The organism is Polyangium jinanense, assembly GCF_028435265.1.
Taxonomy (GTDB): Bacteria; Myxococcota_A; Polyangia; order Polyangiales; family Polyangiaceae; genus Polyangium; species Polyangium jinanense.
Window position 1 is genome coordinate 401,708 of sequence record NZ_JAGTJK010000004.1, and the last position, 55,850, is coordinate 457,557.

General features: G+C 68.7%; 53 protein-coding genes (2 of these 53 running past the window's edge). 22 read left to right on the forward strand and 31 right to left on the reverse strand.

Annotated elements, in window-relative coordinates:
• Together KEG38_RS12510 and KEG38_RS12515 are read right to left on the reverse strand one after the other, a co-directional pair.
• Positions 1 to 144, reverse strand: partial view of a tetratricopeptide repeat protein gene (locus tag KEG38_RS12510; protein ID WP_272419622.1) — the 5' end (the start) only. 2,055 nt of this gene lie to the left of the window's left edge; the window shows 144 of its 2,199 coding nt (coding positions 1–144); the start codon lies at positions 142 to 144; its stop codon lies beyond the left edge, outside the window.
• The gene (locus KEG38_RS12515) at positions 141 to 1,472 is read right to left on the reverse strand and encodes an AAA family ATPase (RefSeq protein WP_272419623.1); all 1,332 of its coding nucleotides are present in this window, start codon (positions 1,470 to 1,472) and stop codon (positions 141 to 143) included. The genes KEG38_RS12510 and KEG38_RS12515 overlap by 4 nt, the downstream gene beginning before the upstream one ends.
• 140 nt (positions 1,473 to 1,612) lie before the next feature.
• Between KEG38_RS12515 and KEG38_RS12520 the strand changes: the two genes are divergently transcribed.
• From KEG38_RS12520 to KEG38_RS12530, 3 genes are read left to right on the forward strand one after another with little or no spacing between them, the layout of a single operon-like run.
• A complete protein-coding gene (locus tag KEG38_RS12520; protein ID WP_272419624.1) occupies positions 1,613 to 2,698 on the forward strand; it encodes a MaoC family dehydratase in 1,086 nt (361 codons plus the stop codon).
• Positions 2,699 to 2,730: 32 nt separating this feature from the next.
• A complete protein-coding gene (gene mce, locus KEG38_RS12525) occupies positions 2,731 to 3,147 on the forward strand; it encodes a methylmalonyl-CoA epimerase (RefSeq protein WP_272419625.1) in 417 nt (138 codons plus the stop codon).
• 7 nt (positions 3,148 to 3,154) lie between these two features.
• Positions 3,155 to 3,469: a cupin domain-containing protein gene (locus KEG38_RS12530; RefSeq protein ID WP_272419626.1), complete on the forward strand. Its 315-nt coding sequence runs from the start codon at positions 3,155 to 3,157 to the stop codon at positions 3,467 to 3,469.
• Between the two features lie 71 nt (positions 3,470 to 3,540).
• On the opposite strand, the gene KEG38_RS12535 is transcribed toward KEG38_RS12530, so the two are convergent.
• Positions 3,541 to 3,966 carry a hypothetical protein gene (locus tag KEG38_RS12535; RefSeq protein ID WP_272419627.1) on the reverse strand — a complete coding sequence of 142 codons (426 nt, stop codon included), beginning with the start codon at positions 3,964 to 3,966 and terminating at the stop codon, positions 3,541 to 3,543.
• 105 nt (positions 3,967 to 4,071) lie between these two features.
• On the opposite strand from KEG38_RS12535, the gene KEG38_RS12540 reads away from it, so the two are divergent.
• The 5 genes from KEG38_RS12540 (at position 4,072) to KEG38_RS12560 (ending at position 10,049) form a co-directional block, all read left to right on the forward strand.
• On the forward strand, positions 4,072 to 5,040 hold the full coding sequence (locus KEG38_RS12540; protein WP_272419628.1) for a quinone oxidoreductase family protein: 969 nt from the start codon (positions 4,072 to 4,074) through the stop codon (positions 5,038 to 5,040).
• 45 nt (positions 5,041 to 5,085) lie between these two features.
• Positions 5,086 to 6,765, forward strand: coding sequence for a urocanate hydratase (hutU, locus tag KEG38_RS12545; protein WP_272419629.1), 1,680 nt, complete (start codon positions 5,086 to 5,088; stop codon positions 6,763 to 6,765).
• A 12-nt stretch (positions 6,766 to 6,777) separates the two neighbouring features.
• The gene (locus tag KEG38_RS12550; protein WP_272419630.1) at positions 6,778 to 7,197 is read left to right on the forward strand and encodes a hypothetical protein; all 420 of its coding nucleotides are present in this window, start codon (positions 6,778 to 6,780) and stop codon (positions 7,195 to 7,197) included.
• Between the two features lie 75 nt (positions 7,198 to 7,272).
• Positions 7,273 to 8,967, forward strand: coding sequence for a thiamine pyrophosphate-dependent enzyme (locus tag KEG38_RS12555; RefSeq protein ID WP_272419631.1), 1,695 nt, complete (start codon positions 7,273 to 7,275; stop codon positions 8,965 to 8,967).
• Positions 8,964 to 10,049, forward strand: coding sequence for a 3-oxoacyl-ACP synthase III family protein (locus KEG38_RS12560; RefSeq protein ID WP_272419633.1), 1,086 nt, complete (start codon positions 8,964 to 8,966; stop codon positions 10,047 to 10,049). Before KEG38_RS12555 ends, KEG38_RS12560 begins: the two co-directional genes overlap by 4 nt.
• Here the strand turns inward: KEG38_RS12560 and KEG38_RS12565 are convergent.
• On the reverse strand, positions 10,044 to 11,345 hold the full coding sequence (locus KEG38_RS12565; protein ID WP_272419634.1) for a cytochrome P450: 1,302 nt from the start codon (positions 11,343 to 11,345) through the stop codon (positions 10,044 to 10,046). The genes KEG38_RS12560 and KEG38_RS12565 overlap by 6 nt on opposite strands.
• A gap of 152 nt (positions 11,346 to 11,497) precedes the next feature.
• On the opposite strand from KEG38_RS12565, the gene KEG38_RS12570 reads away from it, so the two are divergent.
• The 5 genes from KEG38_RS12570 (at position 11,498) to KEG38_RS12590 (ending at position 21,606) form a co-directional block, all read left to right on the forward strand.
• Complete coding sequence (locus tag KEG38_RS12570) at positions 11,498 to 13,708, forward strand: prolyl oligopeptidase family serine peptidase (RefSeq protein WP_272419636.1); 2,211 nt, start codon at positions 11,498 to 11,500, stop codon at positions 13,706 to 13,708.
• Between the two features lie 163 nt (positions 13,709 to 13,871).
• Positions 13,872 to 18,608: an AMP-binding protein gene (locus KEG38_RS12575; RefSeq protein WP_272419637.1), complete on the forward strand. Its 4,737-nt coding sequence runs from the start codon at positions 13,872 to 13,874 to the stop codon at positions 18,606 to 18,608.
• Positions 18,605 to 19,606, forward strand: coding sequence for an NAD-dependent epimerase/dehydratase family protein (locus KEG38_RS12580; RefSeq protein WP_272419638.1), 1,002 nt, complete (start codon positions 18,605 to 18,607; stop codon positions 19,604 to 19,606). Before KEG38_RS12575 ends, KEG38_RS12580 begins: the two co-directional genes overlap by 4 nt.
• Before the next feature lie 65 nt (positions 19,607 to 19,671).
• The gene (locus tag KEG38_RS12585; RefSeq protein ID WP_272419640.1) at positions 19,672 to 20,727 is read left to right on the forward strand and encodes a hypothetical protein; all 1,056 of its coding nucleotides are present in this window, start codon (positions 19,672 to 19,674) and stop codon (positions 20,725 to 20,727) included.
• 21 nt (positions 20,728 to 20,748) lie between these two features.
• Positions 20,749 to 21,606, forward strand: a complete 858-nt coding sequence (locus tag KEG38_RS12590) for a CvfB family protein (protein WP_272419641.1) — start codon at positions 20,749 to 20,751, stop codon at positions 21,604 to 21,606.
• An 8-nt stretch (positions 21,607 to 21,614) separates the two neighbouring features.
• Here KEG38_RS12590 and KEG38_RS12595 read toward each other — a convergent pair whose 3' ends face one another.
• The 5 genes from KEG38_RS12595 to KEG38_RS55495 form a co-directional block, all read right to left on the reverse strand.
• The gene (locus tag KEG38_RS12595; protein WP_272419642.1) at positions 21,615 to 22,484 is read right to left on the reverse strand and encodes a hypothetical protein; all 870 of its coding nucleotides are present in this window, start codon (positions 22,482 to 22,484) and stop codon (positions 21,615 to 21,617) included.
• A 38-nt stretch (positions 22,485 to 22,522) separates the two neighbouring features.
• Complete coding sequence (locus tag KEG38_RS12600; protein WP_272419643.1) at positions 22,523 to 23,539, reverse strand: energy transducer TonB; 1,017 nt, start codon at positions 23,537 to 23,539, stop codon at positions 22,523 to 22,525.
• Complete coding sequence (locus KEG38_RS12605; RefSeq protein WP_272419644.1) at positions 23,536 to 24,162, reverse strand: RNA polymerase sigma factor; 627 nt, start codon at positions 24,160 to 24,162, stop codon at positions 23,536 to 23,538. Before KEG38_RS12605 ends, KEG38_RS12600 begins: the two co-directional genes overlap by 4 nt.
• Before the next feature lie 110 nt (positions 24,163 to 24,272).
• A complete protein-coding gene (gene mutL, locus KEG38_RS12610; protein WP_272419645.1) occupies positions 24,273 to 26,303 on the reverse strand; it encodes a DNA mismatch repair endonuclease MutL in 2,031 nt (676 codons plus the stop codon).
• On the reverse strand, positions 26,300 to 26,986 hold the full coding sequence (locus KEG38_RS55495; RefSeq protein ID WP_272419646.1) for a hypothetical protein: 687 nt from the start codon (positions 26,984 to 26,986) through the stop codon (positions 26,300 to 26,302). The genes mutL and KEG38_RS55495 overlap by 4 nt, the downstream gene beginning before the upstream one ends.
• Before the next feature lie 96 nt (positions 26,987 to 27,082).
• Here KEG38_RS55495 and KEG38_RS12620 point away from each other — a divergent pair, with 96 nt between their 5' ends.
• The 3 genes from KEG38_RS12620 to KEG38_RS12630 are packed head-to-tail and all read left to right on the forward strand — an operon-like array spanning position 27,083 to position 30,000.
• Positions 27,083 to 28,255 carry an RNA polymerase factor sigma-32 gene (locus KEG38_RS12620; RefSeq protein ID WP_272419647.1) on the forward strand — a complete coding sequence of 391 codons (1,173 nt, stop codon included), beginning with the start codon at positions 27,083 to 27,085 and terminating at the stop codon, positions 28,253 to 28,255.
• A gap of 3 nt (positions 28,256 to 28,258) precedes the next feature.
• Positions 28,259 to 29,119 (forward strand): 16S rRNA (cytidine(1402)-2'-O)-methyltransferase, encoded by an 861-nt coding sequence (rsmI, locus tag KEG38_RS12625; RefSeq protein ID WP_272419648.1) that lies wholly within the window; start codon positions 28,259 to 28,261, stop codon positions 29,117 to 29,119.
• A complete protein-coding gene (locus tag KEG38_RS12630) occupies positions 29,116 to 30,000 on the forward strand; it encodes an alpha/beta fold hydrolase (protein WP_272419649.1) in 885 nt (294 codons plus the stop codon). The genes rsmI and KEG38_RS12630 overlap by 4 nt, the downstream gene beginning before the upstream one ends.
• A gap of 7 nt (positions 30,001 to 30,007) precedes the next feature.
• Here KEG38_RS12630 and KEG38_RS12635 read toward each other — a convergent pair whose 3' ends face one another.
• Genes KEG38_RS12635 through glyS form a run of 3 tightly spaced genes read right to left on the reverse strand, consistent with a single transcriptional unit; the run spans position 30,008 to position 33,554 of the window.
• Positions 30,008 to 30,277: a hypothetical protein gene (locus tag KEG38_RS12635; protein WP_272419650.1), complete on the reverse strand. Its 270-nt coding sequence runs from the start codon at positions 30,275 to 30,277 to the stop codon at positions 30,008 to 30,010.
• A 54-nt stretch (positions 30,278 to 30,331) separates the two neighbouring features.
• Complete coding sequence (gene rsgA / locus KEG38_RS12640; RefSeq protein ID WP_272419651.1) at positions 30,332 to 31,417, reverse strand: ribosome small subunit-dependent GTPase A; 1,086 nt, start codon at positions 31,415 to 31,417, stop codon at positions 30,332 to 30,334.
• Positions 31,418 to 31,469: 52 nt separating this feature from the next.
• Entirely contained in the window at positions 31,470 to 33,554 is a 2,085-nt protein-coding gene (gene glyS, locus KEG38_RS12645) for a glycine--tRNA ligase subunit beta (RefSeq protein ID WP_272419652.1), read from the reverse strand.
• A 104-nt stretch (positions 33,555 to 33,658) separates the two neighbouring features.
• Here glyS and KEG38_RS12650 point away from each other — a divergent pair, with 104 nt between their 5' ends.
• On the forward strand, positions 33,659 to 36,322 hold the full coding sequence (locus KEG38_RS12650; protein WP_272419653.1) for a hypothetical protein: 2,664 nt from the start codon (positions 33,659 to 33,661) through the stop codon (positions 36,320 to 36,322).
• A 264-nt stretch (positions 36,323 to 36,586) separates the two neighbouring features.
• Here KEG38_RS12650 and KEG38_RS12655 read toward each other — a convergent pair whose 3' ends face one another.
• The 5 genes from KEG38_RS12655 to KEG38_RS12675 all read right to left on the reverse strand — a co-directional run bounded on the left by KEG38_RS12655 (position 36,587) and on the right by KEG38_RS12675 (position 41,726).
• The gene (locus KEG38_RS12655; protein ID WP_272419654.1) at positions 36,587 to 36,937 is read right to left on the reverse strand and encodes a DUF6572 domain-containing protein; all 351 of its coding nucleotides are present in this window, start codon (positions 36,935 to 36,937) and stop codon (positions 36,587 to 36,589) included.
• Positions 36,938 to 37,120: 183 nt separating this feature from the next.
• Complete coding sequence (locus tag KEG38_RS12660) at positions 37,121 to 37,798, reverse strand: hypothetical protein (protein ID WP_272419655.1); 678 nt, start codon at positions 37,796 to 37,798, stop codon at positions 37,121 to 37,123.
• Between the two features lie 462 nt (positions 37,799 to 38,260).
• Positions 38,261 to 39,124, reverse strand: coding sequence for an ankyrin repeat domain-containing protein (locus KEG38_RS12665; RefSeq protein WP_272419657.1), 864 nt, complete (start codon positions 39,122 to 39,124; stop codon positions 38,261 to 38,263).
• A 77-nt stretch (positions 39,125 to 39,201) separates the two neighbouring features.
• Positions 39,202 to 40,329, reverse strand: a complete 1,128-nt coding sequence (locus KEG38_RS12670) for a hypothetical protein (RefSeq protein WP_272419659.1) — start codon at positions 40,327 to 40,329, stop codon at positions 39,202 to 39,204.
• Positions 40,330 to 40,454: 125 nt separating this feature from the next.
• Positions 40,455 to 41,726, reverse strand: a complete 1,272-nt coding sequence (locus tag KEG38_RS12675; protein ID WP_272419660.1) for an oxygenase MpaB family protein — start codon at positions 41,724 to 41,726, stop codon at positions 40,455 to 40,457.
• Between the two features lie 46 nt (positions 41,727 to 41,772).
• Between KEG38_RS12675 and KEG38_RS12680 the strand changes: the two genes are divergently transcribed.
• A complete protein-coding gene (locus tag KEG38_RS12680; protein ID WP_272419662.1) occupies positions 41,773 to 42,399 on the forward strand; it encodes a TetR/AcrR family transcriptional regulator in 627 nt (208 codons plus the stop codon).
• Here KEG38_RS12680 and dapB read toward each other — a convergent pair whose 3' ends face one another.
• The 3 genes from dapB to KEG38_RS12695 are packed head-to-tail and all read right to left on the reverse strand — an operon-like array spanning position 42,400 to position 44,329.
• Entirely contained in the window at positions 42,400 to 43,182 is a 783-nt protein-coding gene (gene dapB, locus KEG38_RS12685; RefSeq protein ID WP_272419663.1) for a 4-hydroxy-tetrahydrodipicolinate reductase, read from the reverse strand.
• Positions 43,179 to 44,090, reverse strand: a complete 912-nt coding sequence (gene dapA, locus KEG38_RS12690; RefSeq protein ID WP_272419664.1) for a 4-hydroxy-tetrahydrodipicolinate synthase — start codon at positions 44,088 to 44,090, stop codon at positions 43,179 to 43,181. The genes dapB and dapA overlap by 4 nt, the downstream gene beginning before the upstream one ends.
• Complete coding sequence (locus KEG38_RS12695) at positions 44,090 to 44,329, reverse strand: hypothetical protein (RefSeq protein ID WP_272419666.1); 240 nt, start codon at positions 44,327 to 44,329, stop codon at positions 44,090 to 44,092. The genes dapA and KEG38_RS12695 overlap by 1 nt, the downstream gene beginning before the upstream one ends.
• A gap of 29 nt (positions 44,330 to 44,358) precedes the next feature.
• Between KEG38_RS12695 and KEG38_RS12700 the strand changes: the two genes are divergently transcribed.
• From KEG38_RS12700 to KEG38_RS12710, 3 genes are all read left to right on the forward strand, one after another.
• Positions 44,359 to 44,595, forward strand: coding sequence for a hypothetical protein (locus KEG38_RS12700; protein ID WP_272419667.1), 237 nt, complete (start codon positions 44,359 to 44,361; stop codon positions 44,593 to 44,595).
• A 222-nt stretch (positions 44,596 to 44,817) separates the two neighbouring features.
• Complete coding sequence (locus KEG38_RS12705) at positions 44,818 to 45,435, forward strand: hypothetical protein (protein WP_272419669.1); 618 nt, start codon at positions 44,818 to 44,820, stop codon at positions 45,433 to 45,435.
• A 105-nt stretch (positions 45,436 to 45,540) separates the two neighbouring features.
• Positions 45,541 to 46,329, forward strand: coding sequence for an RMD1 family protein (locus tag KEG38_RS12710; RefSeq protein WP_272419671.1), 789 nt, complete (start codon positions 45,541 to 45,543; stop codon positions 46,327 to 46,329).
• On the opposite strand, the gene KEG38_RS12715 is transcribed toward KEG38_RS12710, so the two are convergent.
• From KEG38_RS12715 to efp, 8 genes are all read right to left on the reverse strand, one after another.
• Entirely contained in the window at positions 46,330 to 46,797 is a 468-nt protein-coding gene (locus KEG38_RS12715) for a hypothetical protein (protein WP_272419672.1), read from the reverse strand.
• A complete protein-coding gene (locus tag KEG38_RS12720; protein WP_272419673.1) occupies positions 46,794 to 47,102 on the reverse strand; it encodes a hypothetical protein in 309 nt (102 codons plus the stop codon). Before KEG38_RS12720 ends, KEG38_RS12715 begins: the two co-directional genes overlap by 4 nt.
• Positions 47,086 to 48,279, reverse strand: coding sequence for a radical SAM/SPASM domain-containing protein (locus KEG38_RS12725; RefSeq protein WP_272419674.1), 1,194 nt, complete (start codon positions 48,277 to 48,279; stop codon positions 47,086 to 47,088). Before KEG38_RS12725 ends, KEG38_RS12720 begins: the two co-directional genes overlap by 17 nt.
• Positions 48,263 to 48,559 (reverse strand): hypothetical protein, encoded by a 297-nt coding sequence (locus KEG38_RS12730; RefSeq protein WP_272419676.1) that lies wholly within the window; start codon positions 48,557 to 48,559, stop codon positions 48,263 to 48,265. The genes KEG38_RS12725 and KEG38_RS12730 overlap by 17 nt, the downstream gene beginning before the upstream one ends.
• Complete coding sequence (locus tag KEG38_RS12735; RefSeq protein ID WP_272419677.1) at positions 48,556 to 49,569, reverse strand: hypothetical protein; 1,014 nt, start codon at positions 49,567 to 49,569, stop codon at positions 48,556 to 48,558. The genes KEG38_RS12730 and KEG38_RS12735 overlap by 4 nt, the downstream gene beginning before the upstream one ends.
• Positions 49,570 to 49,675: 106 nt before the next feature.
• Positions 49,676 to 50,686, reverse strand: a complete 1,011-nt coding sequence (locus KEG38_RS12740) for a hypothetical protein (protein WP_272419678.1) — start codon at positions 50,684 to 50,686, stop codon at positions 49,676 to 49,678.
• A 239-nt stretch (positions 50,687 to 50,925) separates the two neighbouring features.
• Positions 50,926 to 51,168 carry a DUF5522 domain-containing protein gene (locus tag KEG38_RS12745; protein WP_272419679.1) on the reverse strand — a complete coding sequence of 81 codons (243 nt, stop codon included), beginning with the start codon at positions 51,166 to 51,168 and terminating at the stop codon, positions 50,926 to 50,928.
• Between the two features lie 105 nt (positions 51,169 to 51,273).
• On the reverse strand, positions 51,274 to 51,840 hold the full coding sequence (gene efp / locus KEG38_RS12750; protein ID WP_272419680.1) for an elongation factor P: 567 nt from the start codon (positions 51,838 to 51,840) through the stop codon (positions 51,274 to 51,276).
• 103 nt (positions 51,841 to 51,943) lie between these two features.
• On the opposite strand from efp, the gene KEG38_RS12755 reads away from it, so the two are divergent.
• A complete protein-coding gene (locus KEG38_RS12755; RefSeq protein ID WP_272419681.1) occupies positions 51,944 to 52,804 on the forward strand; it encodes a tetratricopeptide repeat protein in 861 nt (286 codons plus the stop codon).
• Positions 52,805 to 52,856: 52 nt separating this feature from the next.
• Here KEG38_RS12755 and KEG38_RS12760 read toward each other — a convergent pair whose 3' ends face one another.
• The 3 genes from KEG38_RS12760 to KEG38_RS12770 all read right to left on the reverse strand — a co-directional run.
• Complete coding sequence (locus tag KEG38_RS12760; protein WP_272419682.1) at positions 52,857 to 53,411, reverse strand: hypothetical protein; 555 nt, start codon at positions 53,409 to 53,411, stop codon at positions 52,857 to 52,859.
• A gap of 1 nt (position 53,412) precedes the next feature.
• Positions 53,413 to 54,774, reverse strand: a complete 1,362-nt coding sequence (locus KEG38_RS12765) for an alpha/beta hydrolase (RefSeq protein ID WP_272419683.1) — start codon at positions 54,772 to 54,774, stop codon at positions 53,413 to 53,415.
• A gap of 79 nt (positions 54,775 to 54,853) precedes the next feature.
• Positions 54,854 to 55,850, reverse strand: the 3' portion of a protein-coding gene (locus tag KEG38_RS12770; protein ID WP_272419684.1) for a serine/threonine protein kinase. The gene runs 365 nt beyond the window's last position; only the last 997 of its 1,362 coding nucleotides appear in the window; the start codon falls outside the window, past its right edge; the stop codon is at positions 54,854 to 54,856.

Consider the following 55,850-nt stretch of genomic DNA (forward strand, 5'->3'; position numbering starts at 1 on the left):
CAGCACTTCGAGATCGGGGTGATCGACGAGGAGCGCGCGCACGAGACCGCCGAGCCGCTCGGGCACCGCTTCGTCCACCAGGATGAGGACGCCTCGCGGGCTCAGCCGGAGCCCCAGACGGATCTCTTCGATCCAGTCGCTCACAATTTGATCATGTGGCGGAGGAGGAGCGGATGCGGGAAATACCACTCCGAGTCGTTCGGATACGGCAAGAGCGTGCCGTACGTGAGGAGCTCCTGCGCCAGGTTTCCTTCGGGCAGCCGATGGTCCGGGTCCTTTGCGATTTCCTCCAGCGTCCGAATGTGACCCTTGTTGAGCCCCGTCTCCCGCTGTCGCCGCGCCTCTTCGAGGACACGCTCCACGAGTTCGTCCGTTGCCTGTGCGAGGTCTTCACGATGGGCGAGCCCGGCGATACGAAAGACGAATTTCACGAACTCCCGCGCTCGACCGCCGGAATGGTAGGCGAGCTTGTCGATCTGCTGGGGCGTGAAGAGATCGGGTCCGCCTGGGAGATCGGCCACGCGTCGCGCGAAGAGCTCCCGGAAGAACGCCACGCCTGGTCCCAGCTCCCTCGGCTTGTCCTTGCGGAGGACCGGCTCATTGACGAGCGACGGGACGTCGTGAAACCCTCGGATCGCCGCCGTCGCCGGGTGGTGCCGGAGCGCGAACGGCCCGCAGATCACCATGGGGCAGGCGAGCTGCGAGATGAGCACCGAGTCCAGGAAGAGCGCCTTCGCGCGGTTGAAATCGCGGATCCGGTCGAGCCCGTCGATGATGAAGAGGACACGCGAGCCGCGCTGTTGTACCAGGCCAATCAGCGTGTTGACGCAATCGAGCAGGGCCTGGACGTCGGACTCCTGATCCGCGAGCGCTTTCTGCGTCCTGCCAAAAGGCGCCGTCCATTTCACGGCCTCGGCGCCGGCCTTGAGGAGCTGGAGCCCCGTGCCTACGGCCGCGGGCGCGCCGGTGGCGGTGGAAGATGCCAGCACGACCATTGATTTCGCGAGGGAGGCGATGTCGATCTGTGGCGGCGCATCCGCGTTCGTCCTTCCCGCGAGCGCCGCCCATCGTTTTTCCAGGTCCTTGCGGTGTTCCTCGGGGAGCACGTACGCGAGGCGCTCCTCGGCCGCGCGAAGAAGCGCGACGCCCATGAGGAAACACACCTCCCAGGGGCTCACGCGCTCGATCGCCTGCGCGTCGTGCACGACCTCGGAGCAATGGCGCTCGAGGTCGACGAAGACCACGAACTCTTTGCCGGCCCGCTCCTCCGCGATGCGCTGGAGCTCCGTGGTTTTGCCCGTCCCGATCGTGCCCGTCACGAGGAGCCGCGGGATGCCACGCGGAATGTCCAGCCACTCGCAGATCGTCCCCGCAGGGCTCCGGCTTCGCGGCGCGCGCCACGCAGGGTTTCGTGGCGAGAGCTCCGGATCGAAACGATCGATCACCGCGAGCCAGGTTTCACGCCGAGACATGCGTCGAAGGCTCCTCCGACGCGCACTTCTGCACGAAGGCCCGCCGGACGTCAAGCAAGCGGCAGAGCGCGCTCTGCCTTCGCATCCGCTCCCGACTCGTGCCATGCTCGCGTCCGTCCTCGGCGCCGCGAACTTTCCGAATGATCCACACGATCCGCTACGGTAGGCTCTTCGACGATTTCGTTCCCGGGGCGATCTACGCCCATCCCTGGGAAGTGACGGTCGACGAGGGCATGCTCGCCTTCTTCGCCGCCTCGTTCCAGGACGCGAACCCGACCTACGCGAGCCGGCGCGCCGCGCGGGAGCTCGGCCTTCGCGACAGGCCCGTCCACCCGCTCTTGCTCCTGAACCTCGGCCTGTCGTTCAGCGTGCACGACGTGAGCGAGCAGGCGATCGCCCACCTCGCATACATGGACGTGCGCTTCCCGAACGCGTGTTACCCGGGCGATACCGTGGTCGCCGCGTCGCGGGTCATCGGCACGCGTCCCGTCTCGACCGGCGACAAGGGCGTGGTGCACGTGCGCACCGAAGTCTCGAACCAGGACGGCGAGGTCGTTTGCTCGTTCGAACGCAAAGTGCTCGTGCGTGTGGGCAACGTCTCGGGGCGGGCCGCGGCCTTGCCGCAAAGCCCGGTCGACGAGCGCCCCGCCGCGCCCATGCCCCGCGCGCCGGCCTCGCTCCTCGGGGACCTCTCGCCCCCGCGCCGCGCCGCGTTTCCCACGTTCTGGGACGATTTCGAGGTCGGCGACGTCTACGCGCACGAGGCCGGGCGCACCGTGAGCGAGGCCGAGCACATGCAGCTCACGACGCTCTTCCGGAACTCGCATCCGATGCACGTCGACGAACGGTATTGCCAGAAGAGCTCGTTCGCGAAGACGCGTGTCGTCTTCGGCGGCCTCGTGCTCGCCTGGGTGCTCTCGCTGTCGAGCCGCGACACCGCGGGCAACGCCGTCTGGGACCTCGGGCTCGACGACGGCGCGCATCCGAGCGGCGTGCTCGCCGGCGACACGCTTTATGCCGCGTCGTCGGTCGTCGCCAAGGAAGAGCGCGGCAAAGATGCTGGGATCGTGGTCCTGCGTGTGATCGGGCTCAAGAACACGCCGGCGCGGGTCCTGCTCGAAAGGGGGGCGGACCTGTTCACGCCCGAGCTCGGCAAGACGGCCGGCCGTGTGCCCGAGAAGGCCGTCGAGATCACCCGCACGCTCCTCGTGCGGCGTCGCACGTGAATTGCATTCATCCCACCGGTCCGGAGAGCAACATGATCAAGATCAAGCGCATCGATCACGTCGCCATCGCCGTCGACAACATTGATCACGCGCTCGTGAAGTGGCAACAGGCGCTCGGCCTCGAGCCCGGCGTGCGGGAGCTCGTCTCCTCGCAGAAGACCGAAGTCGTGCTCCTGCCCGTGGGCGAAAGCAACGTCGAGCTGATCGAGCCCAAGGGCAACGAGGGGCTGCAGAAGTTCCTCGAGAAAAAAGGCCCCGGCCTGCACCACATCGCCGTGGAGGTCGAAGGCATCGAAGCTGCGCTCGCGCTCCTGAAATCGCTCCACGTCCCGCTCATCGACGAGACCCCGCGTGTCGGCGCGCGGGGCCACAAGGTGGCGTTCCTGCACCCGCGCGCGACGGGCGGCGTGCTCGTCGAGCTCGTCGAGCCCGAACCGTCGCATGGATGAGCGAACGATGACGATCACGCCGATCCAGCTCAAGGATGCGCTCCGCGGCGAGGGCGAGCGCGAGGTCCGCACCGTCCTTTCCGACGAGCGCCGCAAGCTCGTGCTCATCGCGCTGCGCGAGGGCGCGGTGCTCGCGGCGCACCACGCGATCCACCCGATCACCATCCATTGCCTCGAAGGCCAGGGCGAGCTCCGCGTGGGCGAGGAGGTCGTCCCGATGTCGCCGGGCGTCGTCGTGCCGCTCGACGCCCACGTCGTGCACGAGGTCGAGGGCAAACCCGCGCTCGTGCTGCTCGTGACGATGTTCCGCGACAAGAAGTGACAGGCGCGGTTCGTCGGGCCGATCGCATTGCCCGGACGAACCACGTTTGTCCCTTGCTACGATTGTCTCTGCTACTCGCGCCCCTCGGCGGCAGACACGGCGGCGACGACCTCGGAAAAATCCCACTTGTCGGTCGCCGCGTCCGCGCTGCTCGGCGGCGGCGGGAACACGCTCTTTCGGGTGACGGCGGCGATGAGCTGCCCGAGCGTGACCTCGGCCTCGCGCGGGCTGCCCGCGACCCCGAGCTTCGCGCCCACGTCCTTCGCCACCATGTCGAATGCCTCGGGGTCGAAGTCGTAGAGCTCGGCGTCCACGAGCAGCACGAGCGGCCGATACTTCGCCGAGTCGCTGCGCAGATCGAGCAGGTTCGACTCCCGGAGGGCCACGCCGGAGGGCCCGAGCACCACGCCCGCCCGCGAAAAGGTGTCGGGGGGCAGGCCCACGGCGAGGACCAGCGGGGCATGGAAGCTCACGGGGGTCGGGCGATCGAGGGCCATGGCTCCCCGCAATAGCAGAATCCGATCGGCTTTGGAACGCGGCCGCTCGTTCCCGTCCACCCATGAGCTCTTGACGCTCGGGGCCACCTCGGCGAATTGCGCTGTATGCGCGCCATCGCCGTTTCCACGCCGGGCGGTCGGGAGGCTCTCTCCCTCGCCGAGTTCGACACTCCCACACCGGGCCCCGGTCAGGCCCTCGTTCGCGTCGAAGCCGCGGGCGTGAACTACATCGACGTCTATCAGCGCACCGGTCTCTACAAGATGGCCCTGCCTGGGCGCCTCGGCCTCGAAGGCGCCGGCGTGGTCGAGGCGGTGGGCCCCGAGGTCACGTCGATCGCGCCCGGCCAGCGCGTCGCCTGGGCCTCCGTGCCCGGCTCGTACGCGAGCCACGTGATCGCGTCCGTCGACAAGCTCGTCGTCGTGCCCGAGGGCGTCGATACGAAGACGGCCGCGGCCGTGATGCTGCAAGGCATGACCGCGCATTACCTCGCCACCTCGACGTACCCGCTCGGCCCGGGCGATACGTGCATCGTGCACGCGGCCGCGGGCGGCGTGGGCCTGCTTCTGTGCCAGCTCGCCGATCACGCGGGCGCATTCGTGTTCGGCACGGTCTCGACGGCCGAGAAGGCGGCCCTCGCGCGCGCGGCGGGCGCCGACGAGGTGATCCTTTACCGCGAGGTCGATTTCGCCGCCGAGGCCCGGCGCCACACGGACGGCGCGGGCGTCGATGTCGTGTACGACTCCGTCGGGAAAGACACCTTCGATCGCAGCCTCGGGGCCCTCAAGCGCCGCGGCATGCTCGTGCTGTACGGTCAATCGAGCGGCCCCGTCGCGCCCTTGGATCCGCAGCGCCTCTCGGCGGCGGGCTCGGTCTTCCTGACGCGACCGGGCCTCGCCGACTACACGGCCACGCGCGAGGAACTCGCCGCCCGCGCCGCGCAGCTCTTCGCGCGGATCGCCGAGGGCGCGCTTTCCGTCCGCATCCACGCCGAGCTCCCGCTCGCGGACGCCGCCGAGGCCCACCGCCGCCTCGAAGGCCGGGAGACGACGGGCAAGCTCCTCCTGATCCCGTAGCGCCTCGCCGCACCCATTCTCCGGCTGTCGTGGTAAAGCGGGAGCATGTCGACCCGCCAATCTGGTCCCCGTCCCGTCCGCGCGCCCCGCGGTTCCACCCTTTCTTGCAAGGGCTGGGTGCAGGAGGCCGCGCTGCGCATGCTCCACAACAACCTCGACGCCGAGGTCGCCGAGCGGCCGGACGATCTCGTCGTCTACGGCGGCACGGGCAAGGCCGCGCGTTCGTGGGAGGCGTTCGACGTCATCGTCCGCGAGCTCCAGGATCTCGCGGACGATGAAACCTTGCTCGTGCAGTCGGGCAAGGCCGTGGGCCGGTTCCGCACGCACCCGGACGCGCCGCGCGTGCTCATCGCGAACAGTAACCTCGTCGGTCGCTGGGCGAACTGGGACGAGTTCCGCAAGCTCGAGCAGCTCGGCCTCACGATGTACGGCCAGATGACGGCGGGCTCGTGGATCTACATCGGCACGCAGGGCATTTTGCAGGGCACGTACGAGACGTTCGTCGCGGCACGCAAGGCGCACGAGGCGCGTTCGGGCCGCCCGGGCGGGCGCTGGGTGCTCACGGCGGGGCTCGGCGGCATGGGCGGCGCGCAGCCGCTCGCCGCGACGATGGCCGGCATGTCCTGCCTCGCGGTCGAGATCGATCCGCACCGCATCGAGCGCCGCCTGGAGACGCGTTACGTCGATCAGCGCATCGACGACCTCGGAAAGGCGCTCGCCGCGATCGAGGCGGCCGTCGAGAAGAACCAGCCCACCTCGATCGCGATCTGCGGGAACGCGGCCGACATCTTCCCCGAGCTCGTGCGGCGTGGCGTGGTGCCGGACCTCGTCACCGAGCAGACGGCCGCGCACGATCCGCTCATCGGTTACATCCCCGAGGGCCTCTCGCTCGCGGAGGCGGCCGCGCTCCGGGCCTCGAACCCGAAGGAGTACGTGACGCGGGCGAAGCGCTCCATGCGGCTCGAAGTCGAGGCCATGCTGGAAATGGCGCAATGCGGTTCGGAGGTCTTCGACTACGGCAACAACATCCGGACGTGTGCGCAGGAGGCCGGTTGCGAGCGCGCCTTTGACATCCCGGGCTTCGTGCCGGCGTACATCCGCGAGCTCTTTTGCCAGGGCAAGGGCCCGTTCCGCTGGGTCGCGCTCTCGGGCGATCCGGAGGACATCCTCGCCACGGACCGCGCGGTGCTCGAAGCCGTGCCGAACGACCCGGACCTCGCGCGGTGGATCAAGCTCGCCGGGGAGCGCGTGAAGTTCCAGGGGTTGCCCGCGCGCATCTGCTGGCTCGGGTATGGCGATCGCGCGAAGGTCGGCCTCGTGTTCAACGAGCTGGTTCGTCAGGGCAAAGTGAAAGCGCCGATCGTGATCGGCCGTGACCACCTCGATTGCGGGTCGGTGGCGAGCCCGTTCCGCGAGACGGAGGCCATGAAGGACGGCTCGGACGCGATTGCGGACTGGGCGATTTTGAACGCGCTCGCGAACACGGCGGGCGGCGCGTCCTGGGTGAGCTTCCATCACGGCGGCGGCGTGGGCATCGGCAATTCGTTGCACGCGGGGATGGTCATCGTCGCGGATGGAACGGACGCGGCGGCGCGGCGGCTCGAACGGGTCTTGACGATCGATCCGGGCATGGGCGTGATTCGCCACGCGGATGCGGGATACGAGACGGCTGTGCACGTCGCCGAGGAAAAGGGCGTCCGGGTGCCGCACCGGATGAAAGGCTAGGTCGTCGTGAGGGTGGGGGGGCATGACATCGACGTAGAAACGCCGGATCTCCTGATCCTTCGCATCCGCCGTGAGATCTTCCCCGCGGATGCGGAGGCCTTCGGCGCGGCCATGAAGGCGCAGACCCGGGGCGGGACCGCCTTCATTCTCAGCCTCATCGAGGGCGAGATCGCGATGAGCGCGACGAGCCGGAAGGCGTTCATCGAGGCGATGCGCGGCATCCCTCGCCTCGTCAACGCCGTGGTTGGCGCGAGTTTCGGCTCCCGCGTGCTCGCGCAGCTCGTCGCGACCGCTGCGCGCGTGCTCGCGCGGACCGGGTTCGACCTTGCATTTTTCGACGACGAGCCGAGCGCCCGGGCGTGGCTGCGCGCCCAGGGGTGCGTCGCGTGCGGGGCGCCATCCGGACCTGACAGATCCTCCGGTTTGTCGTAATCTCCGCCCGGAACGGAGCCCCGAGGTACCGCACGACGAAGGGATCGCGGGTGAGCTCGTCGTGTGGATGCATCGATGGCGCGACCGCACCCTGACGCTCCTCTGGTCACGACGGTTTCTGACGAGCTGATCGAAGGGCTGCGGCTCCTCGGGGCGCAATTCGCGTTCGGCGTGGCCGGCGGCGCGCTGGTTCCTTTTTACGGCGCGCTGATGCGGTCATCGCTCGAGGTCGTCCATTGCCGTCACGAGAGCGGCGCGGTGTATGCGGCGATCGAGGCCTCCCTTTTGACCGACGCGCCGGCGATTGCGTTCACGACGACCGGCCCGGGGCTCACGAATGCGATCACCGGCGTGGTCACGGCCCGCTGGGAAGGGGCGAAGATCCTGCTCGTGTCGGGCGCGACGGGCGGCGAGCTCCGGGGGCGTTTTGCCTTGCAGGAGAGCAATACGCAGACGTTGCCGGGCGACCTTTACACGCCTTCCACGCTCTTCGATCATGCCGTCGCGCTCGAGCACGAGGCCGAGTTGCCGCGCGTGATGCGGACCCTCGCGCGTGGATTTGCGCGCCGGCGTGGGTTCGTCGCCCATGTCGCCATGCCCCTTGCTTTGCAGGCCAAACAAGCTCCGCGCGTGCCGCTCACCGTCCCCGCCGCGGATGTCGCGGCGAACGAGGCGATCGTGACGCGGGTGCTGGAATGCTTGCGCGAGCCCTTTGCCTTGTGGGTCGGTCATGGAGCGCGTCATGCCGCCGCCGAGGTGCGGGAGCTCGTCGCGCGCACCGGCGCGCCGGTGATCTCCACGCCGCGCGGCAAGGGGATCGTCTCCGAGGAGGACGCGCATTACCTCGGGGTCAGCGGCGCGGTTGGCAGCGATCCCGATCTCGTGGAGCGCCTGAAGGCGAGCCACGTCCATCGCACGCTGGTGCTCGGATCCCGGCTCAGCGAGTTCAGCACGGCTTTTCTGGAAGGATTGATTCCCCCGCGCGGATTGATTCACATCGACCTCGATCCCGACGTGCCGGGCAGCGCATTTCCCCAGGCCGATACACTCGCCGTGCAGGCGGAGATTGGGGGATTTTTGCGCGCGCTACTCGCTCGCATCGACGCCCGCCCGCGCAGGGTTTTTCCTGTGCCTCGATCCAGACCGCCACGCCTCGATCCACGCGAGACGCCCGCGCGGGTTCGCCCGCAATATCTCATGCAATGCTTGCAAGATCGGGTGATCGAAGGCTCGCCCGGCGTGCTCCTGGCCGAGGCGGGCAATGCGTTTGCCTGGACCACCCGATATCTGCGTTTCGCATCGCCGCATCGATATCGCCAGTCCGGCCTGTTCTGCCCGATGGGACACATCAGCGCCGGGGCTATCGGCGCGGCGCTCGCGACGCGAAAGCGGGCCGTCGCGGTGGTCGGCGACGGCGCCTTCCTCATGCAGAACGAAATCAACACGGCCGCGAAGCTCGGCGCCGAGGTGACCTGGATCGTGCTCAACGACGCGCGGTACGGCATGGTCGATCAAGGCCTCCGCGCGCTCGGCCATGCAAGGCCGGAGGTCGATTTCCCCGAGGTCGACTTCGCCCTGCTTGCCCGTTCCCTCGGCGCCGAGGGCGTCCGCGTGCGGGACGAGACGCAAGCTTTCGAAGCGCTCGATATGGCGATGCGGGCCCGCGGCCCGTTCGTGCTCGACGTGCCCATCGACCTCGACGAACCGGCGCCCTTCGGCGACCGCCTGCGCAGCATCGACCACCAGACGCAAGGAATCTCCTCCAAATGACGAACCCTTCCGGCACGATCACCGCCCTCGGCGTCGCATTTCCCCGGCAGATCCGGACGAACGACTGGTGGGAGGAGCATTATCCGGCGCTGATCACGAACGCTCGCGAGGCCACCCTGGCCAAGGTCTGGGCCGATTTCGAGGACACGCAGCCGAGCCATTACGATCGCGCGATCGCTCGATACCTCGCCGATCCATTCCGCGGCACGGTCGAGCGCCGGGTCATGCCCGCGGACATGCGCGCGCAGGACCTCGAACGCGCGGCCGCACGTGCGGCCCTGGAAGCCGGCGCGATCGATCCCGCGAGCGTCGATCTCCTTCTGGTTCACGCCCTGCGGCCCGATAGCCACGTGGTCGGCGACGCCGCGTACGTGGTCCGCGACCTCGGGCTGCGGGCCCCCGCCATCAGCTTCGAGACCGCTTGCTCGTCGGCGCTCGTCGGGTTTCACCTGGCCAGCGATCTGATTCGTGCCGGCCGTTATCGCCGGATCCTCGTCATCGTCTGCTGCACGTACACCCGCGACGTCGACCAGGCCGACTCGTTTTCCTGGTTTCTCGGCGACGGCGCCGCGGCCTTCGTGGTCGAGCCGGCCCCGGCCGGCATGGGCGTGCTCGGGGCGCATACCGTGCCCACGACCGAGACCTGCGGCGCATTCGCGTACGAGTTGACGATCCTCGGCGGCGCCCCGGCGCTGCAAATTCAGGCGAACAAGCACATCGCCGGCAAGAGCATTCGCGACGCGTCCGAGAGCTACCTCCGCACCTGTGTCGACGGCGCGCTCCGCGAGGCGAAGCTCGAATTGAAGGACGTGGATTTCCTGATCTGCAACACGCCCACGGCCTGGTATGCGGAGTTCTGCGCCACCGCCCTCGGGCTCGGCATGGATCGCACCGTCGATACCTATCCGCGTTATGCGAATTGCGGCCCGACGCTCTGGCCGAACAATTTGCACACGGCGCTCGCGGAGAAGCGGATCCGGCCCGGGGACGTCGTGCTCGGGTTTTCCGTGGGCAGCGTCAGCACGGCCTCGGCCGTGGTGTTCCGGATCGGGGAGGTCGGGCTCCGGAGCGTCGAGTTATGAGCGCCGCCCTTCTACGTGCATTCGCACGCCGGGGCTCGGGCACAGCGCGATTCCCTCGCGCCGCCACGCGGGCTCGCGCGTCTCGTCGAGCCCGAGGCGATATTCGCGCAGGATCGTCCCGAGGATGATCGCGCTCTCGACTTTGGAGAGGCTCGCGCCGATGCAACGATGACTGCCTCCGCCAAACGGGAGGTACACGAAGGGGCTCGGCCGCGAGCCGTTCGAAAAACGCGCTGGATCGAAGCGCGAAGGCTCCGGCCACAGGTCCTCGCGGTGGTGGATCGTGCTGATCGCAGGGGAAACGAGCACCCCCGCGGGCACGCGAAGCGGCCCGAGATCGAGCGGCTCGACGAGCATCCGGAAGCACTGGCCCGCCGGCGGCCTGATCCGCATCACCTCGTCGATGATCGCGTCGAGCAAGGGCGCGCGCAGGAGCCCCTCCGTCTCGGCGATCGCGTCGATCTCGGCCTGCGCGCGCGCGAGGAGCGCGGGATCCCGATGCAGATAGTAGAGCGCCCACGCGAGCACCGACGACGTCGTCTCGTGGCCTCCGACGAGCAACGTGCGTAGCTCGTCGCGGATCGCCTCGTCGCCCGCTTGGCCTTCCGGATACGCCGCGAGCAAGAGCGCGAGGAGACTTCCATCCTGCTCGCCGCGCGCTCGTCCCTCGGCGATCCGGGCGTACAGCAGCCGGTCGAAGGCCCGCGAGGCCGCCATGAAGCGACCGAAGCGCGTGCGGCCGAAGCCCTCGATTTGCAGCGCCCGCGCCACGAGGAAGCTCGGCCGCACGTGAACCATCATGTCGAGCGTCGCGCGGCGCAGCGCGGGCTCTTTCGGATCGTCGGGCCCGAACAGGATCTGCGAGATGCTCGCGAGCGTCACCTCCCGCATGCGTTCGAGCGCGACGAAGGTTTGTCCCTTTGCGAGCCCTGTGAACGCGCCGCGCGTCGCATCCGCGATCGCCCCGAGCCACGCCGGCAGCGCGGCCCGACAGAGCGGACCGAGCAAGAGCTTGCGCTCGGCCTGGTGCTCCGGCCCCGACAGGAGCAGGAGCGATCGCCGCCCGAGGATCACGTCGAAGCTCTCGGGCGCCACGGCCCCGAACACGCCCACGTCGCGCACCGCGAAGATCGCCTTCACGAGCGCCGGATCACTCGTGACGACCGTGGTCGCCGACCAATCCCGCAGCGTGAAGGTATCGCCGTACCGATCACGCCAGCGCGAAAGCGCCGTGACCGGATCGGTGATGTAGCTCCAAGTATTCCACGTGCGTGAACCGGGGCCGGGGGGCAGCATAGGGCTCTCGTGGGCGTAGACGGGCAAGGGCGAGAAAAGGTCGGCGAGCCTCTCGTCCTTACGGCGCGCGCCCCGTCGCGCAACCCGAGGCTGCGGTATGCGCACATCGACACCTGACAGATCGCCTCGTCCGTCGTAACCTCGCCGCCGACATGACCTTGGTCCGTTCGTTTGCGGCGCTCGCGCCCCTCGCGCTCCTCCTCACCGCCTGCCCCGGCACCTCGCCGGTCACCGGCCCGAAGGACAAGGCCGGCCCTTCCACGTCGGCCTCCGCGTCCGTCGAGGCGCCCGGCCCCACGCTCGACCCGCCCCCGCCCACGCCCAAAAAGGCCGTGTTCAAGGAATATCACGGCGAGAGCGTTGCCGACGATTACCAGTGGCTCGAGGACGGCACGAGCACCGATGTCAAGAGCTGGGTCGGCGACCACAACCGGCGGACGCGGGCCTTCCTGGACATCCTGCCGGGCCGTCAGGCGCTCTACACGAGCGTGCGCAAGTTCGTCGAATACGGCTCGCCCGCGTTTTACGCGCTCCAGCACAAGGGCAACGTCCTCTTCTCGATGCGCTGGCGGCCGCCGAAGCAGCAGCCGTTCCTGGTCACGCTCACGCCCGTCGACAAGCCGAACGCCGAGAAGGTCCTCGTCGACCCGACCACGATCGACCCCTCGGGCAATACCTCGATCGATTATTACGTCGCCTCGCCCGACGGCGGGAAGATCGCGGTCTCGCTGTCGAAGGGCGGCAGCGAAGGCGGCTCGATCCGCGTCTTCGACGTGGGCTCGGGCCGCGAGATCGCCGAGGTCGTCCCGCAGGGCGCCGGCCGATACAAGGGCAAGAGCATTGCCTGGAATGCCGGCGGCACCGGATTTTTCTACACGCGTTATCCCGCCGAGGGCGAGGGCAAACCCGAGGACCGAGGGTTTTACCAGAAGGTCTATTTCCACAAGCTCTACACGCCGGTGAAGGACGACGCGCCGGCCATCGACAAACTGCCGCGCCTCGCGCAGATCGACCTCGAGACGAGCGGCGACGGCAAATTCGTCACGGCGCAAATCGAGAGCGGCTACGGCGGGCCGAAAGAGCACCACGTCTTCCGCCAGGGCGGGGGTTTTACCAAGGTCGCGGACGCGGTCGACGAGGTCGAGCGCATGGTCGCGGGGCCTGACGGCGACCTCTACATCATCTCGAAGAAGGACGCGCCGCGCGGCAAGCTCCTGCGCACCTCGGCGTGGAAGCCCCAGCTCGCGAAGGCCACGGTCGTCGTGCCCGAGGGCGAGTCGGTGCTCCGCGACGTGCTGCCCACGCTGCAGCGGATCTACGTGCGCTCGAGCGCAGGCGGGCCCACCGAGATGCGCTGGTTCGACATCAAAGGAAAGCCGGGCGGCGTCGTGCCGATCCTGCCCGTCTCCGGGGTGCACGAGGTCGTCTTGCTGCAGGACGACGACCTCTACTTCGAGAACGAGAGTTTTACCGAGGCCTCGGCCTGGTATCGCTTCCGCGCGTCGAGCGGCAAGGTCGAGAAGACCGCGATGGCTCAGCCCGCGACGGCCGATTTCAGCGACGCGACCGTGGTGCGCGAGACGTGCACGTCGAAGGACGGCACGAAGATCCCGCTCAGCATCCTGCGCAGGAAGGACGCGAAGTTCGACGGGCAGAACCCCACGATCCTCACGGGCCAGGGCGGCTTCGGCGTGGTCGTCGCGCCGGACTACGACCCCACGCGGCGCGCCTGGCTCGACGTCGGCGGCATCGTCGCGGTGGCGAACCTGCGCGGCGGCGGCGAGGGCGGCGACGGCTGGCACAAGGCCGGCATGCTCACGCAGAAGCAGACCGTGTTCGACGATTTCTTCGCCTGCGCCGAGCGATTGTTCGAGCTCAAAGTGACGAAGAGCGACAAGCTCGCCCTCCTCGGCGCCCCGCAGGCGCCGCTGCTCATGGGCGCGGCGCTCACGCAGCGGCCCGACATGTTCCGCGCCGTCGTCGCGCGCGGCGGCATCTACGACATGCTCCGGCTCGAAGGCACCCCGAACGGCGCCTACGACGTCCCCGAGTACGGCTCGATCGCCGACGAGAAGCAGTTCAAGGCGCTCTACGGCTACTCGCCGTACCACCGCGTCGAGGACGGCAAGCCCTACCCGGCGACGCTCCTGCTCACCGGTGAAAACGACCCGCGCGGCGATCCTTCACACGCCCGCAAGATGGCCGCACGCCTGCTCGCGGCGACGGGCGCCAAGGCGCCGATCCTCCTGCGTTCGAGCGGCGACACGGGTCGCGGCGTCGGTACACCGCTCGACCACGCGGTGCTCGAGGCCGTGGACGTCTACACATTTCTATTTCACGTGCTCGGCATCAAGAAGCCGTGATGGGGGTTTGGGGCACAGGGCGCCGTCAGGCGACCCGAAGCCCCAAGCGTTGATCGTGGTGCGGATCGGCTGCGAATCCATCTTCGCGCCACGTCGAGCTTGACTTGATCGGCCAAGGACCCGAAATCCTCTCCCTCTCACGGGGGGGAACGAGGCGAATTCCATGAGCGAGACGGAGATGAACGGAGCCGCTACATCCACCCCGCTGCTCCCTTCGCGCGTCCTCTCCGGCAAGCGGCTGGTGGTCGTCGGCGGGACGGGCTTCCTCGGCAAGGTCTGGGTCTCGATGCTCCTGCATCGCTTCCCCGAGATCGGCCATCTCTACCTGCTCGTCCGGCCCAAGGCGGGCCAGTCCGCCGAGGAGCGGTTCTGGTCGCAGATCGCCACCTCCGCCTCCTTCGACCCGATCCGCGAGGCGCACCCGGGCGCCGAGTTCGAGACGTGGATCGCCTCGAAGATCACCGCGATCGCCGGCGACATCGTCCATCACGAGTGTGGCCTCGACAAGGACCTGCTCGCGCGCATCGACGGCACGATCGACGCGGTCGTCAACGTCGCGGGTGTCGTCGACTTCAACCCGCCGCTCGACGAGGCGCTCGAGGTCAACGCGTTCGGCGTGACGAACCTCGTCTCGCTCGCTCGACGCCTCGGGGCGCCGGTCCTGCACACGAGCACGTGTTACGTCGCCGGGTATCGCTCCGGCCTCATCGAGGAGGTCGATCCGCGCGAGGTGCCGTTCCCGCGTGCCGAGGGCGAGACCTGGTTCGGCGCGGGCATCGCCGAGCGCACGCTCGATCGCTCGCACTGGGATCCGCAGCGCGAGATCGACGAGTGCCTCGACCTCGTCAAGCAAGCGCGGCACCGCTGTGAGGACGCGTTCCGGCAGAGCGCGTTCCTCGACGAGGCCAAGGAGAACCTGCAGGAGCGCGGCGAGCCTTGCCGCGGCACGGCGCTCGATGCCGAGCTCGCCAAGGTGAAGCGCCGCTTCATCGAGAACCAGCTCATCGAAGCCGGCACCGAGCGCGCGCATTTCTGGGGCTGGACGAACATCTACACGTACACGAAGAGCATCGGCGAGCAGGTCCTCGCGGCGAGCGGCGTGCCCTACACGATCGTTCGTCCGGCCGTCATCGAGTCCTCGTGCGTGTATCCGTTCCCCGGCTGGAACGAGGGCATCAACACGAGCGCGCCGTTCATCTACATGGCCATGCAGGGCCAGGTGCAGATCCCCGGCGACCACCGGGTCCACCTCGACATCATCCCCTGCGACATGGTCACGAGCGGCATGATCGCCTCGCTCTGCGAGCTGCTCGAAGGCAAGGCCGCGGTCGTCTACCAGTACGGCACGACGGACACGAACGGCTGCCGCATGACGCGGTACTACGAGCTCATGGGCCTCTACAAGCGCAAGCTCGCGTACGAGGGCAAGCGGAGCGCGCTCTTCGACTGGGTCAAGGCGTACTTCGAGCCCGTCGGCCTCACGAAGAAGCAATACGAGCAGCACGGCTCGCACCAGATCGCGAAGGCGATGAACACGCTCGGCGGCGTGCTCGGCAAGCTCGCGGGCGGGCCGGTGCGGCCTTTGCTCAAGCCTGCGTCGGACATGCTCCTCAGCGCGGCGAAGGCCGAGGAGAAGATGGCCGGCGTGATGGACATCTTCCTCCCGTTCGTCGCGGAGGCGGACTGGGTGTTCTCCTGCGCGAACACGCGCGCGGCGATGGCGCGCATGCCCGAGGACGAGCGCGCGAAGTTCTACTGGGAGCCCGAGAAGCTCGATTGGCGCTGGTTCATGTGGGAGATCCACATCCCGGGCCTCGAAAAGTGGGTCTTCCCGCTCATCGACGAGAAGCAGAACAAACAGCTCAAGGCCCTGCGCAAGTACGACCACCTCATCGACCTCATCGAGGAGATGGCCGAGCGGCACGACCATGCCGTCGCGCTGCAGCTCCTCACGGACGAGGGCCTCACGCGCACCACGTTCCGCGAGCTCCGGGACGGCATGCTCGCCACGGCCGCGCGCCTCGCGGCGGTCGGGGTTCGCCCGGGCGATCGTGTGCTGCTCACGGGCGAAAACCAGCCTGCGTGGCCCGTCGCGTACTTCGGCATCCTGCGGGCCGGCGCGGTCGCGGTGCCCGTCGATCCTGCGCTGGAGGAGCGCCAGCTCGCGAACATCATCCGTTCGTCGGGAGCGCGCGTCGCGCTCTGGGATCCGGTCGTCGAGGGCAAGGGTGGCAAGGGCGCACGCACCTCGTTCCCCGAGCTCCGCGTCTACGATCTCGCGAGTTTCGCGGACCCCGATGCGCACGAAAAACTCCCGGCGCCCGAGGTCACGGTCAAGGGCGAGGACATCGCGAGCATCATCTACACGAGCGGCACGACGGGCGATCCGAAGGGCGTCATGCTCTCGCATGACAACTTCACGGCGCTGCTCGCCTCGCTCGCGCCGATCTTCCCGCTCGCGCAGCACGACCGCATCCTGAGCGTCTTGCCGCTGCACCACACGTTCGAGTTCACGTGTGGGCTCCTCCTTCCGATCTCGCGTGGCACGCGCATCATCTACATCGGCGAGCTCAGCGGCGAGCGTGTCTCGAAGGGCCTCAAGGAGGGTCGCATCACGGCGATGGTCGGCGTGCCCGCGCTCTGGCAGATGCTCGAGCGCCGCGTGACCTCGCGCGTGAAGGAGCAGGGTCCCGCGGCCGCGGCGGCCTTCGACTGGGCCCTCGAGCTCAACCGTTTGCTCGGCGAGAAGGCCGGCTTGAACCTCGGCCGCCTCTTCTTCGGCACGGTGCACAAGGCGCTCGGTGGCAACGTTCGTTTCCTGATCTCGGGCGGCGCTGCGCTTCCCAAGGACACGGCGAACGTCTTCCGCGGCCTCGGTTTGCCGCTCAGCGAGGGGTACGGTTTGACCGAGGCGGCGCCCGTGCTCACCGTGGCCAAGGCCTCGCCGAGCCTGAAGCCGGGCACGGTCGGCAAGCCCATCCCGAACGTCGAGATCAAGATCGACAAACCCGACGCGGGCGGCGTTGGCGAGGTGCTCGCGCGCGGTCCCAACGTGATGCTCGGCTACGCGGGCAACGAGGAGGCCACGAGCGCTGCGATCGACGAAGGCGGGTGGCTGCACACGGGCGATCTCGGCAAGCTCGACAAGAAGGGCCGCCTCGTCATCGTCGGCCGCAAGAAGGACGTCATCGTCACGGCGAGCGGCGAGAACGTGTACCCGGACGACGTCGAGAACATCCTCGGCGGCACGCCGCACGTCCGCGAGATCGCGATCGTGGGCATCGACGATGGACAGGGCGGCGAGCGCGTCGCGTGCCTCGCCGTTCCGGAGCGCGACGAAGGCGAGCCCGCGGAGGGCGAGAAGCGTCCTTCCCGCGCCGAGCGCCACGAGAAGGCGATGAAGGCGCTGCGCGAGGCGTTCCAGAAGTTGCCGAAGGTCGCGCAGCCGTCGGTCGTGCACCTCTGGGATCACGACCTGCCGCGCACCGCGACCCGCAAGGTCAAGCGGAGCGAGGTGAAGAGCGTGCTCGCGAAGCTCGCGAGCGCGTCGGCGATGCCCGCGGGCGAGGGCGGGCAAGCGACGAGCGCGTCGGCGCGGCATGCGATTGCTACGATCGCGAACAAGAAGTCGGCCGATCTCACGCCGGGGATGAACCTCCGGGGGGATCTCCGGTTCGACTCGCTCATGGCGATGGAGCTCGCGGCCGCGCTCGAAGCGCAGACGGGCCGGGCGATCGACACCGACCGGCTCTCGCGTTGCGACACGGTGGGCGACGTGGAGGCGCTCGTCGTCGAGATCGGCGGCGAGGCGGCGCACGAGGTCGAGCTCGCGAAGGTCGAGGAGGGCGAGGACGAGCCGATCAAGCTCCCGAAGCCGTTCGCCGACATGGCCAAGCAGCTCCTCGGCAAGGCCCAGATGAACTTCTACGACCGGGTGATGCACCCCAAGGTCTACGGAAGGGCCTACATCCCGCACAACCGGAACACGATCGTCGCCTCGAACCACGCGAGCCACCTCGACATGGGGTTCGTCAAGTACGCCCTCGGCGCGTACGGCGACGAGCTCGTCTCGCTCGCGGCGCAGGACTATTTCTTCGAGTCGGGGAAATGGCGCCGCGCGTATTTCGAGAACCTGACGAACCTCGCGCCCTTCGATCGCAAGGGCGGGCTCCGGCAGGCGCTCCGCCAGGCGGGGGATCTGATCGATCAGGGCAACACGATCCTGATCTTCCCGGAGGGCACGCGCAGCACCGACGGCCAGATTCACGAGTTTGGCGCGGCGATCGGCCACCTCGCGCTGCACCACGAGGTGGACATCCTTCCGGTTTGGCTGGGCGGAACCTACGAGGCGTTGCCCAAGGGCGCGAATTTCCTGAAGAAGCGCGATCTCGTGGCGCGAATCGGCCCGCCGCTCGAAGTGCGCGAGCTCAAGCGCCTCACGGCCGGCATGAAGACGACCGTGGCGTGCCGCAAGGTCGCGGAATTGACGCGGCAGGCGGTGGTCCTCCTCAAGGAGGGCAAGGTGCTCGACATCCGGCAGATCGATCGGATCGAGGAGGCGGCGCCGAAGCAGGAACACCCGCTCGTCATCCTGTTCCGCGACCTCGAGACGAAGTTCGTCCCGGGCCGCGTGACGGCGCCGGTCACGTATTACTTCACGCTCGGCAACGAAAACGAGGCGAAGTGGACGCTGCGCGTCGAGCCGAGCAAGTGCGAGGCGAAGATGGGCAAGCCCGAGGGCGCCGCGGCCGATTGCGTGCTCAAGACGTCGCCCGAGATCTTCCTCAAGATCGTGCGTGAGGCCTACACGCCGAGCCCGATGGAGTTCATGTCGGGCGCCGTGAAATCGAACGACATCTCCCTGCTCTTGACCTTCCAGAAGGTATTCGATCTCGTATGAGCCGCTATCTCGTCACGGGTGCTACGGGGTTTCTCGGACGTCACCTCGTCTCGGTGCTGCTCTCGGGCGGTCACCAGGTGGTGGCGCTTTGCCGCAAGGACCCTGCGGACTTCGCCGGAAAAGAGGGTTTTTCGGTGGCGCGCGGCGACGTGCTCGACGCGGAGAGCGTCAAGCGCGCGGCCGAGGGCTGCGAAGGCCTCTTCCATTGCGCGGGCCGGGTCTCGCGGCGGCCGGAGGACGCGGAGGCGCTCTTCCGGGTGCACGTCGAGGGCACGAAGATCACGCTCGACGCGGCGCGGGCCGCGGGCGTGCGGCGTGTCGTCCTGGCGAGCACGAGCGGCACGATCGCCGTGAGCCGTGAGGCCAAGGTCATCGACGAGACGGCCTTGCCGCCGCAGGACGTGATCGCGCGCTGGCCGTATTACCGGTCGAAGCTTTATGCCGAGAAGGCGGCGCTCGATCGGAATGGCGCCGGGTTCGAGGTCGTGTCGGTCAATCCCTCGCTCCTGCTCGGCCCCGGGGACGTGCTCGCCTCGTCGACCGGCGACGTCGTGAAGTTCATGGAGAAGCGCGTGCCGATGATCCCGAGCGGCGGCCTTTCGTTCGTGGACGCGCGGGACGTGGCCGTGACGATGTTGGCGGCCATGGAGAAGGGCCGGGCGGGCGAAAAATATCTGCTTGGCGCGAAAAACCTGACGTTCGAGGTGTTTTTCGGGATGCTCGAGCGCGTGACGGGCGTGAAGGGGCCGACCATGAAGGCGCCGAAGAGCCTGCTCTTGGCGCAAGCGGGCGCCGAGATCATGGAGCGGATCGCCAAGCGGATGAACACGGAGAGCCCGCTCGACCGGGTGAGCGCGGAGATGAGCCAGCATTACTGGTACCTCGACGCGAAGAAGGCGGCGCGGGAGCTCGGTTTCTCGCCGCGGGATGCGATCGAGACGCTCTCCGATACGGTGGCGGATCTGCGCGCGCGCGGGGTCGTCTGGCCGAAGGTGTAGGTCGAGGACGGCCGCTCGGGAGGCATTGCGATGCGCGCTGCCCTCGACTAGGGTCCGCGGGCGAGATGTCCTACGCCAAGCTCGTTTCCCCCACGTTTGTCGCGACCCTCGCCCTCACGGTTGCCGCCTGTGGCGGCTCCTCCGTGGAAAACCCGCCCCCGGCGGACCCGGTGAAGGACACCTCGACCACGCCGAGTGATGCTCCCTCGGCCGCTCCGACGGCGACGCCGACCGCGGCTCCCGAGGCCAAACCCGAGGCCAAGCCCGCCGCCCCGGCCGAGCCCGCGAAGCCCAAGGGGCTCGTCCACGATGCGGACGGCCCCGATGGGATTCGCCGCTGGGCGCTCTGGGATGGGCCGAAGACGGCCGCGGCCATCACGACGCCGAAGGCGTGGGTCGTCGCGCCCAACATGGGCAGCCTGGGGAGCACGCAGGATTCGTTCGCCGCGGTCCGGCTCAAGCTCGTCACCGTCCTTCGGGCCGACGCGAACGAGGTCGTCTACGAGGAGCGAGGGAACAAGTACGCGGTGCCGGCGGCGCTCGCGCGGCCCGCGGTGGCGCCGAAGGGGCTCAAGAAGGGCGCGTTCGCGATTTGCAATTTCGGGCAAAGCCACTTGGTCGGGCGTATCGAGGCCGTGGACGCGAAATCGGCGACGTGCGCGCTCTGGTTCATGAAGAAGCTGCGGAAGGAAAAGCTCCCGCTGGAGGAGGTGCTCGCGTTCGAGGCGCCGCTCGGCATGGGGAGTTATGCGATGGTGCACTTCGAGGGCGGTCCGGACACCGAGACGTGGTATCCCGCGCAGGTCTTCGTGGTGAGCGGCGAAGACGCCTGGGTCGAGATCGATACGCAGTTCGGCAATGGATACGGGGAGCGCGAGGGACGGAGGGTGCACAAGGTCAAGACGTCGAACATGAGGCCCATCGACGTCTCGAAGCCCCTCGCGGTGGGCGCGCCTTGCCTCACCGAGGACAACCCGCGTTCGGGGGACTGCAAGGTCAAAAAGGTGATCGAAGGTGGCCTCGCGTATGAGCTGACCTTCAAGGACGGCCAGCCGTTCAAAGAGGAATGGGACCTCGGCACCGTGGCGCCGCTCCCGAAGGAGGCGAAGCCGGCCAAGTAAAGGCCGTTCGCGACGAACCGCATGCCCTACGACGATCTCCTCGGCCGATTCGTGAACCTGCCCGTGCGGCGCCTGGGGCCGCCGGGCGCGTTTCTCGCCGTCGATTCGAGGGACCTGCGCCCGAATGCCGAGGTCGTGCTGCTGCCGCGGGGCGAGGTCCCCGAGGGCACGAAAGAGGGGGACGAGCTCGACGTTTTCGTCTACCTCGATTCGGAAGGGCGGCCCGTCGCGACGTTACGCACGCCGAAGGTCACGCTCGACGAGGTCGCCTTCCTGAAGGTGACGGACGTCAATCGGTACGGCGCGTTCTTCGATTGGGGCCTGCCAAAGGAGCTGCTCGTTCCGTACGCCGAGCAGACGCGCGACGTGCACGTGGGCGAGCGGCACCCGATTGGTTTGTTTCTCGACGATCGGGGGCGGCTCGCCGGGACGATGCGCGTGAGCGAGCTTTTGCGGGACCAGGGGGATTACGATCTCGACGAATGGATCGACGGGGAGGCGTGGCGGAACGACCCCGACATCGGATTGTTCGTCATTCTGGAACGGCGAGTCGTCGGGTTGGTCCCGGCATACGAGCCGCATCGACTCTCGCGCGGGGAAGCGGCGCGTTTCCGCGTGGCGAACATCCTGCCCGACGGCAAGGTCGAGCTTTCGCTCCGCGGGCACGCGCACGAGGAAATCGAAAACGACGCGGCGCGCGTGCTCGCGGTGATCGAGCGTCCGGGCGCGCCGCGTGTCGGCGATCGGTCGAGCCCGGACCAGATCCGATCGCTGTTTCAGCTCAGCAAGAAGGCCTTCAAGCGGGCCATCGGGCACCTCTTGAAGCAACGTGTGGTCTCGCTCGACCCGCAAGGGTTCATCGTGCCAAACCGGCGTTAGCGGCAGCGTCAGAGCGACGGGGTCACGGCGCAGACATCGGCGAGCTTGGTCGCGCCGTCCTGCGTTTTGATCTCGTACTGAAGGCCATCATCGACGATCTTCGTGACGGTCGCGGCCACGAAGGTATCCGAATCCACGGGAACCGCAAAAACCTTGTCCCCGGCCTTGTATGCGCGGACGACGTCGAGCGGCTTTACCTGGGCGGCAGGCACCCGCGTCGCGCCCTGGAGCCAGGCCGTCGTGCCGTCCGTGTAGACGAGCGTGCCGAGCGTCCAGGCCTTCGCATCGGGCTGCTGCTTGTAAGCCACGGGCGCGGCGAACGCGAGTTTGCCATCGAGCGGCAAGACCTGGTCGGGTTGCCATGCTTTTTCGGTCCTCTTCGTGTCGAAGAGGTGCGCGACCTTGATTTCGGTCTCGGAGGCGCTGAGGACACGACCACACGCGGTCGACTGCTCCACGGGTACGAGCACCAACGCGCCCTTCGCGAGGCCGCGCGCCGGCGCCGCGGGGAGCGTATACGCGCCGGGGATCGCGAAATCGGGCTCGCCCGTGGGGCTTTTGAAGACGTTTTTCGTGCCGTCGGCGCGCACGAATTCGTAGAGGCTGATGGTCCAGGATTCGCCCGGGCCCACGGTCCAGGCGCGTTTTCCCGAAATGGCCACGGTCTTTCCGGGATCGTCGCCCGCGAACGCGCGGACCGTGCCGAACCGCTCGTCCTTGCCCGCGAGGGGGCTATTCGCGGCGACCCGGGCGCCCGCGGGCGCGTCGGTCGTCGTGTCCTTGCCCGTGCCGGCCTCGGGCGTTTTGACGGGCTCGGACGAGCCGCCCGTGCAGGCGGCGGCGAAGGGGATCACGGCGAGGAGGAGGCGCAGGGACATGGCGCCCATGGTATCGCGCTTCGGGAGCGCGTGGGGCGTCAAATGCCGGTCTTGAAGCGCACGATGGGCATGCCGCGGGAGTTGGTCACTGGATCGGGAGGGTCCCGGAGGACGATCGAGATGAGCCAGATGTGATCGCTGTTGTCGACGGGCCTGCCGTCGACCGTGATCGGATCGGATCGGCTCGCGCTCAAGGCCTGGAGGATCGCCTCGTCCAGGAAAGGCAAGCCCCGCAGGATCCTGCAGTTCGTGTTCCTCCCGTCCGAGCGGATCGTGCACTGCACGCTGACCTCCCCCTGGACGCGCGCCAGCAGGGCCATTCGCGGGTACTTCAAATCGAACCCGTTGAGCTTGGCAGGACGAACGATCTTCGGGACGTAGCTGCTGCGCGCAGGGTTCGGCGTCGGGGCCGGCGCGACGTTCGGTGCAGGCTTCGGGGAAGGCGCCTTTACCTCGGTGCGTGTCTCGGGCTCGGCGCGCGTTTCGGGCGCGGGCGACGGAGCGGGCTCTTCTTGCCGCGACGGCGCCTTCGGCGGCGCGGGCGCGACGGGCTTCGGCGCGCGCGGAGGCTCCGCGTTCTCGTTCCCGTCGCCCGTCGGCACGGCGAGCGCGCGGGATTCGGGCGCGGGGAGCTCGGGCGTGGGCAAAACGGTGTCCGGCGCGTTTTCGAGCACCGTGACCTTCGGCTCGACGACGGGCTCGCCCGTCACGTCCACGGCCACGTCGCGGCGGCCCACGCCGAGGCCGCCCGCGATGACGAGCGCCGCGACGCCGAAGGAAAAGGCGATCTCCGGCGCGATCGGGCGCGACGCGGGCGCCTTCTGCCGGGCCGGGTTCTCCCGCGTGTCGCTCGCGCGGAGCACGCGCGCCTGCCACCCGATCGGCGGCTGCACTTCGGGCTCGGCGTGGGGCAGCGCCGCGAGGATACGCTCGTATTTGCGACGCGCGGTCGTGCAGACGGTGCAATCGTCGAAATGCGGGTCGAGCGGCTGTCCCCGCTCGATCTGGAGGATTCCATCACGCTCGAAGCGGTCGCAGAGAGCCATGGTGTTCATCGCGGATCGACCCCTTTGTTCTCGAGGCAATGACGGAGCAAGGGCATGGCGCGGGCGACGCGCGCCTGGAGCGTGGCGGGCCTTTCGTGGCAGATGCGCGACATCTCCTCGTACGAAAAACCTTCCTGATAACGGAGCACGACGGCGATGCGCACGTGCGGCTTGAGTTTGCCGAGACAAGCTTCGAGCGCCCCGGGCAGGTCACGCGCGGCCACCTGCGTTTCCGCCGACGGCGATGCGTCCATTTCTTCGGGCGGCTCCTCGCCGAAGACGAAGCGGGAAAACCACCTTCGGTTCGCCTTCAAGGCGTCCAGGCATCGGTGGTTCGCGATGGCGTAAAGCCACGGGCGGAATCCGTTCGAGCCGGAGAACGTGTCGAGATCCTCGAAGGCCTGGATGAAGACGAGCTGGTGCACGTCGTCGGCGAGGGGGCGGCTCCGGAGCACCTTGTGGCAATACCGGTGGATGGCGGCGCCGTACTCCTGCATGAGGATGACGAGCGCAGCGCGGCGATCCCCGCACGAGAGCGCCTCCTTGGCGCGTTCGTCCGGGCCGAGTTTTCGAGGCGTTTCTTCGAGCGCCCCCCACCCGTGGACCCGTCCCGCAGCGATCACGTGTGTCATCGGTTGCCCTCCCCTCCATGGGCGACGGCCCCCGGCCGGGGACAACAGAAAAAACGTGGGCCTCCGCTAAATGCGCGGAAGTGCTTCGATCTTCGTTCAGGCGCGCCCGGTCAGCGCCGCCCGACCTTCTGTTCGAGCTCCGACCATCGGATCCGCATGACCACGGGGCGGCCGTGCGGGCAATGGCCGGCGAAATCGACCTCGTCGAGCGCGCGGAAGAGCGCTTCGGCTTCTTCCTTGGAGACGGCGTCGCCGGCCCGGATCGAGCCGTGGCAGGCCATCGTGGCGAGGGCGAGGTCGATCGCGCCGGAGAACGCGCGTTCGCCGACGCGCGAGAGCTCGGCGAGCAAGTCGCGCAGAAGGTCGGCGGGCGTGGCGCGGGCGGCGAGGATCTGCGGGACGGCCGTGATCGCCGCGTCGCGCATGCCCCGCATGGAGACGTCGAGGCCCGTGCGGCTGATCGCGTCCTGCGCTTCCTCGATGATCGCCGCCTCCTCGGCCGTGACCGTGACCATTTCGGGGATCAAAAGCCGCTGCGAGGCGACGGCGCGGGTCTCGTAGGCGCGGCGGAGCCGTTCGAAGGTGACGCGCTCGGCCGCCGCGTGCTGGTCGAGGACGAAGAGCCCGTCTTGCCCCTCGCAAACGAGGAACGTGCGCCGGACCTGCGCGACGAACGAGAGCCCGCTGAAGGCGCCCGGTCGCTCGGCCGTCTGCGTACGCTCTTCCGCCGTCGGATACGGCATCGGGCGTGGTGGGGCGGCGATCGGCGGCGGCGCGGGCGTCGTCGGAATCGGCTGTGGTGGCGCCGGCGGAGGCGTATCCGCGGCGAGCCCCCACGGGTCCGGCTCCGGTTCGGAAGGAATGGTTTGTCCAGAATGAGCATTCCGATGTTCCAGCGGAGGCAGCTCCCCGGAGCCATTCCACGTCGTGAGCGGCGGCGTGGCCTCGTCGATCGGCTTTTGTTTTCGCTGACCGAAGGGAGCCGGGGCCGAGGCATCAGCGGCAGGCGCGGGGCCCTTGCCGAAGAGCCCGGGCAAATAGGCCGTCGCCGGGGGCGGGGGCGTGGAGGGTTCGGGCGGGAGGCTGCGCTCTTCGGCGCGATTCTTGTGGTAATGCGCCCACGGCGAGGCGCCGGGCGCGGGCAAACCGAAAGCGCGGGCCAGGGGCGCCGCGATGATCTTGTAAAGCGCGTCCTGGATCGCACGGCCGTCGGCGAAGCGGACCTCGGCCTTCTGCGGGTGCACGTTCACGTCGACGAGATCGGGCGGCAGGTCGAGGTGGACGACACCGACGGGATACCGGCCCGGCTCGAGCACGCTGCCGTAGGCATTCGCGACCATACGCGCGAGCGTGCGGTCCTTGACGGGACGGCCGTTCACGAAAAACAAAAGCCGCGTCGCGCCCGCGCGCGCTCGCTCGGGTCGCGAGAGGAAAGCCTCGACGGTCATGGGGCCGCGCTCGCCCCGGCATGGCGCGAGGGGCTCGTCGTCGAACACGTCGCGCGCGCGTTCCTCGCGGCTCTGCGTGCGCAGCCACTCGCGCGCGACGCGCCCATCACGCGCGAGCACGAGCGTGACGTCGGGGCGGCAGAGCGCCGCGGACTCGACGACCTCGGTGACGTGCGCGCTCTCCGTGCTCACGGCGCGCAGGAACTTGCGCCGCGCGGGGACGTTGAAGAAGAGGTCGCGCACCTCGATGCTCGTGCCCGCCGCGACCCCGCACGGGCCGACGTCGGCGGGGCTTCCGCCGTCGATGCGGACGAGCGTGCCCTCGTCGTCCTCGTGCTTGCGCGTGCGCATCGCGAAGCGGCTGACGCTGGCGATGGAGGGCAGCGCCTCGCCGCGGAAGCCGAAGCTCTGGATGCGGCGCAGGTCGTCGATCGATCCGATCTTGCTCGTGGCGTGGCGGAGCACGGCGAGCGTCGCGTCTTTGCGATCCATGCCGCTGCCGTCGTCGGTGACGCGCACGAGCACGACGCCGCCGCCCTCGATGTCGACGCGGATCCTCCGCGCGCGGGCGTCGAGCGCGTTCTCGACGAGCTCCTTCACCACGCTCGCGGGACGCTCGACGACCTCGCCGGCGGCGATCTGGTTGGCGAGGTCGTCCGGAAGAACGTGGACACGCCCGGGCGGCTCGGTCACGAGTCCTCGGTCTGCTCTTGGGCGGCCGCGACCGCTTCGAAGAAGGCCTTCGTGCGCGGGCTCGTGAGCGTGATCGTCGCGAGCACGAGCGCCCCTACGTCGAACAGGATGAGCCGGACGCGCGGCAGCCAGAGCCAGAGGCGCCGGTCGAGGAGCAGCGGCCAGGCCTCGCGTTGATCCGCGGGCGTGGTCTCGGGCAGCGCCGGCAGGACGTCCCTGACGCGCACGACGGCGTCGACCCACGCGTACCGCGCGTCACGCAAGAGCCAGAACGTCAAGGTCGCGAGCGCGGCGTTCGCGAGCAGGGCCTGGATGGCGAGCGCGCGCGCTCCGGGCCTGCCGCTCATGGCCATGCCGCTCGCGATGACGAGGAGCACGGACAGCAAGAAGCGGCCCGCGAAGAGCGGGAAGGCGAGGTAGCCCATCTCGCCGAGCGTGCGCAAACGCGCGGCTTCCTGGAGGGCCATGAGCGCCTCGATCGGCTCGGCGGCGTCCTTCATGGACGAGGTCAAGGTCGCGACGTCGGGCAAGTTGCCCTCGCGCAGGTACACGAGCGTCGCGAACGCCTCGGAGAGGCCCTGCACGCCGATGAGCCATGCGAGGATCATCGCGGCGACGAGGTACCAGGGCCGAAGCGTGCGCTTGCGCGCGGACGGGGGCGGAGGCGGCGCGGAAGTGCTCACGCAAGGGGGGCTCTAGCACGTTCCTGCGGGGCGGCGAACCACAGGTGGCGCGAGGCAGGCCACGTGTACTAAGAAATTGCCCGCAAGAGGTACCGGGTGGCCACCAAGAAGACCGAGCCGGGTAAAAAGACGACGAAAGCTTCGGCAGGCGGGGCGACCAAGCGAGGCAAGCAGGGCGAGGCGTCCGCTGCGTCGAAAGCCGAGCGGCAGGCGTCTGCGACGAGCGCCGAGCCGGCCGAGGGCGCGGACGGCGCCGCGGAGGACGAGGACCACGCGGCCGAGCCCGAGGGCGCGGATGGCGAGGTGGTCGACGCCGACTTCGAGGTCGTCGACGAGGACGCGGACGCGGGATCCCTGGACAAACTCCCCCTCGTGGAGCGCAAGGGCGCGTCGAAGGGCGGCGGCGACAGCGCGATCTCGCGCACCGATCCGCTGCAGGCCTACCTGCGCGAGGTGCAGCGTCATCCGCTGCTCACGCCCGAGGAGGAGCAGAAGCTCACGCGGCACTACGCCGAGACGCAGGACGTGAAGACGGCCGCGCGCCTGGTGACGGCGAACCTCCGGCTCGTGGTGAAGCTCGCGTACGAGTATCGCCGCGCCTACAAGAACATCATGGACCTCATCCAGGAGGGCAACATCGGCCTGATGCAGGCCGTGAAGCGCTACGATCCGTATCGCGGCGTGAAGCTCTCTTCGTACGCGGCGTGGTGGATCCGCGCGTACATCCTGCGGTTCATCCTGAACAACTGGCGGCTCGTGAAGCTCGGCACGACGCAGGCCCAGCGCAAGCTCTTCTTCAACCTGAACAAGGAGAAGGCGCGGCTCTCGGCGATGGGCATCGAGCCCACGGCCGGCGAGATCGCGCGGCGGCTCTCCGTGGACGAGAGCGAGGTCGTCGACATGGATCGGCGGCTGTCGAGCGGCGAGGCGTCGCTCGATGCGCCCGTTGGCGACAGCGAAGGTCGCTCGGTGTCGCGGATCGATCTCATGCCCTCGTACACGACCGGCCCGGACGCCGCGTTCGAGTCGCACGAGATGGACGAGATGGTGCGCGAGCGGCTCGCGAAGTTCCGCGAGACGCTGAAGGGCAAGGACGTCATCATCTTCGACAAACGCATGGCGGCCGAGGATCCGCTCACGCTCCAGGAGCTCGGCGACGAGTTCGGCATCTCGCGCGAGCGCGTGCGGCAGCTCGAAGCGCGGCTGACCACGAGGCTGCGCGAGTACCTGCGCGAGGAGCTCGGCGACGCCGTCGGCGGCGCGAGCTAGGCCGTGAGCGACGCGCCCGAGCGAGGGGTGCTCTACGTGGTGGCGACGCCGATCGGCCACCTCGGCGATCTGTCTCCACGTGCGGCGGAGACGCTCCGGAATGCGGCGCGCGTCGCCGCCGAGGATACGCGGCGGACACGCGGGCTGCTCACGCACCTCGGGATCACGGGAAAGCCGATCGACAGGCTCGATGCGCATGCGTCGGCGCACGACGTCGCGCGGGTGGTCGATCGGCTCCTCGCGGGAGAAGACGTCGCGCTCGTGACCGATGCGGGCACGCCCGTCGTGAGTGATCCGGGCACGGACCTCGTGCGCGCGGCGGCCGAGGCCGGCGTGCGTGTCGTGCCGATCCCGGGGCCGAGCGCGGTGATGGCGGCGCTCTCGGCGTCGGGGCTTTGTACGGGCGCGTTTCGGTTCCTCGGCTTTCTGCCGCGGAAAGGTCCCGAGCGGCGCGATGCGCTCGAGCTCGTGCGCGCGACGCCCGAGTCGGTGGTGCTCTTCGAGTCGCCGGAGCGCACGGCCGAGACGCTCGCCGATCTCGCGACGAGCATGCCGAACCGATCCGGCGCGGTCGCGCGCGAGCTGACGAAGGTGCACGAGGAGATCCTGCGCGGGACGTTGCCGGAGCTCGCGCGTATCGCGGCGGAGCGCGAGACGCTCGGCGAGGTGACGATCGTGATCGGGCCGGGCGAGGCGCCGAAGGGTCCGCTCGTCGGCGAGGAGGAGCTCGATCGGCTCATCGACGAGCACCTCGCGCGCGGGCGGCGTCCGAAGGACATCGCCGACGAGCTCGCGCTCGTGTCGGGCCGGCCGCGGCGCGAGCTCTACACGCGTGTGCTCGCGCGGAAGAGGGACGAGCGGTGACGGACATCCACGCGGTGGTGTCGCGGCCGGGGCCGGTCGAGTCGGAGATCCTCGCGGCGCTCGGCGATTCGTTTGAGGTCAATCGAAGAGCGCTGCCGCCGGTGACGCTGCGGACGCTGGAAGGCGGGCAGGGGGCGCCGGTGCTGTTCCTGCATGGGCGGGGGTATGCGGGGACGATCTGGGCGCCGGTGCTCGCGGAGGTCGCGCGAACACGTCGCGTGATCGCGGTGGATCTGCCGGGGTTTGGTCACTCGTCGTCGCCGCCGTTTCAGGGCGACGATCGCGACGCGGCGGCGCGTTTCTTCGTCGAACCGATCGCCGCGCTCGTGCGTGAGCTCGGCCTCGCGGAGGCTTCGATCGTGGGGCATTCGCTGGGCGGGCTCGTCGCGCTGGAGCTCGTGCTCGGGGGGCATGTGCGGCCGCCGAAGCTCGCGCTCGTCGCTTCGATGGGGCTCGGTCCCTGGGCGAGCTTGCGGTCGCGCGCGTTGTTTCGGCTCGGGCCGGAGCGGATCGCCCGGACGCTCGTCGCGCTGGGTTTGCCGCGGGATGCGCGTGGGGATGCGTGGGAAGAGCGCCTCGCGCGCCTCGAAGCCGAGCTCTTCGCCGTGCTCGGAGGAAAGGCGCCGCCGGTGCGGGCGTTCGACGCGCTCTTGCCGCTCGTCGGTCCTGCGTACGAGCGCTCGTTGGATCTGAAACGGATCGATGCGGAGACGCTGCTAATCTGGGGCGAGCGTGATCCCGTGCTGCCCGCGCCGATCGCGATCGGGGCCGCGGCGGTGATGCCACGCGCGCGGCTCGTGATGTTGCCGGGGCTCGGGCACACGCCGCACATCGAGGGCGCGGCGCGTGTCACCGAGCTCTTGTCGTCGTTCCTCGCGTAGGAGCGCTTCAGGCGAGGTTGACGTCGACCTCGTGGAAACCCGCGACGTGATCGTGGGCCTCGATCTGACGGCGGACCCACTGCGCGTCACGGCGGGCGACCACGATGATGTTCACCTCCTGGCCGGGCTTCGTCGTGATCCCGGATGTGGAGAAGCCCATCTTGCCGGCGTCCTCGAGCGACATCACGACGGCCTGCGTATCGCGCTTGGTCTCTTCCGAGAGGAGCGTGTCGGCGTCGGAGCCCTTCACCATGTGCACCACGAAGGCAACGTGCATGGGCGGTATGGTCGCCTCGATCGTGGGGCGAGCGCAAGGGGCAGTGAATGAGGCTCAGCCGCGCTTCTTCTGGAGATGCGATCGCAATGCGCGCGCCTGCACGCGGTTTTTGCGCATTTCCTCGGAGCGCGCGCGCGGGTTGCTGGCCATTTCGATCCGATCGCCCTCTTTTTGAAGATTTTTATAACTCGCGAGCCGCTCCGCCGAGAGCGCGCCCTCGGTGATGGCCTTCTGCACGGCGCATCCAGGCTCTTTTTCGTGCCGGCAATCGGAGAACCGGCAGCTCGCCGCGAGCATCGCGACGTCGTCGAAGGCCTCGTCCAGGCCCGCGCTCGCTTCCCAGAGGCCGATCTCGCGCATGCCCGGCGTGTCGATCACGATGCCGCCCGTCGGCAGCACCACGAGCTCGCGCCGCACCGTGGTGTGGCGGCCCGTGTCGTCGTCGTCGCGGATGGGCGAGGTGGCGAACCGCGTTTCGCCGAGCAAATGGTTGATCAGCGTGGATTTGCCGACCCCGGAGGAGCCGAGCAGGATGCCCGTCCTGTTGTCGCGCAGGTAGTCACGCACGATCTCGATGCCCTCGCCCGTCTGGGAGCTCGACGCATGAATGGGCACGCCACGCGCAATGGCCGAGGCCGCCTCGATCGCGGGGCCGGGATCGGCGAGGTCGGCTTTGCTGAGCAGGATGACGGGCTCGGCGCCGCTCTCGCGGGCGAGCGCGAGGTAACGCTCGAGCCGGCGCGGGCTGAAATCACGGTTGAGCGAGCTCACGAGGAAGACCCGATCGACGTTCGCCGCGACGACCTGCGGCTTCTTGTCGAGGCCCGCCGCGCGGCGAACGAAGGCCGTGCGGCGTTGCAAGATCGCCTGGATGACGGCGCGCCCTTCGGTATCGGGCGTCTCGTCGAGGACGACCCAGTCGCCGACCGCGGGCATGTCGAGCGGGCTCTCGGCCTCGTGGCGGAGCCGGCCCGCGATCACGGCCCAGCGCTCGTTCGTCCCGTCGTGTACGCGATAGGCGCCCCGGTGTTCGGTGACGACGCGGGCAGGCAGCCGCGAGGCCGAATGCTCGGCGGCGTGCGCGGCGAAATGGCCGGCGAAATGGGGGGTGAATCCGAGTCGGACGAGGTCGGGGTTCATGCGGGAGCGGTCGCCTTCCGCGAACCATAGCAGAGGAAAGGACGGCCTTCCGTCAGGCTTCTTTCCGTTCGCCGAGCAGCTCCAGCCGCGCGAGCGTCGCGCACGTCTCGCTGATCGCCCGCATGAGGCGCAGGCGATTCTCGCGGACGGGGATGTCGTCCGTCATGACGTACACGTCGAGGAAGTAGCGGTGAAGCAGCGGCGCGAAGCTCGCGACCTCGCGCAGCGCGCCGGCGTAGTCGCCCGCGCGGCGCAGATCGACGAGCTTCGCCGCAAGCGCGAGGTAGCCGTCGTGCACGGCCTTCTCGCTCGCATGATCCTCGGCCCGCGGCGGGGTCGGCTCGCCCGCAGGCGCGCCGCTCGCGATGTTCGTGGCGCGCTTGAAGACTTCCCCTACCCGCGCGCGGGTGTCCGCGTCGAGGCCCGCGAGCGCCGTCGCCCGGGCCCGCGCGTCGAGCGGGCGATCAGCCGCGACGGGCAGCGCAGCCGCTACCGCGTCGCTCGGGAGCTTCGCCTCGAGTAGGCCGCGCAGGCGCTCGGTGAAGAAGTCGCCGAGTTTGTCCGTGAGCTCGCCCGGCCCGAGGTCGAGCGAGACGCCGCCGTAGCCGTCGTACGCCGCGCGGAACGCGTCCGAGAGGCGCAGGTCGAAGCCGCGATCGAGCACGGTGCGCAGGATGCCGAGGCACGCGCGGCGCAGGCCGTACGGATCGGCCGCGCCCGTCGGCGTGAGGCCGATGGCGAAGCAGCCGACGATGGTGTCGAGCCGATCCGCGATCGACACGAGCGCGCCCGCGTCCGAGGGCGGCGTCGCGTCCTGCGCGCCCTTCGGCTGGTAGTGCTCGCGGATCACGTCGGCGACCTCGGGGCTCGTGCCTTGCGCGAGTGCGTACGCGCGCCCCATCTCGCCTTCGAGCTCGGGGAACTCGCCGACCATGAGCGAGACGAGATCACTCTTGGCGACATGCGCGCCGCTCGCCGCGGCCATGATCGCCGGCTCGGGAAGCTGGAGCAAAAGCCCGAGCTCCCGCGCGAGCCGCTCGACGCGCTCGGCCTTGCCGAGCATGGTGCCGAGCCGCTTCTGGAAGACGATGCCGGCGAGCTTCGTGCGCCGATCGGCGAGGGGGATCTTGACGTCCTCGCGGTAGAAGAAGCGCGCGTCCGAGAGGCGCGCCCGCATGACGTTGTCGTTGCCGCGCCGGATGTTCGCGGGGTTCTCGGCGGTGTTCACGACCGAGAGGTATTTCGGCAGGAGCTTGCCGTCGGCAGCGCGCATGCCGAAGTAGCGCTGGTGGCCCTTGGCGACCGCGAGGATCACGCGCTCGGGCAGCTCCAAAAACTCGTTGCCGAAGCCGCCCACGATCACGTGCGGCTCCTCGACGAGCGAGAGGTTCTCCTCGATGAGGAAGTCGTCCTCGATGAGCGTGCCGCCCGCGGACGCGGCGGCCTCGAGGAGCCGCTCGCGCATCACCCGCGCGCGCTCTTCGGGATCGACGAGCACGTGCGCGGCGCGGAGCGCGTCGACGTACATCGCGGCCGAGGTGATGGTGATCGCGCCCGGCGCGAGGAAGCGATGGCCGTAGGTGGTGCGGCCGCTCTTGGCGCCGGCGATCTCGACATCGAGCACGTCCTCGCCGAAGAGCGCGATGATCCAGTGGATCGGCCGGCCGAATGCGTAATCGCCCGCGCCCCAGCGCATCGATTTGCGGAAGGGGATCGCGGTCGCGATCTGGGCGAGCGCCTCGGGCAGGAGCGCGGAGGCGAGCTTGCCGGCTTCGCGGCGCGTGCCGACGAGGTACTCGCCTTTCGGCGTCTCGACGCGGCGCAGGTCGGCCACGGAGCCGCCGATCTTCGAGGCGAACGCCTCGGCCGCCTTCGTGGGCACGCCGTCCTTGAACGCGGCTTTGACGGGCGGACCCGTGACCTCTTCTTCGAGATCGGGCTGGCGCTCGGCGACGCCGGAGACGAGCACGGCAAGCCTGCGCGGCGTACCGAGCGCGCGGATCGCGCCGTGCGCGATGCGCAGATCCGAGAGGCGTTTCTTCAGGAGATCGGGGAGCGCGCGGAGCGCGGCGTCGACGAACGAAGCGGGCAGCTCCTCGCAGCCGATTTCGAGCAGGAGGTCGCGGGTCTGGGACATGGGGCGCGCAAGGTAGCGCAAACGGACGGCTTGGGGCAGTCCTCGCGCGACTTCCGTCGCGTCCCCCCTCCCGCCCCGTGCCGGCCCTCGGGTACGCTCGCACCATGCCTTCCTTCCGACGCTCTGTGCCTCTCCTCGGCGCCCTCGTGGCGTCGTTGCTCCTCTCCATGCATTGCGGCGGGGATGACCCGGGCGCTGCGGGTGCGTCCTCGTCGTCCTCCTCAGGAAGCGGCGGCAGCGGCGGTGTTGGCGGCAGCGGCGGTGTCGGCGGAAGCGGCGGTGTTGGCGGCAGCGGCGGTGTCGGCGGAAGCGGTGGTGTCGGCGGAAGTGGTGCCGGCGGGGCGGGCGGCGGCGCGGGCTCGGGCGGCTTCGGCGGGGCGCCGCCGGCGATCCTCGACGAGACGTTTGGAAAGGACGGCGTCGCGACGGTCGGGTTCGTCGGCGGAAACGGCGACAGGGTCTACGCCGCGGCTCGGCAGGCCGACGGAAAGATCTTGCTCGCGGGGACGACGTGCGAGTTCTCCGACCCGAACTCGACGACCGCCGGTGAGGCGCTCCTCGTGCGCTTCGGCGCCGACGGCGCGCTCGATACGAGCTTCGGCGTAGGCGGCAAGGTGCTCGCGAGCGTGGGCATCCGCGGCGAGGCGCACGCGGTCGCGGAGCAACCGGACGGGCGCATTGTGATCGTGGGGAAGGCGTTCTCGGACCTCGGCATCGCGACCTTCTTCGCCGCTCGGTACACGCAAGACGGCGCGCTCGATCCGACCTTCGGCGCGGGCGGCATCGCGAGCTTCCACGCCCCGGCGCGGACGATGAACAGCGTGGCCTTCGCGCCGGACGGCAAGATCGTCGTTCACGGCGTCGAATCCCCGCAGGGCACGCCGTACCTCCTGCGACTTCGGGCCGACGGCAGCCCGGATCCGGCGTTCGGAATGGGAGGCATCCAGAAGACGCTCGGCCCCACGGCGACCGATTACCGGCAGATCGCCGTGCAAAAGGACGGCAAGATCCTCGCGGCCGGGTTCACGGGCAGCGACGCGACGCGCGACACCGTGATCGTCCGGTTCCTGGAGAGCGGCGCGATCGATCCGAGCTTCGGCGCGGGCGGCGAGAAGGTCGTGCCGCTCGGTCCCGTGTTCGAATCGGCGCTCGCGCTCGCGGCGACCGACGATGGCGGGATCCTCGTCGCCGGATCCGCCGAGGTGCCGGGATTGTTCGAAACCGAGGCCGTCATGGCGCGCCTCGCCGCGAGTGGCACGATCGATGCGGGCTTCGGCAACGCGGGCTTCGTTCGGCTCAAAGGTAAATCCAATGGCCGCTTCGCGCGGATCGACGTCGATGGGACGAGCCGGATCGTCGCGAGCGGCTGGCACGACGAAGCGACGGGGGCCGTGATGCGCTTCTCCGCGAACGGCGTCCTCGACGCGACCTTCGGGGACGGCGGGGTTTCCAAGAATTTTTTCGATATCGTCGCGCAAGCGCTCCTGCCCGATGGCTCGATCGCGCTCGCGACGAACGTGCCGAACTATGCCGAGGATTTCGTCGACGTGGCGGCGCGCCGCATGTCGTCGTCCGGGGCGCAGGACATGTCTTTCGGGACGAACGGGATCGCGAAAGCGAACTCGGGCGCGACGAAGGAGGCCGCGGGGCAGATGGTGCTCGAGCCCGACGGGAAGATCGTCGCGGCGGGCACCATGATCCGAGCGAACACGCGCCGCGCGGTGCTTTCGCGCCAGATGCCGGACGGCGAGCTCGATACGAGCTTCGGCAATGGTGGGAGGCTCCTGCTCGACGACATGTCGATCGTGCGAGGCCTCGCCCGTGCGTCGAATGGGCACCATTTCGTGATGGGCCTGGACCTTTCGACGACGAGTCAGGTGATTGGACTCGATCCGACGGGACAGGTCGATCCGAGCTTCGGGACGAACGGGGTGGCGAACGAGACGGCCGAGCAGGGCAGCGGCTGGACGGCCTGGACGGTCGCGGTCGACGCCGCGGACCGCGTCCTCGTCGGCGGGAGCGTGGGCGGTTTTCAGACGTGCAAGCTGGGGCTTGTCCGGTACACACCCGCGGGGCAGCTCGATACGACGTTCGACGGCGATGGGCGGGTCGTGGCCGATTTCGGAGAAGGTTACAATTGCGGGATTCGCGCGATCGTCGAGCTTCCGGACGGCAAGATCCTGGTCGGCGGATTTGCCGGAGGCGCGGCTGACGGCGGTCCGAGGTTCTTGCGGTACGACGCGATGGGCGCGCTCGATACGACATTCGGCCAGGGTGGCATTGCGGCGCCGCCAGGGATGAACGTGTGGGTCGACCGGATGGCCGTCGCGCCCGATGGGAAGGTCGTCGTGACCGGATACCGCCAGTACTCTCAGGAGATCGGCGTCGCGCGGCTTCTTCCAAGTGGCGCGCTCGATTCGGCCTTCGGCGGCACCGGGTACGTCACGGTGAAGACGGGCCCGAATGCCCCCGTCATCAGCTCGGCGCTCGAGGGGCCGGCGGTCGTCGTGCTCGCGGACGGGTCGATCCTCGTTGGCGGCGGGACGGTCGTCGGGACGAACGCGCAGATGTTCGCCGCGCGGCTCCTCCCGAGCGGCGCGCTCGACACGGGCTTTGGCGATGCGGGCATGGCGATCGTGCCGCGGCGCCCCGGCAATTTCGCGGCGTATGGGATTGGCCTCCAGCCGGACGGGAAGATCGTGCTCGGCGGACGAGGTTTTTCCGCTGAAACGGGTACCGATTTCGGATTCGTGCGGCTCGTGCCCTGAGATTCGGCCCGGAGCCCATTCCCAGCGAGCTTCGGCGCCTACGTTCTCCGGGCAAATATTCGCGTCCGGGTCTATTTTTCGGGGGCCGATCGGGTCGGCGGCAAGCTACGCGGCGAGGTCAAGGAGCGCGTCATGGCCGACCTCGGGCGCCGGGTTTTGTACATGAATGAACGGTGCTTTCATCGAGTGCTCGCAAGGACATCCACGCGTACACCCTACGCCGCCGCCGGCGCCTTGGCACGCTCCAGGGATTCCTTGAAGCTTCTAGCCCGGGACCTCAACCAGCTTGAAGATGAGGTCGATCCCCGCGGCCTTGAACATGGATTTGGCATAGTCAAGAAAATCCTCGCCTTCGCGTGTGACCGCAAATTTGGCAAGAATGTACACCTTGATGGGTGTGGAATGCTCCACTTCGCGCCCGACGTCCTCGGCGAGGCGCTGGAACACCTCCCCACTCTCGATGAACGCGAGAGACGTGTTCAGTTTTTCTTGCAGCAACAGAAGGTGTCGCCGTTCGTCTACCCAATCGAGATCGTCGATGACGGTGAGTCTTACATGACCTGTGCCCTTCTCGATCCCAAGCCAATCCACGACTCTGCTTTGTTCGATGGTCATGGCCGCCTTACTTCCACTTTGGTTGTCCCCGGTTTGCCCTTCCCGACCACAGTTGCGCCCGACTGCGCGATTTCCGGTTGTGCTGCCCTCTGATTCGGTGTCAACGGGCGCTTGGAGAAGGGTGCAAAAGAGCCGCGACGAGCGACAGAACGAAGCGCTCCCCGCGGCTCCTCGTCACGGGCATCAACCCTCGCCCGGCCCGCCCTTCTTCTTCCGCGGCTTCGCGAACCGGCGGAAATACGACTCCACTCGCGCCGCATCATTCGGGAATTTCTTCGTCAGGTCCGCGTGCAGCTTGATTCGCTCCTCCACCCAGCGGCGCTTCACCTCGGGGATCGTCTTTTCCTTCAGGAACGCGAGCTCCTCCTCGACCTTCGTGCACGCGGCGTCCGCCAATTCGACCGCCTCCACGGCGCCGAGCAGCTTGGCGAAGTATTCCTCGTGGAGCGGCTTCATGCCGGGCTTGCCCTTGTCCTCGTCGAGGGCCTTGAGGATATCGCGGACCATCTTGGGCTCGACCTCGCGCGCGTCGGCCTCCGTCACCGAGCGTAGACCTTCGGCGAAATAACGACGATATCGCAGGTCGTCCCGGTTCTTGTCGCACAGATCGAGAAGGCGCAGCTCGAAGGAGCGGACGATCCGATCGACGATACGGTCGCAGCCGGAGATCACGGCCTCGTGCTCCTCGACCGCCTCTTCCAGATCCTCTTGCTCGCGGTGCCTGGCCTTCAGCTCGACCTGCACCACCGCGAAGGCGGCCTCCATTCCCTGGGTCTCGGCGTCCGCCCGGATGGCCGAGAGCGTGAATGCGCCGCGTGTGCGGTATTGATCAGTGGGTGTGTCCTCACGGGGGTTGTCCATCGGCGCAGCGTACGTCCGTTCCACCTGTGATGGCAAGGCTACTAACGAACCGCACGACGCGGAGGACGCAGAGGGTGTTCGGGCGCCGTCCCTGCGTGCAGAGGTCGACGCCGAAGGCGCTCCGTGTCGATCGGAGCGTGCAGGGACGTGCACCGAAGGCCCTTCGCGCCCATCGTGGCGTGCGGGGACGTGCACGAAGGGGGTTCGGTGCACGCCGTGGCGTGCAGGGGCGTGCACCGAGGGGCGTTCGTGTCGTTCCCCGCATGCAGAAGAAGCGTCCGAACACCCGAAGTGCACGGCGTGGCATGCCTTGACACCCCTGGAGCGCGTTCGCAGCGTTCCCCCGGTGCGCTTCGGCCTCGCCCTCCTCCGGGGCCGATCACGTCGGCGACGAATGGGCTCGATATGGCCCATTTTACGGGCGTGGATTCGACGTGCTCTCCGCGAGAGAATGAGGGCCCCTCACGGCAGCGTGATGCCGTGCTGCCGGGCAAGCTGGCGCGGCGTGACATTGCCGAAGCGCTGATCGAGGTTCGCTCCCGCGGCCGCGAGGCGTCGGAAGACCTCGACGTGCTCGGGCCGCGGGAAGAGTCCAGCGAATGCCGTGTGAATCGCGAGGAGGGCGGCCGTTCGCCCCTCACGATCCGGGCGATCGACCGTCGCGCCATGCGCGAGCAAGCGCTCGACTCCGTCGAGACATCCCGCCTTCGAGGCGATGTGCAGCAGAAAATCGTAGCCGGCGGGCGGCTCGATGTCGGCGCCGAATGCAGCGAGGAGGAGGTCGAGGACGGCGAGGGCTTTTTTGCCTTTTCGCGTGACGAATCCGGCCGTCAGGAAGAAGCAGGTGGCGTGCGCGGGGGGTCGGGCGAGCAACGCCTTCACCGCCATGGTGCGGCCGAGCTCGCAGGCGACCTCGAGCGGGGTGACGATCGTGGGGTGGCGTTCGTGGGTGGCGTTGGGATCGGCCCCGGCGTCGAGCAGCGCCTTGATGACGGGCGGGCTTGCGTTCGCCGCGGCGAGGTGGAGCGGCGTGCCGCTCGGCGACGCGAGGTTCACGTCGCCGCCCGCGGCCACGAGCGTCCGGACCATTTTCGCGTCGTTCACGAGGTGGAGCCCAGCCAAACGATCGACGCGGGTCTCGTTGGCCGAAAAGCCCCGTGAAAGGAGCAAATCGAGCGACCGGTGGGCCTTCGCCAACACGGCCATCGGCACGAGCGGCGGGCTGTCTGCGGGGAGGTCGTCGAGGAGCGCGCCGAGGGCGCTCGGATCATCATGACGAAGGGCAGCGGCGAGGGCCTGGGCGGAGCCAGCGGGCGTGATCGTCATACGTCACCGAACCACCCGTGGCTCCGGGCGTCAACGATGCATTCGCGCGAACGGCGATCGCGGAAATGCGACGTTCCTCAGAGCAGATTCGCCGCCGCGAGCGAGAACATCGGGCCGTCCGCGCCGGTCGCTCCGCTCTGGCTCTCCAGCCCTTTGACGAAGAGCGTCCCGGTGCCGACCGCCACGGGGTACTTGTAGACGACGCTGTTGTCGCGCGCGTCGAGCAAGAGCGGCGTCACCGTCTCGCTTTCGAGGTCGTAGGCGAAGATCCCGAAGTTGCCCTCGTAGACGATCTTGTTCTTGAATTTGCACCACGTCATGTCGTGGCCCGGATGATGCGCCTCGGTGAACGTCTTGTTCATCGAGTAGCTGGCCTTGATCTTCTCCGTGATGTTCTCGCGCGTATCCGTGGCCTTGTCGTAGCGGAAGAATTCGCGGTCCTGCGAGTAGACGGCCCCGCCAGGATAAAAATCCGCGCCGCCGGCGCGCTTGTCGTTCTGCACCCATTTCGCCTTGGTATCGGTGAGCTCCGCGAGCCAGAGGCGGCCACCCTCTGCGAACATGAGCGTCGTGCCGTTGACGGCGAAATTGGTGAATTCGCCCATCACGTTGGGCGCGATGAGATCGTCGAGCACGAGCACGTCCGTGGGGTTCGCCTGACCGGGCGTCCACTTTTGAAGGACGAACTTGCCGGTGTCGCCGTTGATCACGGTGACGTAGAGATCGTCGCCCGTGACCGAGTAGGCCCACCATTTCTGGCCGAAGGGCGGGGCGGGCAGCACGAGCTTTCCGCGCGACATTTCGGGCGTCCCGGCCGCGTAGGTGTTCGCGCCGTCGAGCACGTTCATCGAGGCGACCATGGTGCTCGACGCAGCGAAATTGATGTTGTCCACCGGGTTCGGATTCGAGGCGCCCGTGAGGTAGACCTTGAACGTGTAATCGGTGCGCTGCTTCTTGCCATCGTCGAAGCTGCGGAGGAGCGGGTTTCCGCTCCCCACCTCGACCCAGTAGAGGGTATTGCCGGTGGCGAGGAAGTCCTGCGCCGGCGTCTCGATGAAGACCGCACGTTTCGACTCGAGCTCTTCGCGCATCGACTCGAACTCGGCGAGGTCCTCCTCCTGCGTTTGCTCCTTTGCGCCATCGGCGCCGCAGCCGGCGAGGAGGAAGGCCGTGAGGCAGGCAGCGACCATTCGAACATCGTTCATGCGAGACTCCTTCGTCGCGTCGTTTTGGGGGAGGATATGGAATCCCCCCTTGGCGTCAAGGCAGTCTCGTTCCCGGGATGACGCACAATGTCCCATGCTGGCGTGCCAAACCCGTCGTCGGCTGTCTACGCCTCGCTTCGAGGCGGGTAAGGTCGATATGCGGGGGGCTTGCCTTCGAGCGCGCGCTCGACGTTGCGCCGGACCTTGGCTCGGCGGATGCGGATGAGGAGCGCCTCGCCCCCGGGCAGCAGTCGGACGAGCTCGGTCGCAAAGTTCCAGGCCGCGCTCACGAAGACCAAGAATTTCCACAGATTGTTCGGCAATCCGAGCTCGTCTCCCTCGTCGTTGCCGAGCACCAGGCGCGAGAATCCCGCGCGCCATTGCGCGTCGAGGTAGACGAGGGGACGCGGCAGGTCCGGGGTCACCGGCACGGCGAGCAGCGCGGCGGCGAGCTTTCGGCTGTCCTCGTCCCCCGGGGGTTGCGTGCTGCCCGACAGGTAAACGAGCTTGCACGCCTCCTCGAAATCGCGCGGGAGCATGTCGAGGCGTATGCCCATGAGATACCCGACGTAACGCCAGAAGTGCACGAGCGCGTCGGCCTCGCGCCGCGTGATGATGTGCCCCAATGCGCGGAGGCCAATGACGAACACCGCCGAAAAGAGGAGGTTCGTGGCGAGCAGGTCGGCCTGGTTGATCGGCAGGCCCCACGCCTCCATGCGCCAGCGCGGATCGTCCGCGAGCCGCACGCGGACCATGGCGTGCATGAGACGGACCAGAACCACGCCACGAAACCCGGCCGAGTCGCGCGCGAGTGTTCGTGAATCGTACAGGTCGAAGACGAACTTCGAGGTTTCGGCGAGCCGCCGGTACGCCATCGATTCCAGGGCACCCGTGAGCGCGATTGGCTTGTTCGCGGCCGACGAGCGATAGCCGCCGGTCAGGCAGACGCAGCTCAGCACCCGCTCGCCGCTCGTGCCCACGCGATCCGCCGTGCGCGCCGCGAGCGCGAGCTTGTCGTCGTCGACCCATTCCGGCCTGACGTCGAGCTCGGCGAAGAGGGCGACGAGCGGCGCGGGCGCTTCCGGGATGCTGTCGATGCCGTGATCGACGGCGCGCGAAAGCAGCCGATGACCCTCGCCACGCGGGAGCGTGGCGAAGAACCGAACCACGTCGTCCGCGAGGGGATCGCCGTCGAGCAGGGTGTCCCGGAAGCGCGCGATGTGCTCCTCGCTCGGCGGCGGGAGCCGGAACGCTTTGCGGAAGAGCGCGAAGCGCAGGCTCTCCTTCACGCGAGGGTCCTGGAATCGGGTCGGTACGTCGCGGGCGCTCGCGAGGGCGGTCGTCATGCGGATCGTCTCCAGCTCGTGGTTGCCGAAGATCATGATCCGAGCAATCATTCGGATCCGCTCGGATTCTACGATCACGCATCCGCGGCGCGCGCGAATGACCTCGAAAGCCTTTGATCCACAGCCTCGGAAGTGGCCCCGGCAGGGGCGGTCACGGGCCACGTTCGACGCGCTCCTCGATGCGACCGCTCGGATTCTCGAAGACCACGGCTACGAGGAGCTGACGACGAACGCGGTCGCGCAGCGCGCCGGCGCGAGCATCGGGACGCTCTACGAGTATTTCCCCGACCGCGAGACGCTGGTCGCCGTCCTCGTCGAACGCGAAGCGCGTCGGGTGCTCGCGGCGCTGGAGGCGAGCATGGCCTCGCTCCACGACATGCCGCTCGAAGCGGCGATGCGGATCTGGCTCGAGGCCATGTTCGCGGAGCTCGAATCACGCCGGGCCCTCGTGGCCGTGCTGCTGAAGAGCGTGCCGTTCGTGGGTCGGCTTCCGATCGCTTCGGAGTTTCCGGCGCGCCTCGTCGCCATCGCGGCCCGAGGGGGGAGCCATCGGCGCGAGGAGATCGCGCTCGACGATCTCCCTTCGGCCTTTTTCCTGCTGACGAACATGCTCCGCGGGGCGTACCTCGCGATGCTGCTCGAACCACCGGAGGGTTTTTCCCGCAGGGCCCTGCTCGACGACCTGACCGTGTTCGTGATGCGGATGCTCCGCGCGAGGGAATGATCAGCCGAGCACGTCCGCCATCGAATACCGCCCCGCCGGCTTTCCGAACAGATACCGCGCCGCGCGTAGCGCTCCTCGGGCAAACAGGTCCCGGTTCGTCGCCCGATGCGTCAATTCGAGCCGCTCCCCAGGGCCGAGGATGTGCACCGTGTGATCCCCGATCACGTCGCCGCCCCGCACCGCGAAGATGCCGATCTCGTCCGCCGCGCGTGGCCCCACGTTGCCCTCGCGCCCGGTCACGGTCCGCAATCCTTTTCGGGCGTCACGCACCGCGTCCGCGAGCCGCGTCGCCGTCCCGCTCGGCGAATCCACTTTCGCCTTGTGGTGCGTCTCGACAATCTCCACGTCGAACCCCGGCCCGAGCCGGCGCACCGCCTCCGCCACGATCTCGGCGAGTACCTGCACGCCGAGGCTCGTATTCGGGGCCCAGAGCACGGGGATCGTCGTGGACACCTCGTCGAGCTTCTTTTCGGTGTCCGCGTCGAGCCGCGTCGTGCCGCTCACGACCGCAATCTTTTGTCGTCGCGCGGCCGTGAGCACGCGGTTCAGGGCCTCGGGGCGGGAAAAATCAATCACCACGTCCGCGCCGAGGAGCCCCGCCGCGACGTCGGCGCTGAGCGCCACGCCGAGGGTTCCCGCGCCGGCCACCTCGCCGATGTCGCGCCCGAGGTGGGGCGATTGCGGCGAGGCAATGGCACCGACGATGGAAAAACCCTCCTGCGCGGCGAGGCGTACGATGCTTTGCCCCATGCGCCCCGTGGCGCCCGCAATCGCGAGCTTCACGACGCGGCCTTCGGGAAAGACGCGTCGAGGTGCGCGAGCGCCTCGGCCACTTTGCGCTGCGTCGCCTCGCTCGCCGGCAGGAGCGGCTGCCTTACCGCGGGCGTCATGCGCCCCATCGCCGCGAGCGCCGCCTTCGCCGGCGCCGGGTTCGGCTCGATGAACATCGCATTGTGGAGCTCGACGAGCGCGAAATGGCAGGCCTGCGCGCGCACGAAATCGTTCGCCAGAAGCGCGCGGGTCACTTCGCTGACCTCACGCGGCCTCACGTTCGAGCTCACGCTGATGACCCCGCTCGCGCCGACGGCGCCGAAGGCCAGCGTGAGCGCGTCGTCGCCCGAGAGCACCGTGAGCCTGTCGCCGAGCTTGCGCTTGAGCTCCTGGCAGCGGAGCACGTTGCCCGTCGCGTCCTTCAGCGCGACCACGTTCGGCGCGCGTTCGCAGATCTGCGCCGTCGTCTCCGCCGAGAGGTCGACCACGCACCGGCCCGGGATGTTGTAGAGCACGACGGGGGAGGAGACCTCGCGCGCGACCGCGAGCACGTGCTCGCGCATGCCGTCCTGCGAGGGCTTGTTGTAGTACGGCATCACGATCATCACGGCATCGGCGCCCGCGGCGAGGGCCGCCTTCGACGCGCTGATCGTCTTCTTCGTGGAGAACGTTCCCGTCCCGGCCACGACGGGCACGCGTCCCTTCGCGACCTCGACGACACGCTTGATCACGAGGACCTGCTCCTCGTCCGAGAGCGTGGGCGACTCCCCGGTGGTGCCACAAGGCACGAGGCCCGAGACGCCTCCCTCGATCTGCGCCTCCACGAGCGCGTCGAGCGCGGCGAGATCGACGGCGTCGCCATCGGCGGTGAACGGCGTGACGAGCGCGGTAAACGTGCCTGAGAACGTGAGGGCTTGCATCAGCGCGCGACCTTGGATGGCTTCGCGAGGCACGTCAAGTTTCCGCGGCCCGGGCCGCACGTCGCGACGAGGACGGACGGAGGAACGAGGAGAAAACGCGGGCAAGGAAGCGGCTTCGGCGAAGGATCACGCGCCGGATCGAGCACGCGAGGGGCGAGGGTTTCGAGGCCTCGCGCGCCGACGCGCTGGACCGGACTCTCGCTCGGGGCGCGGACGCGACCTTGCCAAGCGCGGGGCATGGACGCACGTTCCGGCCATGCAGTCGCTCATGGACAAAGCTCTGATGGGATACGTCGAGCTCCAGGTGGGCTCGCTCAAGGTCGAGGTCCCGATCCGCGCGGCTGGGGAGGCGTCCTCGGCTGAGCCAGCCGCAAGGTTCGAGATGGAGGGCGATTCCTGCGCGATCGTCGTGCGAGGGGACGCGACGTCGAAGCAGGTCGAGCGCGCGATGCACAGGGCAGCGCGGGAGGCCGTGCGCCAGTTGTCGCGAAAGCTGCTCAACTAACGAGAGCATCGAGCGATGCTCGGAAGATCGCGAAGCGATCTTCCCTCGGGGGGTGAATCGGCCGGGCTCTGCCTGGCCGAGAGGGGGACGCGAGGCGTACCCCTCGGTGACGAGCGCACGAGCGTTTCGAATACCATGCTAGGCTCGCGCACCGGATGAGCTAGCTGCCCGGCCTCCGGCGGACGGGCGCGGGAGAGCATGGCTTTGGGTCGAACGGCACGAATGGGTGTGGGGCCTCTGTCCCACGGTCGGACCAGAATCGGTGCGTGGGCCTGCGCGGCGGCGCTGGGCGTCGCGACGCTCACGGGGCAGCCGAGCGAAGCCCGAGCCGAGCCGGTCGTCGGGACCGGGAAGGGGATCGTGGGCGGCGCCTTGCTCGGCGGCGAGATCGTCGCGATCACCATGGGTGCCGTCGGCGTGAGCAAGGGCTGGCCGTACCTCGTGTTTCCCCCGCTCGCCGCGGTGGGCGGCGGGATCGGCGGATACTTCATCGAGCAGGCAGCCCCACCAGCCGAGGTGCCGCTTTACATGCTTGCCGGCGGAATGGCGCTCGTGATCCCGACGATCATCGTGACGCTGAACGCCACGCTCTACAAAGCGCCGGAGAACTACCCGAACGAGCCGGTGCAGAACCAGCCCGCGGGAGAGCCAGCGCTGCCGAGGACGAGCAAGCGGCCGATGCATGTGCCGATGTCGTTCGTGGACATGCACGAAGGGCGACTCGCGCTCGGCGTGCCCGCGGTGGAGATCCGCCCGGTGTACACGCCCGAGGAGATCGCGAAGTTCGGGATCGCGCAGGCGCGCGAGGTGAAAATCCCGGTCTTTCAGGCGAGCTTCTGAAAACGGCGGAGCGCCTCGGACGTGTCTCGACGGCACGTTGCGCGGGAGCGTCGAGGCGGGGACACTGAGGCAGGCGGGCGCGCGCGGCGCGGGCCCGAAATCGCCATGTCCCGCATCTATCCGGTCGAAGCCTACTCGTACGCGTCGCGCTTCAACCTGCGTGAGGTCGAGGCCTGGTTGCCGCCCGATTGCGGCATCCGCTCGACGAAGACGCAGCTCGTCGTGTCGCTCGACGGCGACCGGCTCGCCTACCTCTTCGACTTCGGCGCGATCGTGTTCGTGAACGTTCCCGACGCCGAGCGCGAGCGTATCGTCGAGACCTTCAACAAGAAGCTGCCGCAGGAGCCACATCCGCCGCTGCGCGAGAGCTTCCTCATCGAGGTGCGCCCCAGCGCGGCCGTCGAGGTCCGCTTCGATCGGGTCGTCGTGCCCGACGTCGACCCGATCACGCTCGACGTCATCGCTACCGTGATCGCGCAGTCCGTGGCCATCGACTACTACGACGAGGACGTGCAGGCGATCCTGGATCGCGTGGGCGCGGTGGCCGGCGAGGTCGCGCGGGAAGGCCGAACGCTCGGCAGGACGCGGGACTTCGTGCGGTTCGTGGGCACGGCGATGGCGTCGCAGGTCGAGATCATCACGGCGATCTCGCTCCTCGACAAACCCGACCTCACCTGGGAGAACGAGGCCGCCGATCGGCTGCACGACAAGCTGCGGAACAACCTCGAGATCCAGGAGCGGCACAAGGCGCTGGAGATCAAGCTGTCGACGATCCGCGAGACGCTCGGGACGCTGATCGAGTTCAGCCAGACGCGGCGGATGCTGTTCCTCGAAGGCTCGATCGTGGCGCTCATCGTGTTCGAGATCCTGCTCAGTTTGTTGAAGCTCAACTGATCAGAACCGGGCGCGCGTAGCCACGAGGGTGCCGATGACGCACGCGGCGAGCGCGAAAAAAGCCGAGGCCACGTAGCCCGTGCGCGAGGCGCGGCGCAGGGCGCGCGAGGGTGCGTCGTGGCCGTCTGCGCCGGCAGCGAAGAGGGCCGCGAGCGCGAGGCCGGCGAAGACGAGCGCGCCGAAGGAGAGGTGCAGCTTGCGCTCGAAGAGCCAGCCGAGCGAGCGAGAGGCGAGGAAAAGGCGCTGGCGGAGATGGGTGCGGTAGGGGAGGTCGAGCCAGACGCCCGTCGCGAACGTGGCCACGGCGAGGGAGGTCGTCGCCGCGGACGCGAGGTGGATCCAGCGGGAGATGCGCGCATCGTTGCGGAGGCGTACGAGGATGACGGCGAGCGCGACGAGGGCGACGGCCGAGATCCAGGCGAGGACGCCATGGACGAGCGCGACGCGGCGGAGGAGCTCGTGCGTCACGGGACGAGTGCTCCTTGAAGGGCAAGCGCGAGCGCGGCGGCGACGGAGACGCGGCCGAGCCAGACGGCGGCAGCCTCGATCGATCGTGTCGCGAGCGCGTGGCCGCCGAAGATCGCAGCGCCGCCGGCATACGCCGCGAGGAGCGCGCGCCACACGAAGCGGCTGCGATCCGACCAGATGACGATCGCCGGGTCGGGCTCGGGGAACCACACGGACTCGATCAGGCGAAGCGCGACATAGGCGAGCGCCGCCCCCGCGAAGCCAAACGCGAGCGCGACCAGGAGTCGCCTAGGCGCCGTCGGCACGCGGCTCCTTCACGTTTGGGTTTTGCTCTCGCGCGTGGTGCGCGCGGACGCGCGGGCACTCGGGATCGGGGCCGAGCGCGCCGCCGAGGTGCGTCGCGACGACGCGGCATCCGCCCCGGCACACCGAGCGGATCTCGCAGGAACGGCAAGGCTCGGCGTCGTGTGGCGCGCGCCAGGCTTCGAGCGTCGCGTCCGTCGCCCAGGCCGCGCCCGCGCCGCCTTGCCACGCGTCCTCGGCCTGGGCGTCCGCGGCCGGCGCGAAGCTGCACGGCGCGAGGGCGCCGTCGATCCGCACGGCCGCGAGGTAACGCCCCGCCTCGCAGCCGAGCACGCCGAACCGCTCGAGCGCCGCCGCGTCGCGGACGTGGCCCGAGAGGAGCGGTACGAGCGAGCAGTCGACGCGGATCGGGAGGTTCGTCGCGGCGAAGAGCGCTTCGAGCGTGGGTCCGAGGGCATCCACCTGCGCGGGCGAGAGCCGCGTCGCGAGGTACGAGACGTCCGCCGCGCGTCCGGCGGGTTTGTACCGGAGGAGCTGAAGCTCGCGCGCGCCGAGCGACGCGGCCCGTCTCGCCGTCTCGGGGAGCGCGTCGAACGTCTTTCGCGTCAGCACCACGTTGATCCCGAACGGCACGCCCGCCTCCGCGAGCAGCCGCATCGCCCGCTCCGCGACCCGCGCGCCTTCCCAGCCGCGCACCTCGCCGTACGCCGCGCCCTCGCCGTCGTAGCTCACGTTCACCTGCGCGAAGCTTTCGAGCTCCTGCGCGCGCTCGCTCGTCATGCCGATGCCACTCGTGGTCAGCACCGGCACGAGCCCGAAACGCCGCGCCGCGCGGCCGAGCTCGCCGAGATCGGGACGCGCGAGCGGTTCGCCGCCCCCGAACGCCACCGTGAACACGCCCGCCGCCGCGAGCGCCGAGAGCCGCGCCGTGATCACCTCGAACGGCGGGCTCTCGCCGTCGGGCCGCGCGTCGAGGTAACACCCTTTGCACCCGGCCCCGCACCGCGACGTCACCGCGACGTGCGCTTCGAGGGGCCTCGCCCGGCGTGTCGTCTCCGCGTCCTGCCAGACCACGCCGCCCGCGAGCCCGAGCCGCTCCGCCGCGCCGCGACCGATCGCCACGAGCGTGCCGTCGTCGAGCCGCACCCACGCGCCGAAGGGTTCAACGCGCGCCCGCATCGCCCCCCTCGTCGCGCTTTCCATCGCGTTCGCCGCGTCCCTTCTCCTTGCGCTCCTCCGCGCCGCTCCCGAACGCCGCCGCGATCCCCGCCATCACCACGCCCGCGGCCGCGGCCGAGAGAAACAAGAGATCGAGCGCGCTCCCCACCGACGAGCAGTTCGCCCCTGGGCCTCTCCGCACGGCGAGGATCTCGTCCGCCGTGATCGGCCCCGGCCCGATCTCCACCGCGCCTTCCGGATCGCGGCGCGCCTCGTTCCCGTCGTCCCGCTCGTCCCTCACAACCCAAAACTCTCCAGGTAGCCCGCGTTCGCGCCCTCGAGCGACAGGAACGCCGCGGCGAGCACGCCGATCATGCACACGATCGCGCGACCCACCCGCGCGACGGCGCGCCCGTCGCGTGATCCGAGCCGCCACGCTCGTGCCACGACGTCCACGCCGAGCACGCCGAACCCGAGCCACAAAAACGGCCGCACGTCGCCCTCGCCGTGATGCCGGACCAGGATCGCCGCCGCGCCCCCGAGGTAGAGCGCGAACGCCACGGACGAGGGGCGGATCACGGCACGCACGATCGCCTCGGGATCACGGCCCGGCTTCCGGAAGAGCCGCACGATCGACACGGCGAAGACGAGCCCGAGCGCGCCGAGCACGCCCGCCGCGACCCGCGCGATCCTTTCGCGACGCACGAGCCGGCCGATCTCGGCGTACAGGCTCGGAACCAGCTCCGGATACTGCGAGACCGCGCGGTAGGCCGCCGCGAGATCCCCCCGCTCCCGTTCGAGCGCCGCGACCTCGTTCAGCGCGAGCGCGCGCGTGAGCTTGTCCGCCGAGGGATCCTCGATCGCCTGGCCGAGCGCGGCTCGGGCGCGGCTCGGATCGTCGAACCGATGCCAGAACGCCTCGGCCACGATGAGCCGCGCCTCGGCGCGCACGCGGCCGGGCGGGAAGGTCGCGGCGTCACGCTCGAGCGCCTCGATCGTGGCGCGGTCCGGGGCCGGGGTCCGGCGTACGGCTTCGAGGCGCGCGAGGGGCGCGAAGTCCCCCTCGGCGTGGGCGCGGAGGTCGGCGGCGCGCGCGCGGGCCATCCGGGCGAACGGCGCGGAGGGATCGAGCGAAAGGACCGCGTCGTACCCCGCGAGCGCCTCGCCGAACCTGAGCTCGGCCGCCGCTCGTTCGGCTTGCTCGTACGTGGCCTTCGCCTTCGCGCGCGGGTCGGGCGCGGCCGGCTCGGCGGAGGCCACGGAGGCGAGCCCGAGCACGAAGGCGAGCACGCCCGCGCGCAATGTCATCACGAGGGCAGCCTAGCGCGGTTCGTGCTGCTGGAAAAACGCATCGGCCTCCGAACGCACGAGGCGCCCGGAGGCCGATGAACCGATCAGCTCGGGTTTTTCCGGCGAATCAGGGCATGCCGCCCGTGCCGCCCGTGCCGCCCGTGGCCGCGCCGCCGGTACCACCGGCGCCGCCGGTGCCCATCATGCCGCCCGCGCCGCCGGTGCCCATCATGCCGCCCGCGCCGCCGGTGCCCATCATGCCACCCGCGCCGCCGGTACCCATCATGCCGCCCGTGCCACCGGCGCCACCGGCGCCACCGGCACCGCCCATGCCGCCCATGCCGCCCTGGCCGCTGCTGCCGACCTGGCCGAGGCAGAGGCCGACGCCGCCGGGGTACTCAACCGACGTGTCGCACTTCGCGCCGTCGCCGCCGCAGTCCGCGTCGGTGCAGCAGTAGCGCGCGCACTTGTCGCCGTTGCAGGTCTTGCCGCCCTCGCAGAACGGACCATTCGAGGCGTCGCACTCATCGCAGAGCTTGGCGGTGTTCGGCGCCGGCCAGCACTGGTAGCCGCCGCCGCTGTTGATGTCGCACGCCTCGCCCGCGGCCGTGTTGCAGGGCGCGTTCGTGACCGGGTTGCACTTGATCGTCGCGTCGAGCGTGACGCAGGACCCGCCCGAGGCCGCCTCGGCGGGCGCGTTGCACGTCCAGTCCGGCGGCGGCGGGAAGCACTCCGTCTCGCACGAGCCCTGGAGGCACTGGATCAGGTTGTTGTAGTACTGCGGGTCCATCTCCTCGCAGGCGGCTTGGTCCGCGCCCGTGAGGCAGTCGAAGCAGCCGAACGCGCACTCGCTGTTGGCGCACTCGGCGAGCTGCTCACAGCAGTTCGCCTCGGCGCACGTGCCGCACTCGTTCGGGTTGAGCAGGCCCGTGCAGGTCGGGTCGAACGTCGGATCGCACATCCCGCCCGACGACGAGCTCTGCGCGACGGAGCTCGACGAGCTCGACGACGCCGTGGGACCCGCGCCGCCCTCGCCCCCGTTCCCGCCGGTGTTCCCCCCGGGGTTCGTCTCGACGGTACAGGCCCACATCGACAGGGCGCCGAAGCCCGCCATCACGAGGAATCCAATCGTTCGCATCCGAAAAGCTCCTACTTCACCGACAACCGACGTCGCCGGGTCACGAGAGACCTGGGGTTGGCCCCGAGTGCGGGCCTGGCAAACGCGTGGTCGGCAGACGACCGGAGCGTACGCCACTCGTTCGCCCTATATCCGAAATCGCCGTGGGAGCGAAGCGGATGTCGTTGGCTCCGGCCTTTCCTTGCGGGACGAACCGTTGCAGCGTCGCGTTCGTGCGGTGAAACCCGGAAAACGCGGGCCTAAGGTTTGGTCTTTCCCGTGTCCGAAGAGCCTTCGGGCGTGCACACGAGGCAGTCGAGGCCCTGGATTTCGATGGAGACCTTCTGCGCCACGCCGAGCCCGTACGGGCAGTGCCGGCACTTCGAGTGGCAACAGTAACCGCGCTTCAGGTGGTAGACCGACGTGAAGACGACCTTGTGGTCTTCCTTGTAGAAGTCCACGCCTTCGAGAAGCTGGCTGAACTTGGGAAGCGCTTTCGACAAAGCTACCGCCTCACGGGTCCACGTCGCTCGTTCGATCAAAGCACGAACGAGGACGTCACGGTAGCTCTGTCGAAAATCGTGACTCTCGCGCGGGGAGGGACGACTTCAGCGGTTCACGCGCTCGAGGTACTTGCCCTCGGTCGTGTCGACCTTGACCCACTCGCCTTCCTTCACGAAGAGCGGGACGTTGATCACCGCGCCGGTCGAGAGCGTGGCGGGCTTGGTGGCGCCGCTCGCGGTGTCGCCCTTCACGCCCGGCTCGCAGGTCGTGATCTGCAGGACGACGCTCGGCGGAATGTCGACGCCGATCGGCTGCTCGTTGAAGAGCGTCACGTCGACGTTCATGCCGTCGGACAGCCACTGGGCGTCGTCGCCGACCTTGTCGCCGGGGACGGTGATCTGCTCGCCCGTGTTCTGGTCCATGAACACGTAGTCGGAGCCTTCCGGGTAGATGTACTGGAACGTGCGCGTCTCGACGTTCGCCGGCTCGAGCTTCTCGCCCGACTTGAACGTCCGCTCCAGCACGTTGCCGTTTGCCATGTTCTTCAGCTTCACCCGGGTGAAGGCCTGGCCTTTGCCGGGCTTAACGAACTGGAACTCGATGACGGAGAAGGGGTCCTTGCTCCCATCGAGCATCATCTTGAGGCCTTTACGGATGTCGCTCGTGTCCATGCGGGGCGCTTCCTGGTAGCTTGACTTGGGCGCCCCCCTTAGCACAGGCAAGGGGGTGGCGCACAAGGGGCGAGGCGACTACCCCACCCTTCCGACGAAGATCATGGATCAATTCGACGACGAGTTGCGGGAGATCAAGCGTGAGATCGTCGAGTCTCGCGGGCTCATCATCAAGACGAACAACCTGACGAACGCGTTAGCGGCCGACCTCAAGACGATCTCCAAGCGCCAGCTCGGCTTCGAACGGCGGGCTTTCTGGAACAGCGCCAGCGCGAACCTGCTGTTCGTTCTGGTGGTGATCGGCGTCGTCAAGCTCGCCTGGGATGCGCGCATCGACTCCGTTCAAGCCGAAACCAAGCAAGCGAAGGACAAGATCGGAAAGCTCGAGTCCGACGTGAAGGAGATGCAGCGGCGCGCGGACGACCGGACGCGGGCGGAGTCTGCGGCGGCGGCATTCTACGAGCTCGTACGAGCGGGCCGGCGGCAGGAGATCATCGATGGGTTCGAAGCGCTCCGGAAGGAGCCGCTTTCGCGGGCCGAGCTCGCCTTCTTCACGGACGCGGTGGACACGGCGCGGGCCGAGCTCGGCATCAAGAGCTACCAGCTCGGGCTCGATCACCTGCGCACGGGCCGCTGGCACGAGGCGGCCGTCGCGTTCGAGGACGCGATCCGCATGAAGGAGAACGCGGCGCACACGCCGTCGGCGCGGCTCAACCTGGCGCGCGCCTACCGCAAGCTGAACCGGCAGCGCGACGCGATCCCGATGCTGATGCAGCTCTCGGAGGCCTCGCCGGACAAGGAGATCACCGACGACGCGATGTTCCTGCTCTGCGAGTGCCTCGTCGACATCCAGGCCTGGAACGACGCGAAGACCACGCTGCGCGCCTTCATCCGCCGCTTCCCCGACAGCCCGTTCCTGAACGACGCGCGGATGGAGCTCGCGGACATTTCGCTCAAACACTGAGGGCGGGATCGTTGGAGCAGAAACGATCACCGGGTCGGTGCCCGGCGCATGTTCACTTGCCGCCGCAGGGCGCCAGGATGGCTTCGAAGGTGCCGGAGAGGCAGTCCGAGATCATCGAGCACGGCTGGGACAGGCAGGCCGTTAATTTGTCGACCACGCTGTCCTGCGCGAGCTCGAAGCCGTAGCAGTAATCATCCAAAAACGGGTTCCCCTCCATGTTGCACTCCGCGAGCCGCGGGAGGCAGGCCGCGTCGAAGGCCTTCGTCGACGCCGTTTCGGGCATCGTCGGGGCGACGGTCGAGACACAAGAATCGGTCGACGTCATGCAATCGCGCTCGACCAAGCAGGTCTGGGTGGGGGCGACCGCCTCGGCGCGGTAGAGATTCCTGTAGCAAACCCATTGCGCGATGCATTCCTCGACCTGGTTCGGCTCGGGCATCTTGCCGCACGCCGTGTCCCGATCGAAAAGCGCCTGGCAGTGTTTCGAATCATCCGCCGGCTTCTGATCATTGTTCTCCGTCTCCTGCGGATCGTCGCTGCACCCGGGGAGACTCATCGCGGCGACGAACGCGACGCCGATCACTCCAACCATCGTTCGCATCTTCATTTCACAACCCCTTGAACAGATCCATCGGTCGAAATACCCGCGCCCGCCACGCCGCCTCGTTGTGCGGCGCCCCAGCTTCCCACCAGTGGTACACGTCCGTCTGCAGCGTGTAACCCACCGAAACCAGCACATCCCGCATCTGCGCGTTCTCGCAGGCGTTGTCGCCGATCCCCACGTCGTCCTCGATCCCGTCGCCGTCCGTGTCCTTGCATTTGGCCTCATTTTCGGCCTGGCCGAGCGCCGGATCCCCGCCACCCGAATCGAGGTAAAGCACCGTCGCGCGATGACCGTGCATCGCATACCGCTCGATCAGCGTCTCGTTCTTCGACGTCTCGCCCATCTTGCCCCAGCCCATCGTGCCCGAGAGGCTCGCCGCGTACTCGTATTCGTCCGGGAAACGGTCCGCGATGTGGAATGAAATGAGCCCGCCGAGCGACGAGCCCATCGTGCCCACCTTCGGCGGCTCGCCGTAGCGATCCGCGACGAGCTTGCGGACCGTGCCGTTCACGAAATCCGCATACGCGTCGCCCTTGCCGCCCCAGGGCTCGACCATGCCGTCTTCGTCGAGATCGATGATGTCGGGCACGTGCGTATATTCATCCATTCGACCGATGCCCGTGTTGTCGATTCCCACGAGCATCATCCCCACAGGCACGCTGCTTTGCAGCATCCAGCCGCCCCACACCGCCGCCGGATCGAACAGGTTTTGCCCGTCGTGCACGTAAAGCACGTGCGTCGCCGTGCCCTCCGGCACCCACACGTTCACCGTGCGCTCCGGCATTTGCGCGTCGCCGATCCCGAAGAATCGATCGAGGTGCGCCACGTTCGGCGCGACCAGGCTCATTTCCCCGTTGTCGTCGTACGTGTACGAGCGCGCCCACGGGTCGGCCTCCCAGATCGTCTTGTTCGTGAACTTGTAGCGGCTGCCCGCCGCGACGTCCTTCAGGTGCAGAAAACGAAAGCCCGCGTTGTCGATCTTCATCGGGCTGCCCACCCAGCCGTCGTGATCACCCGCGACGAGATCCAGGCTCGGGTTCGTCGAGACGAACAGATGCCCGCCCTCCACCCACACGGGCCATCCGTCGCTCGCGGCGTACTTGTCCATCGTGCCTTCGAGGTCCGCGCGGAGCTCGGCGAGCAGGCCGTCGAGGCTCGTCGCGGTCGAACCGCCTTGCCCCACGCCGCCCGTTCCACCTGTTCCGCCCGCGCCTCCGAGGCCGCCGCCGCCTTGCCCGGTTCCTCCCGCGCCTCCGCCGCTCCCGCCGTCCCCGCAGCCGACGATCATCGCCGCGAGCGCGACGAGCGCAGGGAAGAGCCTCCACGACCCGCAGACACGAGCACCCGAGGAACGAGGGTTCGTCATGACGTACCGCCTCCCGAAGTAGCGAACGAGGAGCGGAGTGTGTGCGTGTGGCTCCGCGAAGGCAACGGCCGCGACGGTGTCAGCGGCGCCGTGTTTTGCGTCCCTCGCGCTCCGCTTCCGCGGCTTCTTCCTCAGCGAGGCGCTCGTCCTCGGATACGTCGGCCTGGTCCTTCACATCGACGCGAACCCGTTTTTCCCCACTCGGATCGTTCACCTCTTGCACCTCGATCCGGGGGCCTTCGTTCTTCAGATCCTGCGCGCGACGGCGGATGATGCCCTTCGCGCGTTCGAGCGATCCGTGCGCCATCTTGCCCGCCTCGTTCACCGCGACGGCCGCCTCGCGGAGCGCCTTGCCGAAGAGGAGCGACAGCATGTTCAGCACGAACGGCGCGATCACGCGCACGCCGAGCAGGACCGCGAGCTGTGCGACCGTGAGCCCGAACAGCAGAAAGCCCGCGATCGGACCGGGGATCAGCTCCGAGCCTGCGTTCTTCTCATACTCTCGCGCCCAGCGTTCTTGCCGCTGCTCCCAGCGCTCGCGCCGCTGTTCCCAGCGCTCGGCTCTTCGCTCGGCTTTTCGCTCTCGCTTCTCCGCTTTGCGCTCGGCCTTCTCCTCGCCCTTCGCCGCGTGTTTGTCCGCCTTCTTCGACGGCGCCTCGCCGAGCTTTTCGAGGAGCGGCGCGAGCCGGTGCGCGCGTTTGTCCGGGTCGGGCTCGAGCATGGCCACGAGCGCGGCCACGAGCGCGGGACGCGCCGAACGACCGAGCGCGGCTTCGACGTCGATGGCGAGGCCTTTGTGCGGCAAATCCTCGGGTTGCATACCCGTGAGCATCGAGACGGCCGTCGCGCCGATCGCGTAGACGTCGGAGGCGGGCATCGCGCGGCCCTGGAACTGCTCGGGCGCCATGAACCCGAACGTGCCGACCACGGTGCTGCCGCCTTCGGGCTTCATCTTGTCGCGCACGGCGCCGAAATCGATCAGGGCAAACGATCCGTCGGGCCTCCGGAGCACGTTGCTCGGCTTGATGTCGCGGTGCACCACGGGCGGCGCGCGGCCGTGCAGGTAGTCGAGGATC

Coding starts and splice junctions, on each gene's coding strand:
- KEG38_RS12515 (WP_272419623.1), bottom strand. CDS start 1,472: ATGTCTCGGCGTGAAACCTGGCTCGCGGTGATCGATCGTTTCGATCCG.
- KEG38_RS12520 (WP_272419624.1), top strand. CDS start 1,613: ATGATCCACACGATCCGCTACGGTAGGCTCTTCGACGATTTCGTTCCC.
- mce (WP_272419625.1), top strand. CDS start 2,731: ATGATCAAGATCAAGCGCATCGATCACGTCGCCATCGCCGTCGACAAC.
- KEG38_RS12530 (WP_272419626.1), top strand. CDS start 3,155: ATGACGATCACGCCGATCCAGCTCAAGGATGCGCTCCGCGGCGAGGGC.
- KEG38_RS12535 (WP_272419627.1), bottom strand. CDS start 3,966: ATGGCCCTCGATCGCCCGACCCCCGTGAGCTTCCATGCCCCGCTGGTC.
- KEG38_RS12540 (WP_272419628.1), top strand. CDS start 4,072: ATGCGCGCCATCGCCGTTTCCACGCCGGGCGGTCGGGAGGCTCTCTCC.
- hutU (WP_272419629.1), top strand. CDS start 5,086: ATGTCGACCCGCCAATCTGGTCCCCGTCCCGTCCGCGCGCCCCGCGGT.
- KEG38_RS12555 (WP_272419631.1), top strand. CDS start 7,273: ATGGCGCGACCGCACCCTGACGCTCCTCTGGTCACGACGGTTTCTGAC.
- KEG38_RS12560 (WP_272419633.1), top strand. CDS start 8,964: ATGACGAACCCTTCCGGCACGATCACCGCCCTCGGCGTCGCATTTCCC.
- KEG38_RS12565 (WP_272419634.1), bottom strand. CDS start 11,345: ATGCTGCCCCCCGGCCCCGGTTCACGCACGTGGAATACTTGGAGCTAC.
- KEG38_RS12570 (WP_272419636.1), top strand. CDS start 11,498: ATGACCTTGGTCCGTTCGTTTGCGGCGCTCGCGCCCCTCGCGCTCCTC.
- KEG38_RS12575 (WP_272419637.1), top strand. CDS start 13,872: ATGAGCGAGACGGAGATGAACGGAGCCGCTACATCCACCCCGCTGCTC.
- KEG38_RS12580 (WP_272419638.1), top strand. CDS start 18,605: ATGAGCCGCTATCTCGTCACGGGTGCTACGGGGTTTCTCGGACGTCAC.
- KEG38_RS12585 (WP_272419640.1), top strand. CDS start 19,672: ATGTCCTACGCCAAGCTCGTTTCCCCCACGTTTGTCGCGACCCTCGCC.
- KEG38_RS12590 (WP_272419641.1), top strand. CDS start 20,749: ATGCCCTACGACGATCTCCTCGGCCGATTCGTGAACCTGCCCGTGCGG.
- KEG38_RS12595 (WP_272419642.1), bottom strand. CDS start 22,484: ATGTCCCTGCGCCTCCTCCTCGCCGTGATCCCCTTCGCCGCCGCCTGC.
- KEG38_RS12600 (WP_272419643.1), bottom strand. CDS start 23,539: ATGAACACCATGGCTCTCTGCGACCGCTTCGAGCGTGATGGAATCCTC.
- KEG38_RS12605 (WP_272419644.1), bottom strand. CDS start 24,162: ATGACACACGTGATCGCTGCGGGACGGGTCCACGGGTGGGGGGCGCTC.
- KEG38_RS12635 (WP_272419650.1), bottom strand. CDS start 30,277: ATGCACGTTGCCTTCGTGGTGCACATGGTGAAGGGCTCCGACGCCGAC.
- rsgA (WP_272419651.1), bottom strand. CDS start 31,417: ATGAACCCCGACCTCGTCCGACTCGGATTCACCCCCCATTTCGCCGGC.
- glyS (WP_272419652.1), bottom strand. CDS start 33,554: ATGTCCCAGACCCGCGACCTCCTGCTCGAAATCGGCTGCGAGGAGCTG.
- KEG38_RS12650 (WP_272419653.1), top strand. CDS start 33,659: ATGCCTTCCTTCCGACGCTCTGTGCCTCTCCTCGGCGCCCTCGTGGCG.
- KEG38_RS12655 (WP_272419654.1), bottom strand. CDS start 36,937: ATGACCATCGAACAAAGCAGAGTCGTGGATTGGCTTGGGATCGAGAAG.
- KEG38_RS12660 (WP_272419655.1), bottom strand. CDS start 37,798: ATGGACAACCCCCGTGAGGACACACCCACTGATCAATACCGCACACGC.
- KEG38_RS12665 (WP_272419657.1), bottom strand. CDS start 39,124: ATGACGATCACGCCCGCTGGCTCCGCCCAGGCCCTCGCCGCTGCCCTT.
- KEG38_RS12670 (WP_272419659.1), bottom strand. CDS start 40,329: ATGAACGATGTTCGAATGGTCGCTGCCTGCCTCACGGCCTTCCTCCTC.
- KEG38_RS12675 (WP_272419660.1), bottom strand. CDS start 41,726: ATGATTGCTCGGATCATGATCTTCGGCAACCACGAGCTGGAGACGATC.
- KEG38_RS12680 (WP_272419662.1), top strand. CDS start 41,773: ATGACCTCGAAAGCCTTTGATCCACAGCCTCGGAAGTGGCCCCGGCAG.
- dapA (WP_272419664.1), bottom strand. CDS start 44,090: ATGCAAGCCCTCACGTTCTCAGGCACGTTTACCGCGCTCGTCACGCCG.
- KEG38_RS12695 (WP_272419666.1), bottom strand. CDS start 44,329: ATGCCCCGCGCTTGGCAAGGTCGCGTCCGCGCCCCGAGCGAGAGTCCG.
- KEG38_RS12700 (WP_272419667.1), top strand. CDS start 44,359: ATGGACAAAGCTCTGATGGGATACGTCGAGCTCCAGGTGGGCTCGCTC.
- KEG38_RS12705 (WP_272419669.1), top strand. CDS start 44,818: ATGGGTGTGGGGCCTCTGTCCCACGGTCGGACCAGAATCGGTGCGTGG.
- KEG38_RS12710 (WP_272419671.1), top strand. CDS start 45,541: ATGTCCCGCATCTATCCGGTCGAAGCCTACTCGTACGCGTCGCGCTTC.
- KEG38_RS12725 (WP_272419674.1), bottom strand. CDS start 48,279: ATGCGGGCGCGCGTTGAACCCTTCGGCGCGTGGGTGCGGCTCGACGAC.
- KEG38_RS12740 (WP_272419678.1), bottom strand. CDS start 50,686: ATGCGAACGATTGGATTCCTCGTGATGGCGGGCTTCGGCGCCCTGTCG.
- efp (WP_272419680.1), bottom strand. CDS start 51,840: ATGGACACGAGCGACATCCGTAAAGGCCTCAAGATGATGCTCGATGGG.
- KEG38_RS12755 (WP_272419681.1), top strand. CDS start 51,944: ATGGATCAATTCGACGACGAGTTGCGGGAGATCAAGCGTGAGATCGTC.
- KEG38_RS12760 (WP_272419682.1), bottom strand. CDS start 53,411: ATGAAGATGCGAACGATGGTTGGAGTGATCGGCGTCGCGTTCGTCGCC.
- KEG38_RS12765 (WP_272419683.1), bottom strand. CDS start 54,774: ATGACGAACCCTCGTTCCTCGGGTGCTCGTGTCTGCGGGTCGTGGAGG.